This is a genomic window from Pseudomonas sp. AC355 (genome assembly GCF_979258205.1).
The window spans coordinates 2,329,727-2,385,725 of record NZ_OZ409843.1; the positions used below are offsets into that span (position 1 = coordinate 2,329,727).

At 62.1% G+C, this 55,999-nt stretch carries 52 protein-coding genes and 2 pseudogenes (2 of these 54 cut by a window edge); 27 read left to right on the forward strand and 27 right to left on the reverse strand.

Features of this window, described 5'->3' with window-relative positions:
* A protein-coding gene (locus ACZ0AI_RS10970; protein WP_463566099.1) for a response regulator transcription factor crosses the window boundary here: on the reverse strand, window positions 1-36 show its 5' portion. It extends 759 nt beyond the left edge of the window; the window shows 36 of its 795 coding nt (coding positions 1-36); the start codon lies at window positions 34-36; its stop codon lies beyond the left edge, outside the window.
* Between the two features lie 147 nt (window positions 37-183).
* Here ACZ0AI_RS10970 and ACZ0AI_RS10975 point away from each other — a divergent pair, with 147 nt between their 5' ends.
* The 3 genes from ACZ0AI_RS10975 (at window position 184) to ACZ0AI_RS10985 (ending at window position 2,346) form a co-directional block, all read left to right on the forward strand.
* Entirely contained in the window at window positions 184-1,179 is a 996-nt protein-coding gene (locus tag ACZ0AI_RS10975) for a LysR family transcriptional regulator (protein WP_463566131.1), read from the forward strand.
* Window positions 1,180-1,447: 268 nt separating this feature from the next.
* Window positions 1,448-1,666 carry a hypothetical protein gene (locus ACZ0AI_RS10980; protein WP_225839170.1) on the forward strand — a complete coding sequence of 73 codons (219 nt, stop codon included), beginning with the start codon at window positions 1,448-1,450 and terminating at the stop codon, window positions 1,664-1,666.
* Between the two features lie 215 nt (window positions 1,667-1,881).
* Window positions 1,882-2,346 carry a hypothetical protein gene (locus ACZ0AI_RS10985; protein ID WP_463565769.1) on the forward strand — a complete coding sequence of 155 codons (465 nt, stop codon included), beginning with the start codon at window positions 1,882-1,884 and terminating at the stop codon, window positions 2,344-2,346.
* 108 nt (window positions 2,347-2,454) lie between these two features.
* Here the strand turns inward: ACZ0AI_RS10985 and ACZ0AI_RS10990 are convergent, their stop codons facing one another.
* From ACZ0AI_RS10990 to ACZ0AI_RS11015, 6 genes and pseudogenes are all read right to left on the reverse strand, one after another.
* Window positions 2,455-3,549, reverse strand: coding sequence for a hypothetical protein (locus ACZ0AI_RS10990; protein WP_463565770.1), 1,095 nt, complete (start codon window positions 3,547-3,549; stop codon window positions 2,455-2,457).
* Window positions 3,546-4,538 (reverse strand): hypothetical protein, encoded by a 993-nt coding sequence (locus ACZ0AI_RS10995; protein WP_463565771.1) that lies wholly within the window; start codon window positions 4,536-4,538, stop codon window positions 3,546-3,548. The genes ACZ0AI_RS10990 and ACZ0AI_RS10995 overlap by 4 nt, the downstream gene beginning before the upstream one ends.
* Window positions 4,539-4,707: 169 nt before the next feature.
* Entirely contained in the window at window positions 4,708-6,075 is a 1,368-nt protein-coding gene (locus ACZ0AI_RS11000) for a glutamine synthetase family protein (protein WP_463565772.1), read from the reverse strand.
* A gap of 98 nt (window positions 6,076-6,173) precedes the next feature.
* Window positions 6,174-7,565 (reverse strand): aspartate aminotransferase family protein, encoded by a 1,392-nt coding sequence (locus ACZ0AI_RS11005; RefSeq protein WP_463565773.1) that lies wholly within the window; start codon window positions 7,563-7,565, stop codon window positions 6,174-6,176.
* Window positions 7,566-7,607: 42 nt separating this feature from the next.
* A pseudogene (locus ACZ0AI_RS11010) lies at window positions 7,608-8,364 on the reverse strand (SDR family NAD(P)-dependent oxidoreductase).
* 55 nt (window positions 8,365-8,419) lie between these two features.
* Window positions 8,420-9,196, reverse strand: a complete 777-nt coding sequence (locus ACZ0AI_RS11015; RefSeq protein WP_463565774.1) for an SDR family NAD(P)-dependent oxidoreductase — start codon at window positions 9,194-9,196, stop codon at window positions 8,420-8,422.
* A gap of 90 nt (window positions 9,197-9,286) precedes the next feature.
* On the opposite strand from ACZ0AI_RS11015, the gene ACZ0AI_RS11020 reads away from it, so the two are divergent.
* The gene (locus ACZ0AI_RS11020; RefSeq protein ID WP_463565775.1) at window positions 9,287-10,189 is read left to right on the forward strand and encodes a LysR family transcriptional regulator; all 903 of its coding nucleotides are present in this window, start codon (window positions 9,287-9,289) and stop codon (window positions 10,187-10,189) included.
* Between the two features lie 55 nt (window positions 10,190-10,244).
* Here the strand turns inward: ACZ0AI_RS11020 and ACZ0AI_RS11025 are convergent, their stop codons facing one another.
* The 3 genes from ACZ0AI_RS11025 to ACZ0AI_RS11035 form a co-directional block, all read right to left on the reverse strand.
* Window positions 10,245-11,252 carry an aldo/keto reductase gene (locus ACZ0AI_RS11025; protein ID WP_463565776.1) on the reverse strand — a complete coding sequence of 336 codons (1,008 nt, stop codon included), beginning with the start codon at window positions 11,250-11,252 and terminating at the stop codon, window positions 10,245-10,247.
* A 48-nt stretch (window positions 11,253-11,300) separates the two neighbouring features.
* Complete coding sequence (locus ACZ0AI_RS11030) at window positions 11,301-11,756, reverse strand: MaoC family dehydratase (protein ID WP_463565777.1); 456 nt, start codon at window positions 11,754-11,756, stop codon at window positions 11,301-11,303.
* 83 nt (window positions 11,757-11,839) lie between these two features.
* Complete coding sequence (locus tag ACZ0AI_RS11035; RefSeq protein ID WP_463566101.1) at window positions 11,840-12,406, reverse strand: TetR/AcrR family transcriptional regulator; 567 nt, start codon at window positions 12,404-12,406, stop codon at window positions 11,840-11,842.
* A gap of 153 nt (window positions 12,407-12,559) precedes the next feature.
* Here ACZ0AI_RS11035 and ACZ0AI_RS11040 point away from each other — a divergent pair, with 153 nt between their 5' ends.
* The 4 genes from ACZ0AI_RS11040 (at window position 12,560) to ACZ0AI_RS11055 (ending at window position 16,636) form a co-directional block, all read left to right on the forward strand.
* A complete protein-coding gene (locus ACZ0AI_RS11040; protein WP_463565778.1) occupies window positions 12,560-12,721 on the forward strand; it encodes a hypothetical protein in 162 nt (53 codons plus the stop codon).
* A 101-nt stretch (window positions 12,722-12,822) separates the two neighbouring features.
* Window positions 12,823-13,926, forward strand: a complete 1,104-nt coding sequence (locus ACZ0AI_RS11045) for an NADH:flavin oxidoreductase (RefSeq protein WP_463565779.1) — start codon at window positions 12,823-12,825, stop codon at window positions 13,924-13,926.
* A gap of 151 nt (window positions 13,927-14,077) precedes the next feature.
* Complete coding sequence (locus ACZ0AI_RS11050) at window positions 14,078-14,476, forward strand: DUF2946 family protein (protein WP_463565780.1); 399 nt, start codon at window positions 14,078-14,080, stop codon at window positions 14,474-14,476.
* Between the two features lie 141 nt (window positions 14,477-14,617).
* A complete protein-coding gene (locus ACZ0AI_RS11055; RefSeq protein WP_463566102.1) occupies window positions 14,618-16,636 on the forward strand; it encodes a TonB-dependent receptor in 2,019 nt (672 codons plus the stop codon).
* Between the two features lie 51 nt (window positions 16,637-16,687).
* Here ACZ0AI_RS11055 and ACZ0AI_RS11060 read toward each other — a convergent pair whose 3' ends face one another.
* Together ACZ0AI_RS11060 and ACZ0AI_RS11065 are read right to left on the reverse strand one after the other, a co-directional pair.
* Window positions 16,688-17,227, reverse strand: coding sequence for a thioesterase family protein (locus ACZ0AI_RS11060; RefSeq protein ID WP_463565781.1), 540 nt, complete (start codon window positions 17,225-17,227; stop codon window positions 16,688-16,690).
* A gap of 601 nt (window positions 17,228-17,828) precedes the next feature.
* Window positions 17,829-19,433 (reverse strand): histidine kinase famiy protein, encoded by a 1,605-nt coding sequence (locus ACZ0AI_RS11065; RefSeq protein ID WP_463565782.1) that lies wholly within the window; start codon window positions 19,431-19,433, stop codon window positions 17,829-17,831.
* A gap of 251 nt (window positions 19,434-19,684) precedes the next feature.
* On the opposite strand from ACZ0AI_RS11065, the gene ACZ0AI_RS11070 reads away from it, so the two are divergent.
* Complete coding sequence (locus ACZ0AI_RS11070) at window positions 19,685-22,456, forward strand: PAS domain-containing protein (protein ID WP_463565783.1); 2,772 nt, start codon at window positions 19,685-19,687, stop codon at window positions 22,454-22,456.
* Window positions 22,457-22,489: 33 nt separating this feature from the next.
* On the opposite strand, the gene ACZ0AI_RS11075 is transcribed toward ACZ0AI_RS11070, so the two are convergent.
* Both ACZ0AI_RS11075 and ACZ0AI_RS11080 read right to left on the reverse strand, forming a co-directional pair.
* Window positions 22,490-22,927 (reverse strand): hemerythrin domain-containing protein, encoded by a 438-nt coding sequence (locus ACZ0AI_RS11075; RefSeq protein ID WP_463565784.1) that lies wholly within the window; start codon window positions 22,925-22,927, stop codon window positions 22,490-22,492.
* Between the two features lie 157 nt (window positions 22,928-23,084).
* Window positions 23,085-23,420 carry an ArsR/SmtB family transcription factor gene (locus tag ACZ0AI_RS11080; RefSeq protein WP_225839151.1) on the reverse strand — a complete coding sequence of 112 codons (336 nt, stop codon included), beginning with the start codon at window positions 23,418-23,420 and terminating at the stop codon, window positions 23,085-23,087.
* Between the two features lie 53 nt (window positions 23,421-23,473).
* On the opposite strand from ACZ0AI_RS11080, the gene ACZ0AI_RS11085 reads away from it, so the two are divergent.
* Together ACZ0AI_RS11085 and ACZ0AI_RS11090 are read left to right on the forward strand one after the other, a co-directional pair.
* A complete protein-coding gene (locus tag ACZ0AI_RS11085) occupies window positions 23,474-24,565 on the forward strand; it encodes an NADH:flavin oxidoreductase/NADH oxidase (protein WP_463565785.1) in 1,092 nt (363 codons plus the stop codon).
* A 303-nt stretch (window positions 24,566-24,868) separates the two neighbouring features.
* Entirely contained in the window at window positions 24,869-26,182 is a 1,314-nt protein-coding gene (locus ACZ0AI_RS11090) for a sensor histidine kinase (protein WP_463565786.1), read from the forward strand.
* Here the strand turns inward: ACZ0AI_RS11090 and ACZ0AI_RS11095 are convergent.
* The gene (locus ACZ0AI_RS11095; RefSeq protein WP_463565787.1) at window positions 26,157-27,314 is read right to left on the reverse strand and encodes a phospholipase D-like domain-containing protein; all 1,158 of its coding nucleotides are present in this window, start codon (window positions 27,312-27,314) and stop codon (window positions 26,157-26,159) included. The genes ACZ0AI_RS11090 and ACZ0AI_RS11095 overlap by 26 nt on opposite strands.
* 133 nt (window positions 27,315-27,447) lie before the next feature.
* Window positions 27,448-27,741, reverse strand: coding sequence for a hypothetical protein (locus ACZ0AI_RS11100; protein WP_463565788.1), 294 nt, complete (start codon window positions 27,739-27,741; stop codon window positions 27,448-27,450).
* Window positions 27,742-27,976: 235 nt separating this feature from the next.
* Between ACZ0AI_RS11100 and olsB the strand changes: the two genes are divergently transcribed.
* Together olsB and ACZ0AI_RS11110 are read left to right on the forward strand one after the other, a co-directional pair.
* Window positions 27,977-28,735: an L-ornithine N(alpha)-acyltransferase gene (gene olsB, locus ACZ0AI_RS11105; RefSeq protein ID WP_225839143.1), complete on the forward strand. Its 759-nt coding sequence runs from the start codon at window positions 27,977-27,979 to the stop codon at window positions 28,733-28,735.
* Between the two features lie 120 nt (window positions 28,736-28,855).
* Entirely contained in the window at window positions 28,856-29,632 is a 777-nt protein-coding gene (locus ACZ0AI_RS11110) for a lysophospholipid acyltransferase family protein (protein ID WP_463565789.1), read from the forward strand.
* A gap of 8 nt (window positions 29,633-29,640) precedes the next feature.
* On the opposite strand, the gene ACZ0AI_RS11115 is transcribed toward ACZ0AI_RS11110, so the two are convergent.
* Window positions 29,641-30,687: an AbrB family transcriptional regulator gene (locus ACZ0AI_RS11115; protein WP_225839139.1), complete on the reverse strand. Its 1,047-nt coding sequence runs from the start codon at window positions 30,685-30,687 to the stop codon at window positions 29,641-29,643.
* 298 nt (window positions 30,688-30,985) lie between these two features.
* On the opposite strand from ACZ0AI_RS11115, the gene ACZ0AI_RS11120 reads away from it, so the two are divergent.
* Window positions 30,986-31,990, forward strand: coding sequence for a GntR family transcriptional regulator (locus ACZ0AI_RS11120; protein WP_463565790.1), 1,005 nt, complete (start codon window positions 30,986-30,988; stop codon window positions 31,988-31,990).
* On the opposite strand, the gene ACZ0AI_RS11125 is transcribed toward ACZ0AI_RS11120, so the two are convergent.
* A complete protein-coding gene (locus ACZ0AI_RS11125; RefSeq protein ID WP_463565791.1) occupies window positions 31,987-32,562 on the reverse strand; it encodes an acyl carrier protein phosphodiesterase in 576 nt (191 codons plus the stop codon). The two genes, ACZ0AI_RS11120 and ACZ0AI_RS11125, sit on opposite strands and share 4 nt — an antisense overlap.
* A gap of 156 nt (window positions 32,563-32,718) precedes the next feature.
* Here ACZ0AI_RS11125 and ACZ0AI_RS11130 point away from each other — a divergent pair, with 156 nt between their 5' ends.
* The gene (locus tag ACZ0AI_RS11130) at window positions 32,719-33,042 is read left to right on the forward strand and encodes an ArsR/SmtB family transcription factor (RefSeq protein WP_463565792.1); all 324 of its coding nucleotides are present in this window, start codon (window positions 32,719-32,721) and stop codon (window positions 33,040-33,042) included.
* A 77-nt stretch (window positions 33,043-33,119) separates the two neighbouring features.
* Window positions 33,120-34,169, forward strand: a complete 1,050-nt coding sequence (locus ACZ0AI_RS11135; RefSeq protein WP_463565793.1) for an alkene reductase — start codon at window positions 33,120-33,122, stop codon at window positions 34,167-34,169.
* A 278-nt stretch (window positions 34,170-34,447) separates the two neighbouring features.
* Here the strand turns inward: ACZ0AI_RS11135 and ACZ0AI_RS11140 are convergent, their stop codons facing one another.
* Window positions 34,448-35,320, reverse strand: coding sequence for an ATPase (locus tag ACZ0AI_RS11140; RefSeq protein WP_463565794.1), 873 nt, complete (start codon window positions 35,318-35,320; stop codon window positions 34,448-34,450).
* A gap of 262 nt (window positions 35,321-35,582) precedes the next feature.
* Between ACZ0AI_RS11140 and ACZ0AI_RS11145 the strand changes: the two genes are divergently transcribed.
* Entirely contained in the window at window positions 35,583-35,864 is a 282-nt protein-coding gene (locus tag ACZ0AI_RS11145; protein WP_463565795.1) for a hypothetical protein, read from the forward strand.
* Here ACZ0AI_RS11145 and ACZ0AI_RS11150 read toward each other — a convergent pair.
* Together ACZ0AI_RS11150 and ACZ0AI_RS11155 are read right to left on the reverse strand one after the other, a co-directional pair.
* Window positions 35,855-36,841 carry an NAD-dependent epimerase/dehydratase family protein gene (locus tag ACZ0AI_RS11150; protein ID WP_463565796.1) on the reverse strand — a complete coding sequence of 329 codons (987 nt, stop codon included), beginning with the start codon at window positions 36,839-36,841 and terminating at the stop codon, window positions 35,855-35,857. The genes ACZ0AI_RS11145 and ACZ0AI_RS11150 overlap by 10 nt on opposite strands.
* Window positions 36,842-36,902: 61 nt before the next feature.
* Window positions 36,903-37,797, reverse strand: a pseudogene (locus tag ACZ0AI_RS11155) (LysR family transcriptional regulator ArgP).
* Window positions 37,798-37,949: 152 nt separating this feature from the next.
* On the opposite strand from ACZ0AI_RS11155, the gene ACZ0AI_RS11160 reads away from it, so the two are divergent.
* The 9 genes from ACZ0AI_RS11160 (at window position 37,950) to ACZ0AI_RS11200 (ending at window position 48,313) form a co-directional block, all read left to right on the forward strand.
* Window positions 37,950-38,552: a LysE/ArgO family amino acid transporter gene (locus ACZ0AI_RS11160; RefSeq protein WP_463565798.1), complete on the forward strand. Its 603-nt coding sequence runs from the start codon at window positions 37,950-37,952 to the stop codon at window positions 38,550-38,552.
* 69 nt (window positions 38,553-38,621) lie between these two features.
* Window positions 38,622-39,461, forward strand: coding sequence for an EamA family transporter (locus ACZ0AI_RS11165; protein WP_463565799.1), 840 nt, complete (start codon window positions 38,622-38,624; stop codon window positions 39,459-39,461).
* 192 nt (window positions 39,462-39,653) lie between these two features.
* A complete protein-coding gene (gene sodB, locus ACZ0AI_RS11170; RefSeq protein WP_463565800.1) occupies window positions 39,654-40,235 on the forward strand; it encodes a superoxide dismutase [Fe] in 582 nt (193 codons plus the stop codon).
* A 294-nt stretch (window positions 40,236-40,529) separates the two neighbouring features.
* Window positions 40,530-42,593, forward strand: coding sequence for a putative bifunctional diguanylate cyclase/phosphodiesterase (locus ACZ0AI_RS11175; protein ID WP_463565801.1), 2,064 nt, complete (start codon window positions 40,530-40,532; stop codon window positions 42,591-42,593).
* A 160-nt stretch (window positions 42,594-42,753) separates the two neighbouring features.
* Window positions 42,754-44,091 (forward strand): imelysin family protein, encoded by a 1,338-nt coding sequence (locus ACZ0AI_RS11180; protein ID WP_463565802.1) that lies wholly within the window; start codon window positions 42,754-42,756, stop codon window positions 44,089-44,091.
* Between the two features lie 131 nt (window positions 44,092-44,222).
* Window positions 44,223-44,597 (forward strand): SH3 domain-containing protein, encoded by a 375-nt coding sequence (locus ACZ0AI_RS11185; RefSeq protein ID WP_463565803.1) that lies wholly within the window; start codon window positions 44,223-44,225, stop codon window positions 44,595-44,597.
* 121 nt (window positions 44,598-44,718) lie between these two features.
* Window positions 44,719-46,137, forward strand: coding sequence for a di-heme oxidoreductase family protein (locus tag ACZ0AI_RS11190; protein ID WP_463565804.1), 1,419 nt, complete (start codon window positions 44,719-44,721; stop codon window positions 46,135-46,137).
* Between the two features lie 10 nt (window positions 46,138-46,147).
* Window positions 46,148-47,209 (forward strand): imelysin family protein, encoded by a 1,062-nt coding sequence (locus tag ACZ0AI_RS11195; RefSeq protein WP_463565805.1) that lies wholly within the window; start codon window positions 46,148-46,150, stop codon window positions 47,207-47,209.
* 9 nt (window positions 47,210-47,218) lie between these two features.
* On the forward strand, window positions 47,219-48,313 hold the full coding sequence (locus tag ACZ0AI_RS11200) for a DUF1513 domain-containing protein (protein WP_463566103.1): 1,095 nt from the start codon (window positions 47,219-47,221) through the stop codon (window positions 48,311-48,313).
* Between the two features lie 163 nt (window positions 48,314-48,476).
* Here ACZ0AI_RS11200 and ACZ0AI_RS11205 read toward each other — a convergent pair whose 3' ends face one another.
* The 6 genes from ACZ0AI_RS11205 to ppc form a co-directional block, all read right to left on the reverse strand.
* The gene (locus ACZ0AI_RS11205; RefSeq protein WP_463565806.1) at window positions 48,477-49,340 is read right to left on the reverse strand and encodes a DUF72 domain-containing protein; all 864 of its coding nucleotides are present in this window, start codon (window positions 49,338-49,340) and stop codon (window positions 48,477-48,479) included.
* Between the two features lie 71 nt (window positions 49,341-49,411).
* The gene (locus ACZ0AI_RS11210; RefSeq protein WP_463565807.1) at window positions 49,412-49,753 is read right to left on the reverse strand and encodes a hypothetical protein; all 342 of its coding nucleotides are present in this window, start codon (window positions 49,751-49,753) and stop codon (window positions 49,412-49,414) included.
* A 117-nt stretch (window positions 49,754-49,870) separates the two neighbouring features.
* The gene (tsaB, locus tag ACZ0AI_RS11215) at window positions 49,871-50,563 is read right to left on the reverse strand and encodes a tRNA (adenosine(37)-N6)-threonylcarbamoyltransferase complex dimerization subunit type 1 TsaB (protein ID WP_463565808.1); all 693 of its coding nucleotides are present in this window, start codon (window positions 50,561-50,563) and stop codon (window positions 49,871-49,873) included.
* Window positions 50,564-50,756: 193 nt separating this feature from the next.
* Window positions 50,757-51,542: a 5'-nucleotidase, lipoprotein e(P4) family gene (locus ACZ0AI_RS11220; RefSeq protein WP_463565809.1), complete on the reverse strand. Its 786-nt coding sequence runs from the start codon at window positions 51,540-51,542 to the stop codon at window positions 50,757-50,759.
* A 297-nt stretch (window positions 51,543-51,839) separates the two neighbouring features.
* Window positions 51,840-52,487, reverse strand: a complete 648-nt coding sequence (adk, locus tag ACZ0AI_RS11225) for an adenylate kinase (RefSeq protein WP_225839105.1) — start codon at window positions 52,485-52,487, stop codon at window positions 51,840-51,842.
* A 343-nt stretch (window positions 52,488-52,830) separates the two neighbouring features.
* Window positions 52,831-55,467 carry a phosphoenolpyruvate carboxylase gene (gene ppc / locus ACZ0AI_RS11230; protein WP_463565810.1) on the reverse strand — a complete coding sequence of 879 codons (2,637 nt, stop codon included), beginning with the start codon at window positions 55,465-55,467 and terminating at the stop codon, window positions 52,831-52,833.
* A 198-nt stretch (window positions 55,468-55,665) separates the two neighbouring features.
* On the opposite strand from ppc, the gene ACZ0AI_RS11235 reads away from it, so the two are divergent.
* A protein-coding gene (locus ACZ0AI_RS11235; protein ID WP_463565811.1) for a pilin assembly protein crosses the window boundary here: on the forward strand, window positions 55,666-55,999 show its 5' portion. Its footprint extends 11 nt past the window's final position; the window shows 334 of its 345 coding nt (coding positions 1-334); its start codon is at window positions 55,666-55,668; its stop codon lies off the right edge, out of view.

Below are 55,999 nucleotides of genomic sequence, written 5' to 3' on the forward strand. Positions count from 1 at the left end.
CAAAATATGCGGTGCATTGTTGAAATTGTTCTGCATCACTCCAGCCCAATTAACGTCATGGGTTCGGCCGACGACCGGTAATAGATCAACGCGATTATCCTTGCGAGCAAAAGCGCTGTCCGGCGTAACAAAAGGCCTAACATCAGGAGCGCGATAAGATAACGCAAAGCCTCGTGGATAGACATGATGCAGCGTCCCATATACGACCACACGTCGTCCCAAATGCCGCCCCCCCGATATTCGCTACGCGCCGCCAACCTGGCCGATCTGTACTGGCTGGTTCATGTGGTGGAGGCGGGTAGTTTTTCTGCCGCCGCACAGCGTACCGGAGTCGCCAAGTCCAATTTGAGCAGGCGAATCATCCAGCTCGAAAAGCGCATGGACGTGCAACTACTTATCCGCAGGCCACGGGCTCTTCATCTCACCCCGATCGGCTCACGCATTTATTGTCATGCGCTGGATATGCTTGACGCTGCCAAAGCGGTCGAGGAGATCGCCAGGGATGCCAATGGCCCACCACGTGGCCCCGTTCATCTATCCGCGCCCAGAGTATTGTCGCCCTGGTTCTATACCTGCCTGCGCACGTTCAGAGATCGGTATCCAAATATCGAGTTCTACCTGAGTGAGGCCGATGGTGAAACTGAACTGGCGAACAATCACCTGGATATATCGCTCAGCCTCCATGAGGTGCCTGGCGATAGCAACGACATCGTGTCGAGGGCCATAGCACGCCTGGAAATGGTGATTGTGGGCAGCCCCGAGAAGGTGAGTAACCTTGGTAATCCCAACCGTTTGGATGAGCTGAGCGATATGGATCTTCTTACCACCCGATCCTCCACGGGCCTACGGCCCTGGCTATTGGTAGATGGGGAGAAGGCGCTGGACAGAGCAGCGCTATGCTTACACGATTACCAGTCGATGCTCGACGCCGCCCGTGCCGGCCTAGGCCTGGCCTGCGTACCGCTGCACAGTTGCATCGACGATCTACGAGCCGGGCGCCTGCAACAGGCCTGCCCAGCCGAACACCCGAAAGCGGCAGTGCTGTATACGCTCACCAATCCCCACCGCAGCATAACGCCTGCAGCCCGCGCTTTAGTTCAGCACCTTCGTGACGAACTCGAGGTTCAGCCAACCGCCGGCATGGCTGCTTTGATGGGCCTCGCTACCGCTCAAGAATGAAGGTTATGACTGAAATCAGCCCCTAAAGCCCCGTCAACTGTCGCTTCAGAACCCGTCAAACAAAACTGCTGCTCCTCTGAAGCACGTTTATCGAAACGAGCCATCTCGCAATCTGCTCGTCGTCCAGATGACATTTCATCGGTCGACTGCGCTGCGCGCCAACATGAGCTGAATCCTTCTGGTTGCTGCGTAGTCATACCTCATCAGTAGCAGCACATTCGCTTGATCTTTCTTCCGGCCGGCTACAGGCCACCGCTGAGGTGCAGATATGGCTACGCATAGTGAGATGGTGCTGGAGCAGGCCATGTTGGCCGTTTTGGGTGCCTGTATCGACCTGGGTTATGACGTCGACAAGCTGGCTCAGACAGCCCAGGTGCTTATTCTGGATAACAGCAAGTACAACCACGTCGAACAGCCCCTCGCTTCAACACCACACGAGGCGATCGAAAGAGCGCTTTCAACCGTGAAAAGCGCCCCGCGCCTCTAGCCGCAACCGTTACAGAGACCGAGCGCGCATCGTCAATAGCGGTGCGTCAGCTTGGCCTGCTGGCAACTCAGCCCACTGTGAAACGCTGTGAAATTTTCAGGTGTTTGCGAATTGCTGTGAAGGCAATGCGCAGTGGCCATTTGCTTGCTGATAACGTCAGTGGTGACGGCAGTATCGCTGCCACGTGTCATTCATCCACTGAGGGAGCAGGGCCGATGTCTACTACCGTTTCGCCTACTGGCGGTAACCCGAATACGCCGAGTTCATCGACTTCGGCATTCGATGCGAAGTTGGACATCGCCAAGTCCAGCAAATCCATTGCCGACTACATGCGCCAGAACGGCAAGGGTGCGATTACCAAACAGGAAGTCTCGCAACTGGCCAACGACACGTCGGGCAAGGTGCCCAGCGATGTCGTCGAGGCGGCCAAGTACATGCAGCGCCATCCTGACGTATTCACCGCCATCGAAACCCACGACGTGGCGGGTGCGGACGATCTGTCAGGGGTCTGGAATCTCGACTGGGCAGCCAGTGGCGGACTGAAAGGAACGCCGACCGAAGCCATCGCCAAGATGCAGGACACTTTCGATTACGCGATTGCCAAGTCCGCGCAAATCACCGAGATCACCACTGCCAGCAAGAGCGAGCTGGACTCGACCAAGCAGCGGCCGAGCAACTGATACCGGGCGCATCAGCAGCGCCCTACTCCGACCCAAACGCCAGGTTTCGCAAGCGCCCTGGCGTTTGGCTGTGCCTGCTGGTGCACGGCACTACTGTTCAGAACGCGCTCAAGGATCCAGCCGCCGGCGCAGCCACGAGAACGGCGCCAGCAGGCAAAACACCGTATATGCCAACGCACGTGTGGGGATGCGCGCCAGCAACGACGCTGGGCGCCAGCGGGCTTCGGGTACGAAGCTGCCAGGCGGGCGAAAGTGCGCCAGCGGGCGAGTCAGAAAACCATGCCACAGGCCCTCACGTGATATCAGCACGCGCAGGTTCTCGGGAATGAAGAAGCCCGAATGGCGATAAGTCTGGGTACGCACATTGAGAACGGTCTTTGCGTCGTAACCCGCTACCCCACCGGGGCCCGCACCGGGAATGGCGTACTGCGCATAGGGCACCGCACCATCCTGGCCGCCGACATGGTTCAGCACCGCTTCCACGCGGCCCTCGGCGATCAGTCGATCCCAATCGAAATCCGGACGCACGATGCTTGCCGCAGTGATGATGCGGCCGAACTTCAGGTCGGCGAAATCCGGGTTCTCCAGCACACGCGACAACAGCAATGTGCCAAAGCTGTGGGCGATGATGTCCGGCGCGGTCGGAAGCCGGCTTTTCTCCGCCTGTTCGATGGCAATCCTCATTCGCTCACCCAATCGCTTGGCGAGCTGATCGTGCAGCCAGCGGGCGAACACGTCGATGGTCGCCCAACCGTATTTGTAGATGAGCACGGGAGCGGAATAGCTGAGCCGATTGGCGATTTCCCAACTGAACGCTTCCTGCCATTTGGCGCGGCTGTTCATGCCATGGATAACGATCACCCAGCGGATATCGCGGCTGGTTTCGCCCACGAGACGGTAGAAATGTTCAGCGATGACCTCACAGCCGTCCTGCAGATAGTCGGTGTGACAGTAAGGGCATGACGTAGGCTGGCCGCCGGGCGGCAGCACCCTGTCGCAGCCGCGTAAGGGGCAGCGGTAGGAATCGATTCTGCGTGCTGCGGTGGATGCGACCAGGTTGTCGAGGAAGGCCTGCAGTGCTGTGTCGCTGTCCTGGGCACCGACTACCCCAGCGAACTGCGCCAGGGTAAATTCCAGCTCGACGCCCTGCTCCAGGCGCCGGTCGATTTCCGCTTGCCAGCGGCCATGTGATGACGGGCTCATGGCGCGTTGTTGTACTCCCAGAGCAGCTCGACGATACGCACGATGTCCTCGCGCTTGCACTGCGCCCAGATCCGCAAGCGCGCCTCGCGCCCATAAACCTGAACGGCGATACGGCGGCTGGTGCCATGCTCTTCGGCGGCAAAATGCAGCATGCCCTGCGCCCTGTCGAACTGGCCGGTGTCTACAGCCTGCAGCACCACACGCACCGGCTCCACGGCGTCGATGCCACCTTCTGCGAGGGTCGAGGCCATTTCCACATAGCCGCCATCGAGCTCGAAGCGGGTGGAATGCACGCCCTTGCCCTTCATCGCCGCCACTTTCACCGCCTGGTCGAGCGGAATCGGCAGCGGAGCGACATCCGGGCAGCCGATCGCTGCCAGGGTCATGCGCACATCCTGGAACACGGCCTTGTGGTCAATATCAGGGTTGCGATGGATCAGAATCGCGGCATAGGGATCGCCAAAACGCCACTCGTAGCGAACCACGCTGCGATCCAGGCGCTGCCGATAGGCATCGAAGCGATAACGCTCCAGTCCTTCCTCGATGGCGAAGTCCTTGGGTTTCCAGCGATTCCAGCCAGCCTTGCCCTGATGCCAGAGCATCGACAGACCGCCATCGCCAAGACCGATGTGCTTGAGCTCCAGCGCCTCGGGGAAATCCAGGCTGGCACTCGCCTGCAGCAGAGCGGCATGGGGGCTGGCCGCGATACCGGCGGCCAGCGCGCCGATCTCCACCTGCGGCGGCTGAATCAGATAAAGGTGTTGATCGCCCCAGCCTTCGACTTCCGCCAGCCATGCCTCCAGGCCTTCCTGGGTCAGCTCGTCGGCATCGATGGCGGCATCCAGATTGTCGGCGAAGTCTTCCTTGGTCGCGCCGATGCGGACGCTGGTGCCACGCAGCAGTTCCTTGATGAAGGCATTGCCCTGGGCGACGATGACCCGTCGCACCAGCTCCTTGAGTTGCGCTTTGCTCAGCAGATCCGTGCCCATGCCCTCTCCCGACGATGCGCAGCGTCATGCCGGCGCACCACTGGCGCGAGGCACGACATAGCTATACGCCATCATACTGTGAGAACAGGTGTTTTGCTTGGCCCAAATCCAGGCAGCGAGCCGCGCGATGTTGTCCGTGGCTCGCGGCGCTGCTGCCTAGCTATGCCACTCAAGCGTGGTGCAGATACCAACGCCAATCCTGCTCGCCGACCTCGGCCATGAACTGGCGGTACTCAGTTTGCTTGATCGCCAGAAATACCTTGAGGAACGCCTCGCCCAGCGCCTCTCTGGCCCAGGTTGATTGCTCCAGGGCACGCAGTGCTGTGAGCCAGTCGGTAGGCAGAAATTCGGTGGCCTGCTCGTAGCCGTTGCCGACGATGGCTGCGCCCGGGTCGATCTGCTCGCGGATGCCGTGGTGGATGCCGGCGAGAATCGCCGCTGCCGCCAAATAGGGGTTGGCGTCAGCGCCACAGATGCGGTGCTCGATATGGCGGCTGTTGGCCGGGCCACCCGGCACGCGGAACGACACGGTGCGGTTGTTCACGCCCCAGCTCTTGGCCAGCGGTGCGTAGCTGTTGGCCTGGAAGCGGCGGAACGAGTTGGCGTTGGGACAGAAGATCGCCAGGGAGTCGAGCAGCGTGGCCATCATGCCGCCGATGGAGTGGCGCAGCAGCGGCGTGCCTTGTGGGTCTTCGCTGGTGTAGAGGTTGTTGCCCTGCTCATCGGCCAGGCTCACGTGCATGTGCAAGCCGTTGCCGGCCAGATCGCCGAACGGCTTGGCCATGAAACAGGCCTGCAGCCCATGCTTGTTGGCGACACCCTTGACCAGGCGCTTGTAGCGAATGCCTTCGTCGATGGCCTGCAGCGCATCGAAGCGGTGCTCCAGGGTCAGCTCGACCTGGCCAGGCGCGTACTCGGAAATCGCCGTGCGCACCGGTAGGCCCTGCACGTCGCAAGCGGCATACAGGTCGTCGAGGAACGGCTGCAACTGCTCCAGCTCGTACACGCCATACACCTGCGGCGCCTGAGGTCGCACGCCATTGCTCTGCAGCGCTGGTTGCGGCCGCCCCGCGGCGTCGCGCTGCTTGTCCAGCAGGTAGAACTCCAGTTCCACGGCCATTACCGGGTAAAAACCATCGGCCTTGAGCCGTTCGATCACCCGCACCAGGGCATGCCGAGGGTCGGCCGGCGTGGCGGGCAGGCCCTGGGTCGGGTGCATGCTCACCTGCAGTTGCCCGGTAGGTGTGCTGCGCCAGGGCTGCAGGGTCAGGCTGCCAGGCAGCGGATAGGTCCAGCAGTCGGCATCGGCCACTTCCCAGACCAGGCCAGTGGCTTCCACATCCTCACCCTGGATGGTCAAGGCCAGGATCGAACTGGGCAGCGGCCGGCCATGTTCATAGATCGCCAGCAGTTCATCACGGTGCAGCAGCTTGCCACGCGGCACGCCGTTGGCATCGATCAGCATCAGCTCGATGCTGCGCACCTCGGGGTGGGCGGCGAGAAAGTCGCGGGCTTCCTGGATATCGGCGAATTGCATGGTCAGCTCTCGTAAAAATTACAGAAAACACCGCTGTAATCCCCTGCCCGCCTTCAGGGCGTGGCAGCAGAATCGCGGCGGTCAATCGACAGCACAGGTCAGGCACGGGCACCGGGAATCGCCAGCAGCTCGGTCAGCCCTGCATCGAGGGTGGCGAGCAGCTTGTCGACGTCGGCGGCGCTGGTGTCCGGGCAACACAGAGTCATGTTGTGGAACGGTGTGATGAGGATGCCACGGTTGATCAGGTACAGGTGCAAGGCCATCTGCAAGCTGTCATGGAAGGCTGCTTCGGCTTCGGCACCGGTCTTTGGCGCCGTGGCGCAGAACTGGAATTCGCAGCGCGCCCCCAACTCGGTCACCGACCAGTTCAGCCCGTGCTTGCCGATCAGCTGACGCAAGCCCGCCGCCAGGCGTGCAGCCAGGGGCAGCATGTGATCGTAGGCGGTCGGTGTCATCACCTCTTCCAGGTTCACGCGCATGCAGCGCATGGCCAGCGCGTTGGCCGACAGCGTGGTGCCCATGCCGCTGTGGCCATGGCCGTGGCTGTTTTCACTGGCATGTTGCTGAGCCAGGCGCATGGCCTGCGCCATCTCGTGGCTGCAGCCGTACACCGAGCACGGCACGCCGCCGGCGATGGGCTTGCCGAGGGTGATGAAGTCCGGCTTGAGGTTCCAGGCGCGGGTGCAGCCGCCGGGGCCGGTGGAGATGGTGTGGGTTTCGTCGATGATCAGCAGGCTGCCGTACTGCTTGCTAAGCTCGCGAACCTTTTCCATGAAGCCCGGCTCGGGCAGCACCATGCCGATGTTGGTCATCGCCGGCTCGCAGAGAATCGCCGCGACATCACCTTGAGCGAGCGCTGCCTCCAGCGCGGCGACATCGTTGAACGGCACGGCGCGGCTGGTCTTGGCCAGGTTGCGTGCCTGGCCGATCAGGCCGCCACGGTGCACGGTGCGGCCTTCCTTGCAGCGCACCATCACGTCGTCGACGGTGCCGTGGTAGCAGCCGTCGAACACCAGCAGCACCTTGCGCCCGGTGATCGCACGGGCCCAGCGGATCACGTAACGGTTGGCGTCGGTGGCAGTGGTCGCCACCTGCCAGAACGGCAAGCCGAAGCGCTCGGCGAGCAACTCGCCGGCGATCACCGCGTCTTCACCCGGCAGCATGGTGGTCAGGCCGTTGGCGCCCTGCTCGGCAATGGCCTGAGCGATGGGCTCGGGCGAATGGCCGAACATGCTACCGGTGTCGCCGAGGCAGAAGTCGATGTACTCGTGGCCGTCGACATCATAGAAACGCGCGCCCTTGGCTCGGCTGACGAACAGCGAGCTGGGCATCGACCAGTCACTCATCCAGTGCATCGGTACGCCACCGAACAGTGACTTGCGGGCACGCTTGGCCCACTCGACGGATTTCGGGTTGCTCTGCAGAAAACGCTCGCGTTCACCGGCCACGAAGGTTGCGACCGCCGACTCGCTGATTCCACTGTTGAACATGAAGGACACTCCAAATGTTGTATGAACGGGTCGCCGCAACGCTCAGTTGCCGGCCGACACACCGCAGTCGATTACCATGTCCGCGCCGGTGATGGACCGGCGCGCTGCTCTGGCAGAGGAAATACGCCAGATCGGCCACTTCGCCGGGCTGGATGAAACGCGCCGCGTCGCCTTGCGGGTACTTGGCCAGCAGATCCTGGTAGTACGCCTGCTGGTCACCATTGCCGTAATGCTCGGCCTGAAACTTCAGCATCGGAGTCTCCACATCGCCCGGCGACACGCTGTTGCAGCGCACGCCTGAAGGCGCTAGATCCAGCGCCAGCGCCTTGGTCATGAGGGTCACCGCGCCCTTGCTGGCGCAGTAGGCGGCAGCATTGCGATTGCCCTGCCGGCCGGCGTCGCTGGAGATGTTGACGATGGCGCCCTTGCTCTCGCGCAGCGCCGGGATGCTGGCCGAGCACATGAAGAAGGTGGCCTTGAGGTTGACGTCCAGCACGATGTCGAAATCCTCTTCGCTGAACGATTCCACCGGGCCTTCACGCCACACACCGGCGCAGTTCACCAGTGCGTCCAGCCGGCCGGTGCTGGCGAGCAGCGACGCGACGACGTCTTTGCAGGCGCTCGGCTTGCGAATGTCGGCAGCATGCGCGCCGGCCAGCTTGCCTTCGGCCTGCAGCGCGGCGAGCGCGGTGGCGTCCAGATCCGTGCCGAAGACCTGCCAGCCACCCGCATTGAAACGCTCGCACATGGCCTGGCCGATACCGCCTAGGGCACCGGTAATCAGAACGACGGGTTGCATCGGTTTACTCCTCGGCCCGCAGGCCGCTTGAGGGGATAAAAAGAGGGGTTGGCGCTCAGGGCGCCTTGTTCTCGATCAGGCTGTTGCCACCATCGATCACCAGCGACTCACCAGTGATGTAGCTCGCCTCCGGTGAGGCCAGGAAGGCCACTGCAGCGGCGACTTCTTCGGGATAGCCGGCGCGGCCCACGGGCACGTAGGCCGCAGCGCGCTGTTCTTCGGGGTGGGTGGCGGCGGTGGTGATCCACCCCGGCGCTACCGAATTGACGGTGATTCCCTGGCCGGCCACTTCCAGCGCCAGTGACCGGTTCAAACCGAGCATTCCGGCCTTGGCCGCGCTGTAGCCGGCCTCCCCCGGATTGCCGACCCGCGTGCCAGTCACCGAGCTGACGTGTACGACACGGCCATATTGGCGCTGCTGCATGCCCGGCAGCACGGCGCGGGTGAGCAGAAAGGCGGTGGTCAGGTTGCGCGAGATCGACAGGTTCCATACGTCGAGGCTCATCTTCGACACCTCGACGAAGGGCTCGGGGCTGCCCTGCATGGCCATGCCGGCGTTGTTGACCAGGATGTCGATGCGCCCCCAGAGCGCCTCGGCCCAGTCTGCGAACGCCTGCGTCTGCGCTTCGTCGGTGAGGTCGACCGCACAGCCCTCGGCCTCGAAGCCCGCAGCGCGTAGCTCGGCTACACGCTCGGCGATGCGCGCGCTGCTGGCGGTGACGATCAGCTTTACGCCAGCCGCCCCGAGCCTGCGCGCAATGGCCATGCCGATGCCGCTCTCGCTACCAGCGCCGCTGACCAATGCCACCTGACCTGCCATTGCCCTGAACATACCGACCTCATCCCACGGGTTTCATGGGCTGGATGCTAAGCGCATAAATCTGATACAAAAAGACGACTGTTATCAGGGAAACTGACAACCATGGTGTTCACCAGCGAATCTCTTCGGGTATTTCTCGCCGTCATCGACGAAGGCTCGTTTTCCGCGGCAGCGCGCGTCCTGGGCCGTGTGCCCTCGGCCGTGAACATGGCGGTGTCGCAGCTGGAGGCGGAACTGGATCTGATCCTGTTCGATCGCTCGACCCGCAAGGCGCTGCCTACACCAGCTGCCCGCGCACTGGAGCCCCAGGCCAGACAGGTGGCCAGTCAGCTGAACCTGCTCGACGCCCATGCGCTGCAGTTGCACAAGGGCCTGGAGAGAAGGCTGGTGCTGGCGATGGCCCCGGAGCTGCAGACCGGTGCCTGGAGCCAGCCGCTGATTACCCTGGCCCGGGAATTCCCCACCCTGGAGATAGAAATACGCTCGGCAGCCCAGGCCGATGCGGTACGCATGCTGCATGACGGCAGCGTGCAGGTGGCGTTGATGTTCGAGCGCCCCGGCATCGACGAACGCGAAGCCTTTGCCGAAGCCGGCAGCCAGTTGCTTACCGCAGTCGCCGCGCCAGGCTACCCGTTCACCAGAGAGGGAAAACCGCTGGACGAAGCGCACATGGCGGACACACGGCAGATCGTGGTGGCCAGCGGCGACCCCAACGCCTCCGACCCGCAGATCGTGCTTTCCCACCGCGTGTGGCTCACGGACAGTTACCTGGCCACCCTCGACCTGGTGCAGGCCGGCCTGGGCTGGGCGTACCTGCCGCAGCCGCTGGTTCAGCCGATGATCGCCTCGGGCGTACTGGCCGCGGTCAAGTTCGACAACATGGCCAGCCAGATACGCCTGTGGGTCGATGTCATCTGGTACAAGAGCCGCCCCCTGGGGCTGGGCGCACGCCGTTATCTGCAACTGCTGCGCGAGCAGGTCGAGACTGGGCCGGCGCGTTCGTAAGTGCCCGGCTCTGCTGCAGCGTTCCGCACTTCATCGACCCGCCGCCAACGCTCTGTTAGGCAACGATTCTCGGCAGGTTGCCCGAAGCCCAGGAAACCGGGGTTCTCGCTGCTGTCGCCTGGCCCAGATCGCTTACCGCATCGAGGCGAGCGATCTGCTCGGCCGACAGTTCGAGCGCCAGGGAACCAAGATTGTCGGTGAGCTGCGCCAGGGAGCGTGGCCCGATGATCGGCACCGAGCCGTGAGTACCGGCCCAGGCAATTGCAACCTGGCCAGGGTTGACGCCCAGCTCATCGGCAACCGAGATCAGCACGTCGAGAATCTGCGTGCGCTGCGTCGAGTTCTCGGCCTGGAATACCCGGCCACCGAAGCCTTCGGCCCTGCCCTTCTCGCCTTGTCGGTATTTACCCGTGAGCATGCCGCCGCCCAGTGGCGACCACGTGACGATACCGAGGCCTAGCGCGTGGGACGCCTGGAACAGATCGGCCTCGGGATCGCGATGCACTAAGCTGTGTTCGAACTGCGCCGCCGCGATGGGAACGGCGCGGGTCAGTTGTGCCAGGGTGGCAGCATGGGCGAGACGCCAGGCCGGAAAGTTGGACAGGCCCGCGTAGAGAATCTTGCCGGCGCGAGCAAGATCATCCAGACCGCGAACCACTTCTTCCATGGGCGTAACAGCGTCGGGATGATGCACCCAGTAGATATCGATGCGGTCGGTTTTCAGGCGCTTCAGGCTCGCCTCGACCGACGCGACCATCGCCTTGCGGCTGTTACCGGTGACCAAGCGGTTGGCATCGGGTGCCGCGCCGTTGGTGAACTTGGTAGCGAGGACGAAATCCTCGCGGCGACCCTCAAGCAGCGTACCGAGCAGCGCCTCGGACTGGCCGAACTGGTACACGTCCGCGGTATCGATGAAGTTGCCACCGGCTTCGGCGTAGGCGTTGAAAATGGCCTCGCTGGTATCCGGGTCGGCACCGTAGCCCCAGCCGGTTCCAAAATTACCCGTGCCCAGCGCCACCTGGGAAACCTGCAGGCCCGTTTTGCCAAACGTGGTGTATTTCATGCTGTTCTCCCCCGCCGTCAGGCGGCCACTGTTAGAGGTCGATTGGCGCTATTGCTCAGGGCGACGAGGCACCACCAGATTGCCCACGGAAACCTGCACGACTTGCCCATCCTGATTCAGCGTGGTGGTGCGCAGCTTGACCAGCCCTTGAGTAGGCTTGGATCTGGATGGCCGCACTTCCAGCACCTCGAGTTCCACCCGCAGTTCATCGCCAGGCCTGACCGGCAGCGGCCAGCGCAGCTCGTCGAAGCCGGCGCCGACAATGCCGCCGGCGAGTTTCGGCTCGCAGTCCACCAGCAGGCGCATGGTCAGCGCGGCGGTGTGCCAGCCACTGGCGGCCAGTGCACCAAAAATCGAAGTACTGGCAGCGGTTTCGTCGAGATGGAATGGCTGGGGATCGAACTCGGCAGCGAAGGTCTTGATGGCCTCCGCGTCGAGACGAACCCGGGTAGTGCCAGCGAAGCGTTGACCCGGTTCCAGGTCGTCCAGGTAGTAGATGGTCATCGTTAGGCTCCCTCTTTTTACGGGCCGCAGGTGCGTTATGAAAAGTACGGTCATCAGCCAAGCACAACGAAGGGACGATGCCGCTAGCTCGCGTTCTCGGGTATGGCTGCAAGGATCTGCGAACGACACAGGTCGATGATCTCGTCTGCCAGCGGGGAATCGTCCGGGCAGGCGCGGGATAACACGATCGCCCCGACTGCTTGGGCGAACAAACCGATCATTTGCGCTCGCGCGTCCCGCCCTTGCGTATCGCCCTCATGATCGAGCGTCGCCAGCATGCCTTCGATGCCCTGCGCGAATATCGCCTTGATCTCGTCCGGTTGACGCGTCGCGTCGCCGCCAAGCGCGGCCATGGTGCAGCCAGACCCGCGCTCATCACGGTGCTGTCGGGAAACGTAGAAGTTGAAGAACGCGGCGGCGTCTACACCGCTACTGCGCTCCAGCGTTTTTGAAATGCCGCAGGCAGCCGATTGCGCCATCAGGTCAGCCTTGGAGCCGAAGTGCTTGTAGAACCCGCCATGCGTGAAGCCGGCAGCGGCCATCAGATCCGCCACACCCACGCCGTCATAGCCACGCTCACGAAACAGAGCAGAGGCTGTTTCGACGATCAGCGCTCGGTTCGCCTGGGCCTGAGCCTTGGTCACTCGCATATCCACATGCCTCCTGGTGCATCGCCTATCAAGCGTCAAGCATACATTGATGTCGATCATAATCAATTTTATTGACATAAAAGATTACGACCATCATTTTAAATACGCCGAGCCCAACCAAGGTGCGCCTCCCCACATCGAATGAGGGCATTCGTGATGCAGACGCCGCCCGTGCTGCTTGCAGGTATTCGCGCCATGAATGGCGGGCGTATCAGCGTGGTCCCTGGTGTTGCCAACAAGCTGAATGTCGTGTTCATGTGGGCGATGCCGCGCTGGCTTCACCAGGCTGTGCTGGCCCGAATAATGGCTGCGTGATCAGCCTGGCAGCGCCCGCTTGGCGCTGCCGAATTCCCCGATTCACCGCATTAGCAGTACCGCTGAATATGCAGCGGCCACTAACCCAAATGGAGCGTGTCATGTCCGACGATGTACTGTTCAGCCCCTTCAAACTGAAAAGCCTGGATCTGCCCAACCGCATCGTCATGGCGCCCATGACCCGTGCCCTGGCGCCCGAAGGTATTCCCGGCGAGCAACATGCCGAGTACTACCGCCGTCGCGCTGCCGGCGGCGTGGGCCTGATCCTGACCGAGGGCACGGTGATCGACCGCCCGGCCTCGCGCAACATGCCGGGCATTCCATTCTTCCATGGCGATGCAGCGCTGGCTGGCTGGGCTGAAGTGGCCAAGGCCGTACACGCGGCTGGCGGGCGTATCGGCCCACAAATCTGGCACACCGGCTCGACCCGTTCCCGTGGCGAATGGGTGCCTGATGCGCCGGTGGAAAGCCCGTCCGGGCTGGTGGCCCCCGATGATCCGCGCGGCGTGAGCATGACTCTGGAAGACATCGCCGACACCGTGGCGGCATTCGCCACCGCGGCAGCGGATGCCAAACGCCTGGGCTTCGACACGGTCGAGCTGCATGGCGCCCATGGTTACCTGATCGACCAGTTCTTCTGGCCGGGCACCAACACCCGCACGGACGCCTTCGGTGGCGCGACCATCGCCGAGCGCTCGCGCTTTGCAGCGGAGGCGGTACGCGCCGTTCGCGCGGCCGTCGGGCCAGACTTCCCGCTGATCCTGCGGGTCAGCCAGTGGAAGCAGCAGGACTATGCCGCACGTCTGGCGACCACGCCTGACGAGATGACCCAGTGGCTGGCGCCGCTGGTCGAGGCTGGCGTGGATATCCTGCATTGCTCGCAGCGCCGCTTCTGGGAGCCGGAGTTCGCGGACATCGACGGCGAGCACGGCCTCAACTTCGCGGGTTGGGCGAAGAAACTCACCGGTGCAGCGACCATCAGCGTCGGCTCGGTAGGGCTAGATGGCGACTTCTTCGGCGCCTTTGGCGGCAAGGGCTCCGATGCCGCCGTACTGGATAATCTGCACCTGCGCCTCGAGCGTGAAGAGTTCGACCTGATCGCCGTGGGCCGTGTACTGATCTCCGACGCGCAGTGGGCCAACAAGGTTCGTAACGGTGAGCCGCTGCCAGGCTTCAATGCCGCCGACCTCGCCACACTAGCCTGACGATTGGCGCACGCAATGTGCGCTGGAAACACGGCAGCCGCGGGGATCAAATCTCCGCGCCTTGCTCGTCTTCACCCAAAGCCGTCAGTGCGGCAATTCACCACGCTAGGTGCCCTCGCCAAACCTTACCGCGGTGGTAAAGTTTGGCCCCATGAAATTCGCCCGCCATGAACGGTCACTGATTGCATGGATGCTCTACGCCAGCGTCCTGTTTAGCCTGTTCGTCTGCGGTATTCATCACGGGCAGATGAGCGGCCTTGCCCTCAGCGGCCTGAACGGCGGTTACTGCGCCTCTGGCAGTGATCACGGCCAGAGCTACGAAGACGGCAGCTCCAGCCAGTCCCAGCAGATGAGTGCGCAATTCAACTGCCCGCTGTGCTCGTCCTCTTCCCTGGCCGTCGCCCTCAATACCGCGAGCTGGAACATTGGCCACCTGCTCTCGGCAATGCCGTCGCCAATCGTCGTGCGCAGCCTGGCGCAACCGCCACCGCGCTATCTATGGCCCTCCCTGAATCCTCGCGCCTCCCCTTCCCGCTTCCTCGCCGTGTGACCCAATCAGCCTGATTCCATCGGCCTGCGCCTGCGCGCGGTCGGGAAACAGCGTCACCTATTTCGCGTGGAAAAACCTTTGATGAAAACAACAGACACCGCTCTGCTGCTGCCACTCGCGCGCCGTTCGGCGCCAACCGTCATGCTCTCCTGCCTGTTCGCCCTCACGCCGCTGAGCCAGGCCGTTGCCGACACCCGCAACACCGGCGATTCGGTCGTCACCCTGGGCGCGGTCAGCGTCGTTGCCGGGCAAGCCGGCCCGCTGGCCAGCCACAACATTCTCAGCTCGGTCGATGTGCTCGGCGCCGACATCCTCGAAAAGCAGCCGGTGCAATACAGCTGGGAACTGTTCAACCGTGCGCCCGGCGTGATGCTGACCCAATTCAATCAGGGCACCACCTCCGGCAAGCTGTCGTTTCGCGGCTTCAACGGCGAGGGTGAGGTGAATGCCGTCAAGCTGCTGATCGACGGGATTCCCAGCAATACCAACGACGGCAACATGCCCTTCATCGACATGGTCTTCCCGTTGGAGATCGACAGTATCGAAGTGGTACGCGGCACCAACGACCCGCGCTACGGGCTGCACAACATCGCCGGCAACGCCAGCATCAATACCCGCCAGGGCGGCAACGACGGCAAGTTGCGGCTGCGCTACGGCAGCTTCGACACCCGTGAGCTGCAACTGGTGAAGGGCGTCGAGGACGGCAACTGGAGCCAGAACTATTCGTTCAGCTACCAAGGCAGTGAGGGCTACCGGGATCATGCCAAGGCCGAGCGCATGAGCTTCGCCGGTAAGTGGTTCTACACCGCAGACGATGACGCCTGGCGTGCCGGTCTGATCGCCCGGCACTACACCGCCGATGCCGACGAAGCGGGCTACCTGAGTCGGGCCGACTCTCGCGAGCGGCCACGGCAGTCCTATGCCAACAACGCCACCGACACCGGTGAGCGGGAAATGAATCAGCTCAGCCTGCACCTGGATGCCAACCTCTCGGATACCCTGAGCTGGGCCAGCAAGGCCTACGTGAATACTTTCGAAGACCGCCGCTGGACGCAGTATTGGCGCACCTCGTCGCAGCAGGAACGCTACGCCGACGAAACCCAGTACGGCGCGCTGAGCAGCCTGACCTGGCGCCCTGAGGTCGAGCATCTGCATGCCTTCGCTCTGGAGGGTGGTGCCGAGGTACAGCGCCAGGAGAACGAGAGCCTGCGTTATCGCACGCAACAGCGCAGCCGCGTGGCGCAGACCCGCGATCAGCAGTTCGACCTGAATGTTTACGGCACCTATGTGCAGGCGGTGATCGAGCCGACCGACACGCTGAAGATCATCCCGGCGTACCGGGTCGACAAGCTCTATGGCGGCTACGTCAACGGGTTGAGCGGTGAGCATGCCGACGTCAATGACTATGGTCTGATCAAACAGCCAAAGATCAGCGTCGTCTACTCGCCCTGGGAGCAAGCCAGCCTTTATGCCAACTGGGGCCGCAGCTATCAGGTCGGGGTCGGGTCGGCGGCGTATCGCCTGGCGACCCTCAGCGACGACCTGAAACCGTCGATCAACGATGGCTGGGAAACCGGGATCAAGTTCAAGCCAGCCGCCTGGATCGATGGCCGGATCGCCTACTGGGAGCAGAAGGCCTCGGATGAAGTGCAGCGCAAGCTCAACGACGCCGTTGGCGATGCCGAGAACGTCGGGAAAACCTTGCGCAAAGGCTGGGATGTACAGCTCAACCTGTACCCCAGCGACGCCAGCAGCATGTGGCTGTCCTACTCGCGGCAGTTCTCGGAGATCCTCGAGCCCAATCCCAACCTGCCGGCCAGCAAGGGCAAGGAGATGGATCACGTGCCTCATCACCTTTACGCCGCTGGCTCGACCTATCAGCTGACGCCTGAGCTCGAGCTGTCCGCCTGGGTCAACGGCCAGAGCGACTACTACCTCGAACGCACCAACAGCACCGGCAAGTTCGGCGATTATGTGCTGCTCAATCTGGGGGCGACTTATCAGGTCACGCCAACCCTGAGCGTCGATGTGCAGGCCAAGAACATCACCGACCGTTACTACGAATACGCCTGGTATGACGACAGTGCCGGTGTGCAGCAATCGCTACACGCTACCGGCGATGGTCGGGCGATCTATGCAGGCCTGACGCTGGACTTCTAGACGACGGCCATGGCCACGTAGCGACTGGCTACGTGGCCATGGCGCCGCCACTCACTGCTCTTCATCACGCAGTTGGCTGCTCAAGCGGTCGCAGCTCTCGGACCAGTTGCTCAACCAGTCGGGCAGTGGCGGGGACTGTTCGGGCAAGTTCAGTTCCAACGCGAACTCACCTGGCGATACGTTGCCTTTCGGCCCACGGAACAAGCCGCGCATGATGACCACGCCCAGCACCCGGCCATCCCTCACGAATCGGTGTTCGATAAAGCTCCATTTTTCATCCCAACCCAACATCCGGGTATGAATTTCAAAAGCCTGGAACAGCTTCAGTTCACGACGGAACTTGCCCCATACATCACCGACGATAGGCAGGGCACGATGACGCAGCGCTACCCGAAACGCACCGCTGCGCAGTACGTAATCCATACGCCCGACATCAGACAGGGTGAAGTAGCGGCCATTGGTGACGTGGCGGTTAAGGTCGAGATCAAGCGGCCAGACGCGCATGCGCACGACGGTGGTTTCGAACGCAGATACAGGCCGGCGCCATGGCCGGCGCAGCAGCATCAGAAAAAGGCGAAACCAAAGATTCATAACGCGAACACCTGCTCGAACGAAGACGTGCACTGTAAACACGTCGCGCCAAGCAAGGTAGTTGCAGAACTGCCTTACCCCATGGGATTTATGCAAAAACGATGGTGCTTTAGCCCCGCTGCCAATAGAGGCAATGCCGTTCGCTGCACATCGAGTATCTGTTCAACACAGGGCTAGCAGCGCGGAGCAGGGCCAGTATCTTTTTTAGGCATATGCGCCGAGGAGGCAAGCCTCCTGTTTGGTTCCAGCACCCTATTGGTTTGAGCGATGAAGTCGAGCATAACGGCTTGCACCAAGGCGCAGTTTTCCAGTTGGGCCTTACTCAGGCACCTGCTCCCCACGCATTGCCCGTCCGCTGACATCGCTTTGAAGCATATGCCGGTTGGGCCTTTTTCAAGGTCAAGTCGGCAGCCTGTTTCAGAGGTAAATCTATTTATATAGTTGTCCATAATAATGTGAGGCAACGATGGGCAAATCGGTTCGCACTGTATTGATACCGCTCGTCATACGGTTCGTTTGTGTGAACCTATCGGAGCGCTCACGCTCTCGGCTAACGCTGAAGATTCTCCTCACTATAAGCAAGCTAAGGCAGCAGTGAGGATCAGCCAACGCCTGTCGGCCCCTCGATGACCTGGCGCACTTTGCGGGCCAGATCGGTCGGCACGTATGGCTTGGATATCACCTCGAACTCACTGCCGGCAGCGTCGGTGCTCTCCAGAGAACTCTCTGAGTAACCCGTGGTGAGCAGTACTTTCAGCCCCGGTTTGCGACGCCTGGCTTCGCGGGCGAGCATCACGCCATTCATTCCACCAGGCATGATCAGGTCGGTGAACAGCAGGTCGTAGTCGGCCATGTCGAGCATTAGCAGCGCTTCACGGGCGTTCATGGAGATCTCGGCGATGTAGCCATAGTCTTCGAGCACCATCTTGGCCAGATCGGCCACATCCGGCCGGTCTTCCACGATCAGCACGCGCTCAGTGCCATTGCGCTCGCCTGGCTGCTCCTTGGCAAGACGCTGGGTGACCTGGCTGTCATCCGCGGGGAAATACAGGCGCAACGTGGTGCCAACACCTTCTTCGGAATAAATCCTCACCGTGCCGCCGGACTGTTTGACGAAGCCATAGACCATCGACAGGCCGAGGCCTGAGCCTTTGCCCTCCTCTTTGGTGGTGAAGAACGGATCCATCACTCGTGTACTCACGCTCTCGGCCATGCCGATGCCGTTGTCAGTGATGGCGATGCTGACGTAACGCCCCGGCATCAAACCGTCATAAGACATGCTGCCCAGGTCGTCGACCACCACGTTCTTGGTTTCGATATCGACCGTCGGATGCTCACGCCCTTCAAGCGCATCGCGGGCATTGATGAGGATATTGAGAAAGGCGACTTCGGCCTGCGTCGGGTCGATCCGGCAGTTCCAGAGCGTCTTTTCGAGCGTCAATCGCAGGGTGGACTGGCCCAGGGTTCGCTCACCCAGTTCCTGGAAGCCGTTGATAAGCCCGTTGAGGTTGAGCACGCGGCCCTCGAGCTTCTGCTTGCGCGCAAATGCCAGCAATTGCTGGGTAAGGGTGGCAGCACGATCAGCGGCATTACGGGAGTTGCGCACGTAGCGCTGCATGCGCTCCTGGTCGTATGCAGGTTTGGTTATCGTACGGTCGAGCACCTCGAGGTAGCCGATCATCACTTGCAGCAGGTTATTGAAGTCATGGGCGATACCACCCGTGAGCTGGCCCAGCGCTTCCATTTTCTGCGCCTGGCGCAAACCTTCCTCGGCATCACGACGACGGCTGATATCCAGCTGGGAAGAGAAGAAATAAATCAGCTCACCGGCGTCGTTGTAGACCGGCGAAATAAACAGCGCACTCCAGAACGTCGAGCCGTCTTTTCGGTAGTTGATCAGCTCGACGGCCAGTTCTTGCCTCATCGCAACCGCTTCACGAACCTGCGCGACCACCGCGCGATCCGTTTCCGGTCCCTGCAGGAAACGGCAGTTCCTACCGACGACTTCTTCGGCGCTGTAACCGGTCATCTCCAGAAAGGCGTTATTGGCGAAGATGATCGGATTATCGTCACGATTCGGGTCGGCGATTATCATCGGCATGCGGGTGGTTTCTACCGCCGCAAAGAAGATGTTCTTGCCGGAGCCGGAGATGTCCCCGGATGAGGTGTTATCGACACGGAAATTCTGTTTGCCGCTATTAACCATTGGCTTTCCCTGTAGGAATGGGCGCAACCAGCGAAACGGCCGCTCTACAAATTCGAGCAATTGGCCATCAATAAGTTCTACAAACAGAATCACCTGTACAAGTTTCCCACGGTAATCAGTGAGCCAATTCAGCGCTGTATGGCGGCAGCGAATCCACACAATCTCGGCTGCTGAAAACAATGCCCCTGTGAACCACCACACCTCTAATGGCAAACTCTCCACGTCGTCCATCCGCCAGCGCAAGGTGCTCCGTGCAATCCACCCTCAAAGATTTCGATTGGGCTTTGACGCCACTCGGAGCGTTGGAAACCTGGCCGGATGCGCTGCGCACCACCTACGGCATCATGAGCAAAAGCAGTTTCGCCATGTGCGCAACCTGGGGGCCCGAACGCACCCTCCTTTACAACGATGCCTATGTGCCTTTTCTCGGCAACCGCCATCCTGGTGCACTGGGTCAGCCTATCCAGAAAGTCTGGCCCGACGTGTGGGATACCATTGGCCCGCTGGTGGACAAGGTGCTGGCCGGCGAACCGACTCATCACGAAAACATGTACTTGCTGATGACCCGCAACGGTTATCCCGAGGACACCTACTGGACGTTTTCCTACAGCCCCCTGGAGGACACTTCAGGCGCAATCGCCGGCTTCCTCAATGTGGCCATCGAAACCACTCAGGTGGTGACGATTCAGCAACCCGCCATCGCCAACGCCGAGCGGGTGCAACTGGCCCTGGCTGCGGGAGCCATAATCGGCACCTGGTTCTGGGATCTGCCCACCAACCGCTTCACCGTAGACGAAGCCTTCGCGCACAACTTCGGCCTGGATCCCGCGTTGGGCCGTGAAGGTTTGAGCCTGCAGCAGGTTGTCGAAACCGTTCATCCTGATGATATCGAGAGCCTGCTCGAGGCAATCAACGAAGTCATCTCCCGTGGCGGCCCCTACGCCCACCAGTATCGTGTGCGCCGTGCCGACGGCTGCTATTACTGGCTGGAGGCCAATGGTCGCGTGGAACTGGCTGCCGATGGCAGTGGGCTGAGCTTCCCTGGCGTACTGATCAATGTGGAGGAGCGGCGCGCCATCGAAGGCGAACGTGATCGCGCCATTGCACGGGTCATGGCACTCAACGCCGAACTCGAACAGAAAGTCATCGCGCAGACCTTCGAGCGCGGTCGTACCTGGCAGATAACGCCGGATCTGCTCGGCGTACTCAACGACGACGGTTATTTCGAGGCATCCAACCCCGCCTGGCAGACGACTCTTGGCTGGTCGGAAGAGGAGCTGGCTGACACCCACTTCCTGGCATTCGTGCACCCTGCCGACCAAGCCGATACGCAGCGCGTCTGGCAGCAGGTCAAGCTGGCCGGCGAGCCCGCACTGGGCCTGGAAAATCGCTTCAGTTGCAAGGACGGTGAATGGCGCTGGCTGTCTTGGGTGGCCGTTCCCAGTGGTGGCAAAACGTACTGCTCCGCACGGGATGTAACCCGGGAAAAGCTCAACCGTGCCGAGCTGAAAAAACGCACTGCCGAGCGCGACCGCCTGTGGGAAAGCACCAACGATCTGATGGGCTCCGCAGGGCTAGACGGTTACTTCAAAACCATCAACCCGGCCTGGACTCAGTTGCTAGGCTGGGAAGCCGAGCAACTGCTCAGCACACCATTTATCGAGATAGTGGTGGAGGAAGATCGGGCAGACGTTTTCGGGCTCCTGGAGCGCCTGAGCAAGGGCGAAAAGGTCAGCGGCTTTACCAGCCGCCTGCGTTGCAAGGCGGGTGATGCGCGATCCTTCCTGTGGACAGCGGCTCCGGACTCCGTGAGTGATGTATTCCACTTCGTCGGCCGCGATGTCACCGCCCAGCACATGGCCGAGGAGTCGCTGCGACAGTCCCAGAAGATGGAGGCGATCGGGCAATTGACCGGCGGCATCGCCCACGACTTCAACAACCTGCTCGCGGGCATTTCCGGCTCGCTGGAACTGATGCATCTGCGCATCGAGCAGGGCCGCTTCCATGAGCTGACCAAGTACATGAGCTCGGCAGAAACTGCCACCCGGCGTGCCGCCGCACTGACACATCGGCTGCTGGCCTTCTCAAGGCGCCAAACGCTGCTGCCCAAGCTGACGGACGTCAACCTGCTGATCGCTGGCATGCTGGAAATGATCCAGCGTACCGTCGGCCCGAGCATCCACTTGGAAAGCGAACTGCAGCCGAACCTGTGGACAGCCCTGGTCGATGCATCGCAACTGGAAAACACCCTCCTCAACCTGTGCATCAACGCCCGCGACGCCATGCCCAACGGCGGCGTGATCAAAGCGACCACGGAGAACCTGTGGATCGATGCCAAGCGCGGCGCCACCCTCAATCTGCCCGAAGGCGACTACCTGAGCCTGGCGGTGCTGGACAACGGCGTGGGCATGCCGGCGCAGATCGTCGCCCGCGCAGTGGAGCCGTTCTTCACCACCAAACCGATGGGCGAAGGCACGGGGCTTGGCCTGTCCATGGCATACGGTTTCGCCAAGCAGTCAGGTGGCCAGATGCGTATCACCTCGACGGTGGGTGAAGGCACGGTCGTGACCCTGTACCTGCCCCGCCACAACGGTAAAGCCGAAGTCGAGGCGACACCCTCGGCGATCGCCGGGCTCGATCTGGCAGCCGAGGGAACCGGCAAGACGGCGCTGGTGGTCGATGACGAACCGGCCATACGCATGTTGGTAACCGAGGTGCTCGAAGAGCTCGGCCTCAACGTGATCGAGGCCGGCGACAGCGCTGCCGGGCTGAGCATTCTGCAATCCAAGACCCAGGTCGATCTACTGATCAGCGATGTTGGCTTGCCGGGTGGCATGAACGGCCGGCAGATGGCCGATGCTGCGCTGACCAGCAGGCCCAGCATGCCGGTACTGCTGATCACCGGCTACGCGGAAAACTCGTTGCTCACCGATGGCCAGCTACGCACGGGGATGGCGGTGCTGACCAAGCCTTTCACCCTGGAAGCGCTGGCTTCGCGGGTACGCGAATTGGTGACGGAATAACGCTCCCAACACCAGGTTGCAGCACCAGCCCTCTCAGCCCAATGCTTCCTCGTAGTCCTTGACGTAGTCGGTCGCCAGCGCAGTTTTCTGCTGCTGGGTGAGCATCTTCCCGGCCTGCTGGAAGAAGGTGTGCTCCTCGTCCTCCAGGTGATGGAAGATCTTGTCCTTGAGTTTGCGGGCGGTGGCGAGCCACGAAGGGCTGGAGGGGTCGGTTTCTTCCAGGGTCTCAAGCAACTCATCCATCTCGTGGTGCTCGGCGACACCGTGGCGAGACAGATCGACACCAGAGTCGTGCTTCATCAACGGCGAGTAGAAGAACCGCTCTTCCGCTCGAGCATGGGCGAGCAGCTCCTCTTTCAGCTCACGGTAATACTGGGCGCGCTCCGGCGAATCGCCCTGGGTGGCGACCAGCGCCTCGGCCATTGCCCGCTGGCGATCGTGGCTTTCACGTAATGCTTCGAAGATCTGCATAAGGTTCTCTCATCAGGTTACGGATTGTCCGTGGCCTTTCGAGGCCATCTGCAAGGTCAGACCGAGGCGGCAAAATCGTGGTTCAACCAATAAACGCGCGCAGCCGAGCACACCGGCGAATGCGGCAAGACGAGAATCGGTTGTTATGAGAGGCGTATCAGTGCTGCGAAAGAATGGCGCTCAGCAGCCCGGGGAAGCGCGTATCAAGCTCGGCGCTACGCAAGGAGTTCATGTGCGTGGTGCCGATGTTGCGCGTGTGCACCAGGCCGGCATCGCGCAACACTCGAAAATGGTGAGACATGCTGGACTTGGGACGGCCACCATCGAGCTCACCACAGGTGGCCTCAGTCACACCGGCCAGGCAGCGAACGATCTCCAGGCGAACAGGGTCACTCAGGGCGTACAACAGACGCTCGAGTGTCAGGTCACGGGGATCGGGATGTTTGAAAGGGCGCATGCTGCACATGATAACGGGGCTATCGACAATTGCCATAGTTCGATTATGATCGAACTACAGTAACTAACGAATCAATCTGGAGTTTGCCCATGTCTGCGCTGTTCGAACCCTTCAAGCTGAAAGACGTCACCCTTCGCAACCGCATCGCCATCCCGCCGATGTGCCAGTACATGGCCGACGATGGCCTCATCAACGACTGGCACCATGTGCACTTGGCCGGCATGGCCCGTGGCGGCGCAGGCCTGGTGGTCGTCGAGGCCACCGCCGTTGCACCGGAAGGCCGCATCACCCCAGGCTGCGCCGGCATCTGGAGCGACGAACACGCCCAGGCATTCGTCCCGGTGGTGCAAGCCATCAAGGCCGCCGGCTCAGTGCCAGGCATCCAGATCGCCCACGCCGGCCGCAAAGCCAGCGCCAACCGCCCATGGGAAGGCGACGACCATATCGCCGATAACGATTCGCGCGGCTGGGAAACCATCGCACCGTCGGCCATCGCCTTTGGCGCCAACCTGCCAAAAGTGCCACGCGCCATGACCCTGGAAGATATCGCCCGGGTACGCCAAAACTTCGTCGACGCCGCCCGCCGCGCCCGTGATGCCGGCTTCGAATGGATCGAGCTGCACTTCGCCCACGGCTACCTGGGCCAGAGCTTCTTCTCCGAGCACTCCAACCAGCGCACCGATGCCTATGGCGGCAACTTCGACAACCGCAGCCGCTTCATGCTGGAAACCCTCACCGCCGTTCGCGAAGTCTGGCCAGAGCACCTGCCGCTGACAGCCCGCTTTGGCGTGCTCGAATACGACGGCCGTGACGAGCAGACTCTCGAAGAGTCCATCGAGCTGGCCCGCCGCTTCAAGGCCGGTGGCCTGGATCTGCTGAGCGTCAGCGTCGGCTTCACCATCCCTGATACCAACATCCCATGGGGCCCGGCCTTCATGGGCCCGATCGCCGAACGCGTGCGCCGCGAGGCCGACCTGCCGGTAACCTCCGCCTGGGGCTTCGGCACGCCACAACTGGCGGAAGAAGCAGTCAAAGCCGGTCACCTCGACTTGGTATCCATCGGCCGCGCCCACCTGGCCGACCCGCACTGGCCATACTTCGCCGCCAAGGAACTGGGTGTCGACAAAGCCTCCTGGACGCTGCCAGCGCCCTACGCCCACTGGCTGGAACGCTACCGCTAAGCGGCATTAGTGCGTTCGCCTGGCTGCCACACTAGCCAGATGATTCGACATACTGCGGAGTCGGACAGAAATCCTGGCCGACTCAGCAGCTTTCGAGAGGCGACTCTGAGCATCTGCAGCCTCAATCTAGCCCTATACCCGTCTAAATCAGTTCATCTGCAGTGGTTGCGCAATCAGCCTAAAGCCACCTGTTATCGCAGCCAGCAAGGCAAAAATCAGCGCGATCTGATCGCCTCACAAGTTACTTGCTGTCTATAGGGGCACAGCGCATCATGCCGCCATTCCTATTCTGCGGTACCTCCGATGTCCCATCGCCCTGCCCCCTTCCCGATCGATGAGGAAGAGCGCGTTCTGTCGCTCGAACACCTCAACGTTCTCGATTCCGCTGCGGAGCAGGGTTTCGATGATGTGGTGCAACTGGCGACCACCCTGTGCGAAACGCCCATCGCCCTGGTCTCGCTGGTCGACCGTGAGCGGCAGTGGTTCAAAGCGTGTATCGGCCTGGAGGTCGGCGAAACCCATCGTGATCTGGCGTTCTGCGCCCATGCGATTCTCGAACCCGACGACCTGCTGGTGGTGGAAGATGCCAGCCAGGATCCACGCTTCGAGCACAGCGCTCTGGTACTCGGCCCGCCGTACATCCGTTTTTACGCAGGCGCGCCGATTCGCACCGATGCAGGTCATCCTTTAGGAACCGTCTGCGTGATCGATACACGGCCACGTACGCTCAGCGCTGTGCAGCGCAACTCACTGCAAGCGTTGGCACGGCAAACGGCAGCCCTGCTGCAACTGCGCCTGCTCGAAGTGCAACGCGAGCGGCGCGCCAGTGAACTGGTCGTGCAGTTGGAGAAGGCCCAGGCCCAGCATCGCGAAGCCGAAGCGTCGCTGCGCCACGTACGGCGGGTGTCATCGCTGGGAATGCTTACCGCGAGCATCGCCCATGATGTGAACAACCTGCTGCAAGTACTCAGCGCCAGCCTGCAGATGGCTCATCTGCGTGCGCGTCGACCTGCAGAGGTGGAACGTTTCTGCCAGACCGGGCTGCAGGCAGTGGAACAAGGCGGCAATTTGATCCGTCAGCTACTGGCCAACGTACGCCAGGATGGCCCGGAACTGGCCTGTATCGATATCAGCGAACGCATCGAAACGTCCCGTGACCTACTCGCCAGCACCCTGGGCGATGCCATCGAACTGAGCTTTGACCTGGCTGCCAAAGACGTGGCCGTGATGTGCGACGAAGTGCAGCTGCAGGCCGTGGTACTCAACCTGCTCAGCAATGCCCGCGACGCCATGAAAGGCCGCGGTCAGGTGCAAATCGCTACGCGCCAGCAACAGCTCGCAGGTGACTCATTGCTGAGCGACGGTGCTTACCTGGTACTCACTGTGAAGGACGACGGGCCGGGCATGTCCGCAGAACTGGCGAGCAAAGTGTTCGACCCGTTCTTCACCACCAAGCAGGCAGGCCACGGAACCGGACTGGGCCTGGCACAGGCGCGTGACTTTGCCAACAACACCGGTGGTGATGTGCGGGTCGAGACGGCACCCGGTGCCGGTACCACAATGAGCCTCTACCTGCGGGTGCTGGGCCGCATCAACGTCGTCGATCGAGCAGGTTGACCACCAGGCGATCCAGCCAGCCCCACAGGCGCTGACGCAGACGCTTCCAGAACGGCCGCGCCTGCCACATCTGTAAGTCGACCTCACGGCTCTGCGGGAAATCGGTTTCGAAGCTCTGCTGCACCGCCGCGGTGAAATCCGCATCCAGGGTTTCGACATTGGCATCCAGGTTGAAGCGCAGGTTCCAGTGGTCGAAGTTGCAGGAGCCGACACTGGCCCAATCGTCCACCAGCACCATTTTCAGGTGCAGGAAACGCGGACGGAATTCGAAGATGCGCACCCCGGCCTTGAGCAATCGCGGGTAGTAACGCTGACCGGCGAAGCGCACGGGCGGGTTGTCGGTGTGCCGGCCACTGAGCAGCAAACGCACGTCGACGCCCCGCGCCGCAGCCTTGCGCAGCGCCCGACGCACTTTCCAGGTAGGCAGGAAATACGGCGTGGCCAGCCACACGCGCTGCTGTGCACCATTCAAGGCACGAATCAGCGACTGCAGGATATCGCGGTGCTGTCGTGCATCGGCATAGGCCACCCTGCCCCAACCCGTCCCGGTTGGCGGCAGTTGGGGCAGCGGCTTGCGGTGCGGGGTGAGATACGGGCGCCAGGCAAAGCGCGCGTTGTTGGCCTGCCACTGGCGGTCGAACAGCTGCAACCAGTCGACTACCAGCGGTCCGTCGATTTCCACCATCACTTCGTGCCAGGCACTGACCGGCTCACCGGGCGTCCAGAACTCATCGGTGGAACCGGTGCCGCCGACGAAGGCGACCCGGTCGTCGACTACCAGCAACTTGCGGTGGTCACGGTACAGATTGCGCGCGCCGCGGCGCCAGCGTATCGGGTTGTACCAACGCAGCTGTATGCCGGAATCGAGCATCGATTGCCGGTCACGCTGACTGAGCCCCTGGCAACCGAACGCATCGAACAGGCAGCGCACCGCCACGCCGCGCTGCGCGGCCTCGCACAGGGCACGCAACAGGGCATCGGTACAGGCGCTGCTGACCACCAGATATTGCTCGAGCTCGACCGTCTCACGGGCCGCGTCGATGCACGCGATCATCCGCGGAAAGAAGGCCGGGCCGTCGTTGAGCAGGGTGAAGCGATTACCTTCCCGCCAGGGAAATACCTGACCGGGCATCAATTACGCTCACAGGGTGGAAGGAAGGACGACGGGCGCATGGCATCTCGGCCGAGGGCTGGGGATGCGCCAAGATAGCCGCCCGCGTGCGCCTTGCAAAGCGCCACACAGGCGGAGCTACGGAAGGGGTGCATCAAGGCCGCTGGCCGCACATCCGGCAGCGATCACCCGCCATCACGCCGGTGCAACGCTGACAGTCGCCATTCAGGGTACCGCGGCGCCAGCGCCAGATCTGCAGCAGGCGCTGTGCAGCCCACAACGCGCCGCCCGCCGGCAGCAGAATCATCCAGGGAAAAAGCGCCCGCACGGCCGGCGCCCAGGATGCCAACACACCACCCTGCTGTGACAGCAACACCAACGCCATCATCAGGATCGCGCCGCCGATGATCAGGATGAAGGGCAAAGCCAGGTTTCTGACGAAGAACATCGGCGCACACACTCAAAACTATCGGACGCACATGGTAAGCAAGGTTGCGGCAAGACTGAACCTGCTAGTTGGTGATCATCACCTCGCACCCTGTCACACAAGCATCATCGAAGCTTCACAGTGGTGACACCCGCCCTGCCTAGCCTGCAGTTGTTTCCTGAGTTTACTCAGGTCAGCAGGCCAATCCGGTTCGAGTGCGCAGCAGGGCTGCCCCGACCCGCAACGGAGGTAAGGCATGACCCAGAACGCCATGGCACCCGCGCGCAGTACCGCTCCCCGTCGCCTGCAGGCAGAACGCCTGACCACCTCGCGCGCCTTGCGCGAAGCACAGGCCCTGCGCTTCCGTGTGTTCAGCGCCGAGTTCGACGCCAAACTAAAAGGCGCCGAGCTGGGCCTGGACATGGATGACTACGACCTGCACTGCCAACACATCGGCGTACGTGATCTGAACAGCGGCGAGCTGGTAGCCACCACACGACTGCTCGACCACCATGCAGCCGCTGGCCTCGGGCGCTTCTACAGCGAAGAGGAATTCGCCCTGCATGGTTTGCGTCACCTGCAAGGGCCGGTGCTGGAAATCGGCCGCACCTGCGTGGACAGCGCCTACCGCAACGGCGGCACCATCGCCGTGCTGTGGGCCGAGCTGGCCGAGGTGCTCAACGAAGGTGGTTATCGCTACCTGATGGGTTGCGCCAGCATCCCCATGCAGGACGGCGGCATTCAGGCACAGGCAATCATGCAGCGCCTGCGCGAGCGCCACCTGTGCACCGAACACCTGCGTGCGGAACCGAAAACCCCGCTGCCCGCCCTGGAGCTTTCCGGCAACGTCATCGCCGAGATGCCGCCACTGCTCAAGGCCTACATGCGCCTGGGCGCCAAGGTGTGTGGCGAGCCGTGCTGGGACAAGGATTTCCAGGTCGCCGACGTGTTCATCCTGCTCAAGCGTGACGAGCTGTGCCCACGTTATGCACGGCACTTCAAGGCGGCAGTCTGAGTGAAAACTTGCTGGTGGCGGCCGGACGCGGTAAATAATGCGCCGCTGGCCGTCGCCTTCGATTCACGGCGGCAGCCAGCGCATGCGCCCACCAACCGCCCAGCAGGTCAGAAACCGCCTATGAGTAAACTGCGTTTGTATGTGCGCCTGATCCGCCTGCTGGCGGTGATCGCTGCAGGTACCCTGCTCGCCGCTTCTCTGGTTCCCATCGAACGTCTGACTCGCCGTGACCTGATGGGCCTGCGCCAGCGTATGACCCGCTGGTTCATGGCGCGCCTGAGCAACGCACTGCCCTTTCGTGTCAGCGTTAGCGGGCAATTGCCGCAAAAGCCCATGTTGTGGCTGAGCAATCACATTTCCTGGACAGACATCCCGTTGATTGGAATGCTGGCGCCGCTGTCGTTCCTGTCCAAGGCCGAGGTACGTACTTGGCCGATCGCCGGCTGGCTGGCACACAAGGCAGGCACCCTGTTCATCCGCCGCGGTGCGGGCGATGGCGGATTGCTGAATCAGCAGCTAGGCCGACACCTGAACGGCGGCAGGCACCTGCTGATTTTCCCCGAAGGCACCACCTGCGATGGCACCGCGCTGCGTACTTTCCATGGCCGTTTGCTGAGCAGCGCCATCGAAAGCGGTATCGATCTGCAGCCAGTGGCCATCCGTTACCTGCGTGATGGCCAGCGCTGCCCTGTAGCGCCCTTCATCGGCGACGACGACATGCTCTCGCACCTGCTGCGCCTGATGAGCAGCGATGTCGCCGAGGTGCAGATCCAGTTGCTGGAACCGATCGACAGCAGCTCGGGCAACCGTAACGAGCTGGCCCGGCGCGCCCATGCAGCCGTCAATACAGCGCTGTACGGCGCAGACGATAGCCAGGACGCCGTCCAGGCTGCCTGAAGCTGACGCTAGCGCATCGAGAGCTGATTCTCCTGGCGCAGCCAGCGCCGGAAAATCGGCTCGGCGAAGAACAGCACCAGGAACAAGCGGATCACCTGCATAGCAGTCACCAGCGGCACAGCCAGCTGCAGGGTTTCCGCTGTCAGGCTCATCTCGGCGATCCCACCCGGCATCATGCCCAGAGTCAGGGACTGGAAATCCAACCCGCTCGCCCAGCCGATCAGCACGGCAGCCACGAACGCCACCAGCATCATCGCCAGGGTGGTGATCAGGGTGCGGGCCAGAAACGACGGCGCATAACGGAAGAAGGCTCGGTTGAAGAAGCAGCCCAACGCGCTGCCGATCATCAGCTGCCCAACCTGGCTGGCACCGGCCGGTAGCGTGCTGCTCAGGTCGAAACCAATACTGAATAACGCGCTGACCAGCAGCGGCCCGAACAACCAGGGATTCGGCTGTTTCAACCGGTGCAGCAGCCAACCGGCGGCGCCTGCCAGCGGCAGAATCAACGCCAGCCAGGGCCAATCCGGGTTGGATGCGTGCAGGTGAACCTCGCCCTCGCCCATCATGAACTTGAACAGCGCCGGCACCAGCAACACCACCGCAACCACCCGCAAGCTTTGCGCCGCCGCGACACGGGTAAGCTCGGCACCATTTCGAGCCCCCAGATTGACCATTTCTCCAGAGCCGCCGGGCATGCTGGAAAAGTATGCAGTCGCCATGGTTTCCCCGGTACGGCGCATGAACCAGACGCCAACGATGCTGCTCAGCACGGTAATCAACGCACCGATGACGATGGGCACCAAGTGCCCGGCGATCTGCCCGACCAGCGCTGGGGTGAAGTGCAAGCCAATACCGATACCGATGATCCACTGGCCGAACTTGCGGCCGCCGGGGAACGGCTGTAACTGCCAGGCGGTGGTGCAGCGCACCAGAATGACCGCCACCAGTGAGCCGATCATCCAGGGTAGCGGCCAGCCGATGGCGCTGGCGATCAGAGCTCCCATCACGCCAACCAGCGGCGTTCCCAGGTAATTCAGCCAGTGGCCTTTGAACATTGTTTCCCCTTAGGTGCATGCAACTGCAGTACGGCGGCAACGCGATCGGATGGGCCGGCGCGGCGGCTGATCGAGCGCCGATGGCGCTGGAGAGAATTGGATAGGCCGCAGACGATCATGACTTTTGTCACCATGCAGCTCATCCATTCGCAGGAAAAACCGAGATCAACCCCTCTAAAACGAGTTATCTCAGCTAATCAATGGTGGCAATATTGCTCTTAATTCACACAAAAAACAATATTCACTTATCGTAACCAGGCACTGCGGGATCTTTGCGCGCAGCCGATTACGTAGCAGAATGCAGCGCCTGGCTGAGGAAATCGGCCACACCGACAGCACCCCAAACAACAATTCGATGCCCACTGCCATGGCTCAGGAAAACACCAACCCGATGGTTCTCACTGCTTTGCAGAAACGCGTCGCCCGCGAGGTCATCGCCTACGTTCGGCATGAGCGCCTGCCCGTCGGCCATCACTTGGCGGAGTCCCACCTGGCGCAGACTCTCAATACCTCGCGTACGCCAGTGAAGTTTGTGCTGAACCATCTCACCGAGCGCGGCATGCTCAAGCACGACCGCAACCGTGGCTTCTTCCTCGCCCGAGCTGCAGACGATCTCAACGACCTGGTGCTGGAGATCGCCGAAGCCGAAGAAGATTCGGTGTACATGAAATTCGTCGAGCTGCGCCTGTCGCGTCAGCTCCCGGAGCACCTCAGCGAAATCGACCTGATGCGCCAGTTCGGCGTATCGCGCACTGAGCTACGTTCGGCGCTGCTGCGCATGCAGCAGGAAGGCTGGGCCGAACAGCGCACCGGCCAGGGCTGGCGCATGCTGCCGGTGATCGACTCGATAGAGGCCTACGAGGAAAGCTTCAGTTTCAGGGTGACCATCGAGCCGGCCGGCCTGCTCTCACCGACCTTTCAGGTCGACCAGAAGGTGCTGGCGCTGTGTCGTCAGCAACAGGAATACATCGCCGCCACCGGCTACCTGACGATGACCACTCAGGAGTTGTTCGAAGCCAACTCGAAATTCCACGAGATCATCGCCGGCTTCTCGGGCAACCGCTTTTTGCTGCAATCGTTGAAACGCCTCAACGGCCTGCGCCGCCTGGTCGAGTACAGCGTTGATCTGCCGCGGCCGACACGCCGCAAGCAGGTGCTGGAGCATCTGGAGATTCTCGACCTGATCGAGCGCGGCGACCGCCTTGGTGCCGCGGATCGCCTGCGTGCACATCTCGAAGGTGCCAGACGCAACAAGCTCAACCCGGCACTGCTCGAACGACTCGGCCTGCAGAACGAAGACTAACCTCGCTGCTCGCGGGCGAAGGCCATGAGCTGCGGGTAGAAGGCGCGGAAGTCCTCGCTCAAGGGCTCGTACAATCGGCGCAAGTCGTCCAGACCGCCATCCAGCAAGCCAGGCCGCGACAGCCGCCGTGACATCCCGGTGATCACCTGGCCGAGCACCTCGAAATCCCGGTAACTGCCCAGCCAATCCTGAGCGGCCATGCGCGGTGCCATGTGCTGCAGGTGGCCGGGTAACTGCGACTCGGCGGCCAGCACCTGGTAAACGCGGGTGGTGAAACGATCCAGCGGCTGATCGCTGTAACGCTGCCAGTCCCGCGCCAGGCAATGGTCGAAGAACAGATCGAGAAAGATCCCGGCAACCCGCCGACGTTCTGCGGGAAAGCGTGCCCGTGCCTGAGCCTGCAGCGCATGGCTGTCGGTAAAGGCGTCGATTCGCCGGTGCAGCGCGATGCCGGCTTCGATGGCGGCCGGCCACTGCCCGGCCAGCGAACCTTTGACGAAATCGCCATACAGGCTGCCGAGCAATTCGGCGGGCGCATCACCGCCCAAGTGCAAATGTGCGAGGTAATTCATGGCGTACAGAGTAAAGCCTCGGCCGGCCGGCTGCGAGGGGCGCGCCATCACACCGGTCGATATGCACTATCTGCCTGAACGATCTGTATATCGCCAAGTCCCGATATAGAGTTCGCTGCATCGCGATATTGCGCTGCACCGATATCAGGAGAACCGATGAGTAACGACGACATCGATCTGGACGACGTGATCAAGGCCCTGGCCCATCCGGTGCGGCGCGACATCCTGCGTTGGCTCAAGGAGCCCGAAGCGAATTTCGCCCTGCAGGATCATGCCCTCGACATCGGCGTGTGTGCTGGCAAGTTCGACGAGCGTACCGGCCTATCGCAATCCACCGTATCGGCGCACCTGGCCACCCTGCAGCGTGCCGGTCTGGTGACCAGCCGCAAGGTGGGCCAGTGGAATTTCTTCAAACGCAACGATGCAACCATCGATGCCTTCCTGCGCCTGATCGGCGAGGAACTACGAACCGCCGCCTGATTGCCTGGCGCTGACCGTTTCTAACCGCACATCCGTACATCAACCCGTTCTGAGCGAATGACCCAAGGATCCTGACCATGACCACACTGTTCGACCCCATCAAGATCGGCGATCTGGAACTCGCCAACCGCATCATCATGGCACCGCTGACCCGTTGCCGCGCCGACGAAGGTCGCGTGCCCAATGCGTTGATGGCCGAGTACTACGTCCAACGCGCATCGGCCGGGCTGATCATCAGCGAAGCCACATCAGTCACGCCGATGGGCGTGGGCTACCCGAACACTCCGGGCATTTGGTCCGATGATCAGGTGCGTGGCTGGAGCGGCGTGACCAAGGCGGTGCATGCCAACGGCGGCAAGATCGTTCTGCAGCTATGGCACGTGGGGCGGATTTCCGACCCGTCGTACCTGGACGGCGAGCTGCCGGTAGCCCCCAGCGCCATCAAGCCTGGCGGTCACGTCAGCCTGATTCGCCCGATGAAGGAATACGTGACCCCGCGCGCCCTGGAAATCGAAGAGATCGCCGACATCGTCGACGCCTACCGACTGGGCGCAGAAAACGCCAAGGCTGCCGGCTTCGACGGCGTGGAAATCCACGGTGCCAATGGCTATCTGCTCGACCAGTTCCTGCAGGACAGCACCAACCAGCGCACCGACAACTATGGCGGCTCCCTGGAAAACCGTGCGCGCCTGCTGCTGGAAGTCACCGATGCCGTGCTGAGCGTCTGGGAACCGGGCCGCGTCGGTGTGCATCTATCGCCTCGCGCCGACAGCCACGACATGGGCGACTCCAATCGTGCGCAAACCTTTACCTACGTGGCCCGCGAACTCGGCAAGCGCAACATCGCTTTCCTCTGCGCCCGCGAACGGGAAGCCGATGACAGCTTGTCGCCGAGCCTGAAGGAAGCCTTCGGCGGCGTATTCATCGCCAACGAGCGCTTCTCGAAGGATCAGGCCAACGCCTGGCTGGCCAGCGGCAAAGCCGATGCGGTGGCCTTCGGTGTGCCCTTCATCGCCAACCCGGATCTGCCGGAGCGCCTGCGTCAAGGCGCAGCGCTGAACGAAGCGCACAGCGAAACCTTCTACGGCTCGGGCCCGGTCGGCTACATCGACTACCCGCGCCTGTAATTTTCGCCGCGCAAAGAAAAGCCCGCGTTTTACGCGGGCTTTTTGTTGACTGGCAATTCTCTAAAATAGCAAATCGGAGTCGCACTTACGATCTAGCGAGCCAGAGACCTGCAAGGGCTAGGCGCCCCCACAAAAACAGGCGAGGAAGCGGAGTGTACTGGTGTACATGAGCATGACTCGCTTCGCTCACCCTTCGGGCCGCGCTAAAGCGCGTTAGCCGCGAGCGGCTGTCCGAGCCTGTTTTTAACGCCGCAGGGCCGACGCGCAGCAGATCGTCCTTAGCGGGCGTCGATCTGCTGCTGCAGATTCTGAATCTGCGCCTGCAGCGTGTTGACGCTGCGCGTGGTCTGCGCGCGGAACGAATCGAACTCGGCGGTGCTGCTACCGCTGCTGCTGGCAGCCGGACGATTATCCATCTGGCTCTTGAGCACCAGCAGATCCTGCTCCAGGCGATCGACAGCTGCGTTGGAATTGCCAGCCTTCTTGAGTGCCTCGATATCACCCGCCAGGCCCTTGACCTGAGTAGCCAATTTGCCGGCATCCGCCTGGCCGCTCTTCAGGGTGGCCAGCTCGCTTTTCACGGCAGCCAGTTCGCTTTTCAACGAGTCCTGTGCGCCGCCCAGGGTCTTCAAGCTCTCGTCGTACTTGCCGCTGTCGCCCTGCTGGGCCTTGAGGTCGGCGATCAGTTGCTCGATGCGCTTGTCCTGGCCACTCTGCTGGCCGCCAGCGGCCTGCTGTTGCTTGGTCAGCTCGGCAACTTTGCCTTCCAGCTGACGCACCTGCAGGCGCAGGGCCTCACTGCCGGTGGTGACGTTGGATTCAGCCGCCACCACCTTGCCGGAGATGTCCTGAATGCGGCCCGCCGCTTCTTCGCTGATACGCGCGAAGCTTTCCTGAGTAGCGACCAGTTGCTGCTCCATCAGGTTTATCTGCTGGAAGCTCCACCAGCCCACGGCGCCCAGGGCGATGCTCAGCGCCCCCACCAGCGCCCACAGCGGGCCGGTGCTGGCTGCACGGGGTGCCGCGGCGGTCTTGCCAGGAGCAGCGGCACGAGCGTAGGGCTGCGGCTCGGGGTCGAAATCGTCCTGATCGCGGCGATCCGGCGTCAGGCTGGGCACGTCATCGAATTCGTCGTGGGCATCGTTACGCATGTAGGGAGACCTTGAGAAAACCACGGTGGAGGCAGATTGCCGCGCAGTATACCGATTCGTACGAGGCGCTTCAGTGTCGTGCCATCAGGAAATGGCTGCACCGCTGCGGGGCGTATTGCGCAAAAAGACCCGCTCAAACCGGCCAGGTTCCGCAGTCTGTGAACTGGTACACACCTTGCTAAACGTTCAGGGCCCATGACCACGATGGGTATCGTCACCCTGCCTGAATCACCGCCTTCTTTTCACAAGCACGGGATCGCTCATGGAACTGAACAAAGAAGTGTTGGACTGCATGAAGAATCTGCGTCGTCGTTTGCGCGAGGAACTCGCCGTGGACATCCGCCTCAGTCAGCAGGAGGCAGTAACCGCCATGTTGAGCGCCTGCCTGCTCTCCAATGACCAGCAAACCCGGGATCTGGGCTTACGCCTGGCTCAACTTAGCGACACGCCCATGGCAGAAGCTGCGAACCCGCACCACGCCAACGGCATTCATCTGGCAAGCACCTCAGTGCGCGTATATCGGGGCCAGCGCGTCTACGCCTGAGCCCGCCACCAGCGACAGAACTCATCGAGCGCCGGCCATAAACCAGCCTTGGCTTGGTAATCCAGGTGCTGCTGCGCCTGGCTGATATCCAGCGAGAAGTTACGGCTCATCACATCCACGGTCAGTCGTGACAACGACGGCTCGGGGCGCCCCGGCAAGAGGCTGCAGAGCCCTTCATTGAGCGTTGCCACGCTAAGCGCCAGACCGACCGGCACGTGGCGGGTGACCAGCGGCAACTCCAGTTGGCGCAGCACGTAATTGACCACGTCCCAGAGCGGCACCGCTGCACCATTGCTGATGTTGTAGGCCTTGCCCAGGGCCGGCCCGGCGGCCAGCAAGGCGCTGAGCAGCGCCTCGTTAAGGTTGTGCACGCTGGTGAAGTCGACCCTGTTCAGACCATTACCGATAATCGCCAGGCGCTTCTTGCGCTGCATGGCGATCAGCCGCGGGAAGATGCTCACATCGCCCGCCCCGGTGACGAAGCGCGGCCGCAGAGCGACCACTTCCAGGCCAAATTCCTGAGCGCCGAACACGCGCTGCTCGGCGAGAAACTTGGTACGTGCGTAGTGGCTGGAGAAACGCTTCGGCACCTGCTCTTCGCTCAAACCGACATGATCGCGCCCATCGAAATAGATCGACGGCGACGACAGGTGAACGAGCCGCCGAACCCGACGCTTGAGGCACGCTTCGATGACGTTCTCGGTGAGCAGCACGTTGCCGCGATGAAAGTACTCGTAGCGCCCCCACACGCCCACGGCACCGGCGCAATGCACCACAGCCTCGACGTCGCTGCACAGCGACAGGGCCAGCTCCGGGTCATTGAGGTCGCCGGCCACGAACTGAGCGCCACGGCGTACCAGGTGCTCCACGGCCTCTTCTCGGCGTCCGGTCACGCGCACGTCCAGGCCCTGCTCCAAGGCATAACGGGCAAAGCGCCCGCCAATGAAACCGCTTGCTCCGGTGACCAGAATCATCATCACGTCCTCCGCTCGCTCGTCGGCGCACTATAAAGCCTGGCGCCCGGTCGCAGCAGACCGCTCAAGCTAATGGCACCAGATAGTCACCTGCATGACGATGCAAATGCCCGGTCAGGCGGTCGAGCAACTCGCCGCCATTGCGCCAGTGGTGCCAGTACAACGGCACATCGACTGGCCGGTCGGCGAGCAGCTCGACCAGCTCACCGCTGGCCAGCGCCTCGTGCATCTGCGGCTCGGGCACCATGCCCCAGCCGAGGCCCTCGGCGGTCAGGCGCAGGAAACCTTCCGACGAAGGACACAGGTGATGCAAAAAGCTGCCCGAGAGCCCCAGCTCACTGAGGTAGCGGTGCTGCAACTGGTCATCCTGGACCGAACACGATTGCCGGCACATGGGCCAGGCGCTCGGCCGTCACGCCGTTGGGAAAATGTCGGGAGATGAAGGCAGGGCTGGCCATAGCCCGATAGCGCATGGCGCCGAGCGGCAGGCTGCGAGCGCCTGAGACCGGGCGTTCAGCCGCACACACACAGGCCGCCACATCACCGGCGCGCATACGCTTGAGGCCCACTTCCTGATCCTCGACGACCAGTTCCAGCAGCACCCGGTGACTGGCGCAGAAGTCCGCCACTGCCCTAGCCCACCAGGTCGCCAGGCTGTCGGCATTGACGGCGATGCGCAGCCGTTGGGTTTCACCGTCAACCTCCAGAGCCGGCACCTGCTCCTGCAGATCACGCTCGAGCAGGCGCACCTGCTGCACATGGTTGAGCAGCCGCCGACCGACATCGGTGGGCGTCGGCGGCATGGCCCGCAGCAGCACCGGCTGCCCGATGCGCGCCTCCAGCAGCTTGATGCGCTGGGACACCGCCGATTGCGACAGCCCCAAAACCTGGGCGCCGCGCTCGAAGCCAGCCTGTTCGACGACCGCAGCAAGGGCAGCCAGCAACTTGTAATCGAGCAATCGATTTTCCTAATGAGCGATCAGTAATATTTCTTTTTCTTATACAAGCAATCACCGCAGACTGATAGCCATCTCTCCCCTACTCAGGATGCATCGGTCATGTCAGCTCTCGGCAATTTCCTTCTCTCTCATCCAGAAAGGGCGCACTGATCATGTGGCAGAGCTACAGCAATGGCCTGGCGATCACCGCCGGCCTGATCATCGCCCTCGGCGCACAGAATGCGTTCGTCCTCGCCCAGAGCCTGCGCCGCGAACATCACCTGCCGGCGGCGTTGCTGTGCATAGTTTGCGATGCGTTACTGATCAGCGCCGGGGTGTTCGGTCTGGCGACCCTGCTGGCGCAAAGTGAGCTGTTGTTGAGCGTCGCACGCTGGGGCGGCGCGGCCTTTCTGCTTTGGTACGGCGCCCAGGCTCTGCTGCGTGCCTGCCGGCCGAACGCCCTCGAAGTACAGGGCAGCACACCTCGTTCGCTGCGCGCGGTGTTGCTGGCGACCCTGGCGGTCACCCTGCTCAACCCCCACGTTTATCTGGATACCGTGCTGCTGATCGGCTCCCTGGGCGCCCAGCAGAGTGTCCCCGAGGCCTATGCGGCGGGTGCCGCCAGCGCCTCGCTGGTGTGGTTCATGTGCCTGGCCCTCGGCGCAGCCTGGCTGGCGCCGTGGCTGGCTCGCCCGCTGACCTGGCGGATCATCGATCTAATCGTCGCCGCGATGATGTTCGCGATTGCCTGGCAACTGATCGCCAGTCCGCTTTGAACCCAGGCAGGCCTCGAGATTGGTGCCAGTGCTATGCTGCGGCCCTTGTCGAAATCTGCCGGAGCCTGTGTGGAAACCAGCGTCTTTCTCATGGTCATCGCCTCGGCGGCCCTGCACGCGGGCTGGAACGCGCTGCTGAAAATCGGTCTGGATCGTTTTCTCACCGCCTCGCTGATCCAGATCGGCGCTGGTAGCGTCGCGCTGCTGGCCCTGCCATTCGTAGCCATGCCCAACGCCGCGGCCTGGCCGTGGATCGTCCTCTCGGCAATCCTGCATATCGGTTACAACGTCTTTCTCAGCCGCGCCTATCGATACGGCGACCTCGGTCAGGTCTATCCGATTTCCCGGGGCAGTTCTCCGCTATTGGTGGCGGGCCTGTCGGTGCTGTTGCTGGGTGAAGTCCTGCCGGCCGGGCAACTGCTCGGCCTGGCGGTGCTGGTCGCCGGCATCTGGCTGATGGCGGTTCGTGGTGGCAGCGGCAAAGCCAGTGGCGGCCTGCTGTTCAGCGCGCTGATGACCGCCCTGTTCATCGCCGGCTACACGCTGTCCGACGCCAGCGGTGCCCGTGCCAATGGCGACCCGCTGTCCTACTCGCTGTGGTTATTCGCCGTAAACGGCCTGGTGATGGCCCTGATAATTCTCGGCCAGCGCGGCCCACGCATCGTTCGCGAGCTGGGCCCGCACTGGAAAGCCGGGCTGTTCGGCGGAGCGATGTCGATGTTTGCCTACAGCATCGTCATCTGGGCGATGACCCAGGCACCGGTGGCGCTGATATCGGCCCTGCGCGAGACCAGCGTGGTGTTTGCCCTGCTGATCGGCAGCCTGTGGCTGAAGGAGAGCCTGCCGCCGATTCGCCTGCTGGCCTGCCTGATCATCCTCGCCGGTGTGGCGACGATGAAGATCGCCTGAGGCGCTTTCACGCCTGATCGGCCTGATGGCCAACGAGGGCTCTATCCCGCACAGTTGCTGCGTGGTTATAGAGTAGCCCCGGTGCTATGATCCCTGCCCTGCGTCGCAAAGGGTATAAATCCGCCGACGCTTGTTTGGCCGCCCGTGATCGGCCTTGCGCTCATCGCAACTGACCTGATTAGGAGAATAACCATGGCTTTCGAATTGCCGCCGCTGCCTTATGCACACGATGCTCTGCAGCCGCACATCTCCAAGGAAACTCTGGAGTATCACCACGACAAGCACCACAACACCTATGTCGTGAACCTGAACAACCTAGTGCCCGGTACCGAGTTCGAAGGCAAGAGCCTGGAAGAAATCGTCAAGACTTCCTCCGGCGGCATCTTCAACAACGCGGCCCAGGTATGGAACCACACTTTCTACTGGAACTGCCTGAGCCCGAACGGCGGCGGTCAACCGACTGGCGAACTGGCTGCGGCCATCGAAAAATCCTTTGGCTCCTTCGAGAAATTCAAGGAAGAATTCAGCAAGGTCACCATCGGCACCTTCGGTTCCGGTTGGGGCTGGCTGGTGAAGAAGGCTGACGGCTCCCTGGCGCTGTCCAGCACCATCGGTGCTGGTTGCCCGCTGACCGCAGGCGATACCCCGCTGCTGACCTGCGACGTGTGGGAACACGCCTACTACATCGACTACCGCAACGTCCGCCCGAAGTATGTCGAGGCGTTCTGGAACCTGGTCAACTGGGACTTCGTAGCGAAAAACTTCGCTGCCTGATCCCTGACGTCACGCTTGCCTGCAAGCGAACGTCTGCTTGATTAGAGATGCCCTCCTGACGCGAGTCAGGGGGGCATTTTTTCATCTGCACAACGCCCATTTCGGCACACCAGCGGTGCGTCGGGATCGACGGACGGTACTCAAGAGTTGGGAGCTGTCTCCGAAACAATGCAGGTGTTGCGGGAAACCGGCACTATTGGATGAGCGCCGTGCAGTTATGGCCTTTGACTGCTACCGCGACTTTGCCAATACTCAACCCCATCCGGCGCCCGGTATCGCACAAGGAACTGCCATTTGAAGCTGGAACTCAAGCACAGTCTGTCCGTGAAACTGCTTCGCGTCGTGCTGTTGTCCGCGCTTGCGGTTGGCGTGGTGCTGAGCCTTGGCCAGATCGTGTTCGATGTCTACAAGACCCGCCATTCGATCACCAGCGATGCCCAGCGTATTCTCGGCATGTTCCGTGATCCCTCGACTCAGGCGGTCTACAGCCTCGACCGGGAGATGGGCATGCAGGTCGTCGAAGGCCTGTTTCAGCATGAATCGGTGCGGCAAGCTGCCATCGGGCACCCTGGTGAGCAGATGCTGGCCGAGAAAGACCGACCACTGGCCGAGCTGCCCATTCGCTGGCTAACCGACCCGATTCTCGGCGAGCAGCAACACTTCACCACCCGCCTGGTCGGCCGTGAACCGTATAACGAATACTACGGCGACCTGAACATTACCCTCGATACCGCCCTGTACGGGGAAAGCTTCATCACCAATTCGGTGATCATTTTCATTTCCGGCGTACTGCGCGCACTGGCCATGGGCCTGGTGCTGTACCTGGTCTATTACTGGCTGCTGACCAAGCCGTTGGCCAAGATCATCGAACACCTGAGCAGCATCAACCCGGACCGGCCCAGCGAGAACAAGCTGCCGATGCTCAAGGGCAACGAAAAGAACGAACTCGGGCTATGGATTAACACAGCCAACCAGTTACTCGCGTCAATCGAACGCAATACTCACCTGCGTCGCGAAGCCGAAAGCAGCTTGCGGCGCATGTCCCAGTACGACTTCCTAACCGGCTTGCCGAATCGCCAGCAGTTGCAACAGCAGCTCGAACAGATCCTCGAAGACGCCGGACGACTGCAGCGCCGGGTTGCCGTGCTGTGCGTTGGGCTGGATGATTTCAAGGGCATCAACGAGCAATTCAGCTACCAGACTGGCGACCAGTTGCTGCTGGCGTTGTCTGACCGCTTACGTAGCCACAGCGGCCGTCTGGGCGCCCTGGCGCGCCTAGGTGGCGATCAGTTCGTGCTGGTGCAGGCCGATATCGAACAGCCCTATGAGGCAGCAGAACTGGCGCAAAGCGTGCTGGACGACCTCGAGGCACCCTTCGCCCTCGACGACCATATGGTGCAATTGCGTGCAACCATCGGTATCACCCTGTTCCCGGAAGACGGCGACAGCCCCGAGAAGCTGCTGCAGAAAGCCGAACAGACCATGACCCTGGCCAAAAGCCGCTCACGCAACCGTTACCAGTTCTATATCGCCAGTGTCGACAGCGAGATGCGCCGCCGCCGCGAGCTGGAAAAGGACCTGCGCGAGGCCTTGGCGCAGAACCAACTGCACCTGGTCTATCAACCGCAGATCAGCTTCCGCGATCACCGCGTGGTGGGTGTCGAAGCCCTCCTACGCTGGCAACACCCACAACACGGCCTCGTCGCGCCGGATCTGTTCATCCCATTGGCCGAACAGAATGGCAGCATCATCGCGATAGGCGAATGGGTGCTGGATCAGACCTGCCGCCAGCTTCGCGAGTGGCACGATCAGGGCTACGGCGACCTGCGCATGGCGGTCAACCTGTCCACCGTGCAGTTGCACCACGCCGAGCTGCCACGGGTGGTCAACAACCTGATGCAGATGTACCGCCTGCCCGCCCGCAGCCTGGAGCTGGAAGTGACCGAAACCGGCCTGATGGAAGACATCAGCACCGCCGCCCAGCATCTGCTCAGCCTGCGCCGCTCCGGAGCACTGATCGCCATCGACGACTTCGGTACGGGTTATTCGTCACTCAGTTACCTCAAGAGCTTGCCGCTGGACAAGATCAAGATCGACAAAAGCTTCGTACAGGATCTCCTCAACGACGAGGATGATGCCACCATCGTTCGCGCCATCATCCAGCTCGGCAAGAGCCTGGGTATGCAGGTTATCGCTGAGGGCGTGGAAACCGCCGAGCAGGAGGCTTACATCATCGCCCAGGGTTGCCATGAAGGTCAGGGCTACTTCTACAGCAAACCATTACCGGCGCGCGAGTTGACCCAGTACCTCAAGCAATCCAGCCGCGCCCACCAGCTCAGCAACCCGATGCCACTCTAGCGTCCAGCGCGATTCGGCATACCTGTGAGCCTGTTGCTACAGCCGCAAATAGCGGCAGTAGCACACCCAGCCTTTGCGTAAAATGAAAATCTTTCGCATTATGTTGCAGCTCGCGTGGACGACCGCGCGCGCTCCCCATTAACACGCAAAGGATTTCGTCATGATTCGTATGCCCCTGGCCTCTGCCAGCCTGCTGACAATCGCCATTGCCCTCGCGGGCTGCGGTGAAGACAAAGCGCCTGCCAACCAAGCCGCTGCGCCGGCTCCGCAAGCGAGCACCAGCAGTGCACCAGCAGCAGCCGGCGCCTTCGACGAAGCCGCTGCGCAGGCCGTGGTCAAGCACTATGCCGACATCGCTTCAGCCGTGTTCGACGACGCCGCCAGCACCGCCAAAACCTTGCAGACGGCCATCGACGCCCTGCTCGCCACACCTAACGAGGAAACCCTCAAGGCTGCCCGCGAAGCCTGGCTGGCCGCCCGCGTGCCGTACATGCAGAGCGAAGTGTTCCGCTTCGGCAACACCATCGTCGACGACTGGGAAGGTCAGGTTAACGCATGGCCGCTGGATGAAGGCCTGATCGACTATGTCGCCGCCGACTACCAGCACGCTCTGGGCAACCCGGGTGCCAGCGCCAACATCATCGCCAACACTGAGATTCAAGTCGGCGAAGACAAGCTCGACGTCACCGAAATCACCCCGGATCTGCTCGCCAGTCTGAACGAGCTGGGCGGCTCCGAAGCCAACGTCGCCACCGGCTACCACGCCATCGAGTTCCTGCTGTGGGGCCAGGATCTGAACGGCACCGGCCCAGGCGCTGGCGAACGCCCGGCTACCGACTACGTGGTCGGTGATGGCGCTACTGGCGGCCATAACGAGCGTCGTCGTGCCTACCTGAAGGCCGCTACCGAACTGCTGGTCGCCGACCTCGACGAAATGGCTGGCCAGTGGAAAGCCGGCGTGGCCGACAACTACCGCGCCACCCTGGAAAGCGAATCTGCCGAGAACGGTCTGCGCAAGATCCTCTTCGGCATGGGTAGCCTGTCTCTCGGCGAACTGGCCGGCGAGCGCATGAAAGTCGCGCTGGAAGCCAACTCCACCGAAGACGAGCATGACTGCTTCAGCGACAACACCCACAACTCGCACTTCTACAACGGCAAGGGCATTCGCAACGTCTACCTGGGCGAGTACAAGAAGGCCGACGGCACCAGCCTGACTGGTCCGAGCCTGTCGTCGCTGGTCGCCAAGGCGGACGCCGCAGCCGACAGCACCCTGAAAGCCGACCTGGAAGCCACCGAAGCCAAGCTGCAGGCCCTGGTCGACAGCGCCAACAAGGGTCAGCACTTCGACCAGTTGATCGCCGCCGACAACACCGAAGGCCAGCAACTGGTGCGTGACGCCATCGCGGCTCTGGTCAAACAGACCGGTGCCATCGAGCAGGCGGCTGGCAAGCTGGGCATCAGCGATCTGAACCCAGACACCGCCGACCACGAGTTCTGATTCGCCGCAACGCTGGGTAAAAGCAGGCCGATGCGAAGCAGTTCGCATCGGCTTTTTTTCTGTGCGATTTTTACCCTATGGAGCGGCTACCGCCTTACTGAGCAGAACCAATCGGGAGAGTAAACATCAGCATGAAGCTATACATCGTCAAGGTTGCGCACACGAGCGAATATCCCGACCCAATCACGTTCAGCAAGGGCACACCGTTGAAGGTGGGTGAGCGGTACGAGGGGGCGGAGGATTGGAATGACTGGTTTTTCTGCAGCACCGAAATGCACGAAGGCGGCTGGGTCCCGCTGCAAGTCATAGAGGTTACCGGCAAGGGTGCTGCATACGCTCGAGAGGATTACACCGCCAGAGAACTGGATGCTCGTAAGGGAGAACAGCTCAAAGGACTGAAAGAACTCAACGGTTGGGTTTGGTGCGTTCGAGATGGGACTCTGGATACAGGCTGGGTACCACAGGAGAACTTGGCGGAAATCGTAGAGACATCTACCTCGCTTTAAGTGCGAGTCAAACTGGATCGAATGTCCTCTGCGATGGTATTGAAACGCAAATCCATCTTATTTAAAGCTGCATAGGCTGCTAAGATTCCCGCCCTTGATTTTCCTGTCACGGACTCTGTCGATGCCTGCGCCATCCGGTCGTTTGCTGCCATTGTTGGGCCTGGCCCTCAGCCTGGCGGCGTGTGACCAGTCCCCGCGCTTTACCGAAGCAGAGCCTGGCGAAGCGCTTTCCGGCGGCACAGCCACGGTATCGCGCAGCGACCACAACGCGTTCTCCCTGCCCTCCGCCAACCTCAAGGCCGAGCGTCGCCTGGATTTCAGCGTGGGCAACAGTTTCTTCCGCAACCCCTGGGTGATCGCGCCGTCCACCACCACCGCTCGGGACGGGCTCGGCCCGCTGTTCAACACCAATGCCTGCCAGAACTGCCACATTCGCGATGGCCGTGGCCATCCGCCCGAGCCCGGCAGCGTCAACGCCGTGTCGATGCTGGTGCGTCTGTCGATTCCTGCCGGCAGCGCGGATGAGTGGATCATCGAGCGCCAGGGCGTGCTGCCCGAGCCGAAATACGGCGCGCAGCTGCAGGACATGGCCAACCCCGGCGTAACGCCGGAAGGCAAGGTACGCGTCGAGTACAGCACCCACAGCGTGCAGTTCGACGACGGGTACAGCATCGAGCTGCGCAAGCCGCAGTTGAACATCAGCCAGCTTGGCTACGGGCCGATGCACCCGGATACGCAGTTCTCAGCGCGGGTCGCACCGCCGATGATCGGCCTTGGTCTGCTTGAGGCGATTCCACAGGAGTCCATCCTGGCCAACGCCGATCCCGAGGATCACGATGGTGACGGCATCGCCGGGCAGCCCAACTGGGTGTGGGACGATGTGCAGCAGAAAACCGTACTCGGCCGTTTCGGCTGGAAAGCCGGGCAGCCAACCCTGAACCAGCAGAACGCCCACGCCTTCGCCCACGACATGGGCCTGACCAGCAGCGTTGTGCCCCGCGACCAGTGCACCGATACGCAAACCGCCTGTCGCGAGGCGCCCCACGGTGGCGAGCCGGAGGTCAGCGACAACATAATGAAGATGGTGCTGTTCTACACCCGCAACCTCGCCGTGCCAGCTCGTCGCAAGGCCGACGACGCCCAGGTGCTGGCAGGCAAGACCCTGTTCCATCGCGCAGGCTGCCAGAGCTGCCATACACCAAGCTTCGTCACTGCCGCCGATGCGGCCGAACCGGAACTGGCCAACCAGACCATTCGCCCCTACACCGACCTGCTGCTCCACGACATGGGCGATGGCCTTGCCGATGGTCGCAGCGAATTCCGCGCCAGCGGTCGGCAATGGCGTACCGCGCCGTTGTGGGGTATCGGCCTGACCGAGAAAATCAGCGGCCACACACAGTTCCTGCATGACGGCCGCGCACGCAACCTGCTCGAAGCCATCGCCTGGCACGGTGGCGAAGCCGAAGCCGCCAAACGCCACGTTCTGACATTTTCCAGCGAGGAGCGCGCCGCGCTTCTGGCCTTTCTGAACTCACTGTAAGGAGCCGCGCATGATCCGTTCTCCGCTGACCATCGCCCTGCTGGGCCTGACTCTGGCCGCCTGCTCACCTGCCGATCCGCAGGCCACGGTCAGCGCCGCGCTGGCCGAAGGCGTACTGCTGCCCGCCCATATCACCTGGAAAGAAGCCGATACCGGCCTGGCCAAAAGTGCCAAGTCGTTCTGCGCAGGCGAAGAGGATCTGGCTGCCCCTCGCCAGGCCTTCCTCACCGCGCAGAGCGCCTGGGCAAGCCTGCAGCCACTGGCCGTAGGGCCGCTTGCCGAAGGCAATCGCGCCTGGCAGGTGCAGTTCTGGCCGGACAAGAAGAACCTGGTAGCGCGTCAGGTGCAGGCGCTGGTCAAGAGCAAGCCACAGCTCAGCCCTGCCGACCTGGAGAAATCCAGCGTCGTCGTCCAGGGTCTCACCGCTTACGAATACCTGCTCTATGATCCGGAAATCGACCTGCAGGATACCGAGCAGAAAGCCCGCTACTGCCCCCTGCTGGTGGCTATCGGTGAACATCAGCAGGCTCTGGCCAATTCGGTGCTGGAACAATGGCAAGCCAAGAATGGCGCGCTCAACCAGTTCAATACCTTCCCCAACGAGCGCTATGCCGAAGCCGGCGAGGCGATCTCCGATCTCCTGCGTACCCAGATCACCGCTATCGACAGCCTGAAGAAGAAGCTCGGCGCACCGATGGGCCGGCAGAGCAAGGGGTTACCACAGCCCTATCAGGCCGAAGCCTGGCGCAGCCAAGCCAGCCTGGCCAACATCGGAGCCAGCTTGGCCGGCGCCGAGCGCATCTGGCGTGGCGCGGACAAGGACGGCATCCAGGCTCTGCTCGGCAGCGACCATAACGACCTCAAGCAACGTATCGATGCAGCCTATGCCGATACCCGTCAGAAGCTCACCGGTCTGCAGCGCCCGCTGGGCGAACTGCTCGGCGATGAAGAGGGGCGCAAGGCCCTCAACGAATTCTACGACAGCCTCAACGTATTGCACCGCCTGCATGATGGCGAACTGGCCCGTGCACTGGGCATCCAGCTGGGCTTCAATGCCAACGACGGGGACTGACCGATGAGCATCAAACGCAGAGCCTTTCTCGGCCTGAGTGCAACGGTTCTGGCGGCCGGTGCACTGGGCGGCTGGAAGCTGAGCCACACCGGGGAGCAGCCCCTGCTGCTGTCGGCCCGCAACGACCAGGGCGGCAAACATTACGCCGTCGGTTACCGGCTGGATGGCGAGCGCGCTTTCTCTACTCAAGTAACCGAGCGCTGCCATGATGTGGTGCCCCATCCCAGCTTACCCATGGCGCTGTTCGTCGGTCGCCGACCGAGCACCGAGAGCTACCTGATCGACACCCGCGACGGCCGCCTGCTACAAACGCTGCGCAGCGAGAGCGATCGGCATTTCTACGGCCACGCGGTGTTCCACAAAGATGGTGAATGGCTGTATGCCACCGAGAACAACACCCGCGACCCCGGTCGTGGTGTACTCGGCGCCTATCGACTGGAAGGCGAGCGCCTGCTGCGTCGCGACGAACTGTCCACCCACGGCCTGGGCCCCCACCAGGTGCTGTGGATGCCGGATGGCGAAACCCTGGTGGTGGCCAACGGCGGCATCCGCACCGAGGCGGAAAGCCGAGTGGAGATGAACCTGAATGCCATGGAAGCCAGCCTGGTACTGATGGCCCGCGACGGCACCCTGCACAGCAAGGAGCAATTGCCCGAGCAGATGAACAGCGTGCGCCACCTGGCCGTGGCCAGCGACGGCACCATCATCAGTGGCCAGCAGTACATGGGCGACTCCATGAACGCCGTGCCGCTGGTGGCGATCAAACGTCCCGGCCAGCCGTTCCAGCACTTCCCGATGGCCGATGCGCAACGCCAGATGATGAACCAGTACACCGCCAGCGTGGCGGTGCACAGTGATCTGCGTCTACTGGCGATGACTGCGCCACGCGGCAATCGCCTGTTTATCTGGGATCTGGACAGCGGTGCAGTGCGCCTGGACGCCGCCCTGCCCGACTGCGCTGGCGTCGGTGCGGTGGAAAACGGCTTCGTGGTCAGCGCCGGCATCGGCCGCTGCCGTCTCTACGACTGCCGCAGCGAACGCATCGCCATGCAGCCCCTGGGGCTCCCGGCTGGACTCTGGGACAACCATCTGCGCCTGGCATGAGCGACTGCAAAAAAGGCAGAAGCGGACGGTCGCGATCTCGTGGGAGGGGCTTTAGCCGCGAGCTCTTTACGCCTAGCTAGGCAAAATCGAGGCTAAAGCCTCTCCCACAAAAGCTCTGCTCACCGGCCGCTTTCGCCACGCCGCTGCCTGATTACCTAGCCGTTTAGAGCAGGCCGAGCTGCTCGGCGCGGGGCTCGTTGTCGGTGTATGGGGGCAACGGCGGCAAGCCCGGCAGGCGTTCGCTCAACGCCTGATGAAAGCGCAGCGCCTGGGCGGCGGCCAGGTGGTTGTCCGGGGTGTGCAGGAATACGTAGGGCGTCAGGCCCTGCTCGATCCAGGCCGCGACCTTGTCCAGCCAAGGCTCGAGAAAGGGCTGATTGGCGTCGAGATCTGGCCCACCGATAAAACGTACTTGCGGGCTGTCGCTGAACGCCGCCGGGCGAATCGGCAGACGCGGCTTCTTTGATTGCGCGTGCAACACCGCCGGATCGCTGGAACGACAACTGAACAGCGCACGGGAATCCAGGCAGATGCGCTCGACACCACGCTCGTGCAGCAGGCGATTGAGCGCGCGCTCTTCATCGCCCTTGTCGAAGAACGCTGGGTGGCGTACCTCGACGGCCAGTCGGCGCTGGGCGAACTCATCCAACCACACCGCCAGTTCGCTCAACCGTGAAGGCCCGAACATCGCCGGAAGCTGCAGCCACAACGGCGCCACTCGTTCCCCCAACGGCGCCAGCAGGTCGAGAAACGCCTGGGTGCTGTCGAGCTGATCGCGCAGATCCCCTTCGTGGCTGATGTCCTTATGCACCTTGGCGCAAAAGCGAAACTGCTCGGGCATGCGCCGCACCCAGCGAGCCAGCTTGTCCTGATCAGGGCGGGCATAGAACGTGGTATTGCCCTCCACCGCATTGAAGACGCGGCAGTAGTGCTCGAGGCTGTCAGCCAGATTGAGATCAGCTGGGTAGAAACTGCCGCGCCAGGCGGTCTCGTTCCAGGAGGGGCAACCAAGGAAATAGGGAAGCATCGCAAATCGCTGAGGACTCAAAGGCCGCTATTGTGCCCTGTGTACAGCGATAGAGGCATACCGGAAGTCGATCAGGCGTACAGGTCGAGCCCAAGCACCTGCTGTGCGTCCATGTCGCGCACGTAGGCTTCGGTGCTGCTGTAGCTGGCGATGGCCTGGGCTGCGCGATTGCTCATGGCTGGCTGGTAAGTGACATCCAGCGAGCGCATCGGGAAGTTGTCGGTGCTGGCGTTGGTCTGCTGCACACGACGGATCTGCGGGGTCTGTTCGAAGCCCTGAGTAGCCGCGGTCGATGCCGGTTGTTCGCGCTTTACTTCCTCTTCCCGGTTCGCCTCACGATAGGGCGTAACCGCAGTCCCTGAGCGAGGGCCACGATCCGGTGAGTAGGGCGCGATGTTACCGTCGATACGCATCAATGAAGGCTCGGCAGAAAGGCGTGCGGAAGTGCTGGCAATTTAGCTGCACCACACGACCTTGGCAATGCATGGCGGGAAGTTGACGACAAAAGGACGGCTCGTCCGTCGGCAAATTCAAAATCCAGCCGGTGGCGGCATCTTGGGCGTAGCCACCTTGTCACGCAAGTAGATCGGCTGCGCCTGATCGGCGACCACCGCCTCACCCCGCGCCCAGGCGAAACGCGCCAGGCTCAGCAGGTCTTCGGCGTGGGGCAGCATGCCGTCGTCACTGGCAGCGACCTGCGCGGCGATACGCGGTGCGAAGGTGCCCCAGCCAGTGCCGGCACCGAACCAATCGCCAGCGGCGTCGGTCGGCAGCAGTGCCTGCTCGGGAGCCAGCACGGCCTCATGACCAACCAGACGCATCTCGCCTTGCTCAGCGCGGTAACAGCCCCAGTACACCTCATCCATACGCGCATCGATGGCCGCTGCGACCTGGGTGGCACCGTGTTCACGCAGCGAGCGCTGTGCCAGCACCGCCAGGTTGGACACCGGCAGCACCGGGCGATCCAACGCGAACGCCAGCCCCTGTACCACGCCAATGGCAATGCGCACGCCGGTAAAGGCGCCGGGGCCACGACCGAAGGCAATGCCGTCTAGCGCGGACAGTGCTACGCCCTGCTCGCCCAGTAGCGCCTTGATCATCGGCAACAGCCGCTGCGCATGCATGCGCGGGATCACCTCGTAGTGGCTCGTCACTCGACCATCGTGCAGCAGGGCGACGGAACAGGCTTCGGTGGCGGTATCGAGGGCCAGCAGAGTGGTCATGGTGATCTGTAGAGGTGGCTGAGCGGGCGGGCATTAAAACGGTTTGAGGCGTTTTTTTCCAGCACAGCGGGTCAAGCGGCGGGTTATAGATCCCGTGAGGCGGTGCGGCGGAGCGCTGTACCGCCCGCGCCGATGCCCCTGACAGGCACCGGCGGGTCTTTGGGTCAGCCCACCAGCAGGCGGGCCGGCTCGCTTACCATTTCTCGATGACGGGCTTGGCGTCCCAGCCCTTCAGGGGCTCTTTCGACCAGGTGCCATAGCCGGAGTTGGGGAACACGATCCACTCGGTGCCCCATTTTGCAGACTCGGCTTCGGCGGTCGCGCGCTGCTCCGACACCGGCGTCTTGCGGAAACGTGCATCGAAATCATGCAGGGTGTCGCCGAGCAGCATCACGATGCGGTAGTCCTTGGCGACCAGCGCACGGCGTTCGACCTTGGGCGGCCCGAGTAGCAGCACGCTTTCTGCGCTGACCTGCGGCAGATCAAGTTTCTTCAGCGCCGTCAGGGTGTATTCCTTCTGCTCTTGCGAACGATCCGATACATAGCGGATGGCCACGCCCAGCTTGTCGGCATGCTCGAGGAACTTCTTGGCGCCCGGAATCAGCACCGGATTGCCATCGCGCTCCCAGGGCAGCCAGGTGTCCCAGCCGTCGTAGGTATGGCAATTGGCAAGATCGCGCGCCAGCAGCGCGGAGTTGTCGATGATGGTTTCGTCCACATCGGAGACGATGGCCAGTTTCGAAGGATCTTCTGCCGCTGCCACCGCGGCGTCCAGTTTCTCGGTGGCGATGTTGTAAGCCTGCATCTGCAAGGCCCGAACTTCCGCTGATTGCTGCTGATACCGCAGCGCCATGGTGAACTGGTCAACTGAGCACTCGCCCTTTTTTTCCGGGGCGCCGTCGGCCAATGCGACGGATGCGCTCAGCGCCGATGCCACGATGGCGATGGGCAAGCAGGCAAATCTTCTGTTCTTGGTCATGAAATTCACTCTGATGGGGTGGTTGATGTAAAGCCGCCTTCCTCAACTGTAAGTGACGGTCGATGAAACCAGGAGAGCAGCTCGGGGCCGTAGCCGCCATAGGCTGCTTACCCTGGAATAGTGATGCATGCCGAAAGTGGCAGCTCGATGCTGGAAAGGCCTGACCCGCTCGATACTAGATAGGGCGTCGCTCCATTCACGGTTCAGGAACGACCTTGGCCTACCCCGTACAGCCATCGACATGCCCAAAAACGACAACGGCCCGCAAGCGGGCCGTTGATGTCAGGTAAACATGGCTTAGCTGAGCGCCGCCAGTACCTTGGAGGTGATCTGCTCGACCGAGCCGACACCAGCGATGGCACTGTACTTCGGCGTGCCTTCGGCGGCCGAAAGTTTCTGGTAGAAATCCACCAGCGGCTTGGTCTGCGAGTGGTAGACCGACAGGCGATGACGCACGGTGGCTTCCTTGTCGTCATCGCGCTGGATCAGATCCTCACCGGTTTCGTCGTCTTTGCCGGCGACTTTCGGTGGATTGTGCTCGGTGTGGTATACGCGCCCGGAGTTCGGGTGTACCCGGCGGCCGGCAATGCGCCCGACGATTTCTTCGTCATCAACGGCGATTTCAACCACGAAGTCGATCTGCACGCCTGCATCCTTGAGGGCCTGAGCCTGAGGAATGGTGCGCGGGAAGCCGTCGAACAGGAAGCCATTGGCACAATCCGGCTGAGCGATACGCTCCTTGACCAGATTGATGATCAGCTCATCGGAAACCAAACCGCCAGCATCCATCACGCTCTTCGCGGCCAGCCCCAGTTCGGTACCGGCCTTGACCGCTGCACGCAGCATGTCACCGGTGGAAATCTGTGGAATCGAGAATTTCTTGGTAATGAAACCAGCCTGAGTACCTTTGCCGGCACCGGGCGCCCCCAACAGAATCACGCGCATCGATGTGCTCCTCAAGTTCTTGGTAGTGATGGTGGACTCGCCTCGTGGGGCCAATCTCGAACAATTTCGGCAGGCCAGCCAGAGGCCGTACTGCCAGAAGGTCGACCAAGATACACAGCGCCCCTGAGCCGCACAAGCCACTGAAAGACGCAGGCAAATGCGACCAAGGCCTCATTTCCAGGCGACATCACGCAGCTTGCAGCATATTTTCGGTTCGCCGCCATACAACCAAAGTCCAAACCGACACGATCTGAACAAAGAGCCGCTCTTATACGACTTTTTGCTGCCATTAACGGCATATTTTGCATATCGCAATAATACGCCCGTGTCGCACCCGAGACCCTTAGCCTGTATTGCGTAAGCCCGCTGCGATACCGGCTACGCTGACCAGCAACGCCTGCTCCAGAGCGCTCCCCGCCTCCTGCTCACGCTGTCGAGAGCGTGCCAGCAATTCAGCCTGTAGCAGATGCAACGGATCCAGGTAAGCGTTACGCACGGTGATGAACTCTAAGGTTTCGGGGCTGTGCGCAAGCAACTGCGATTGCCCAGTCAAACCCAGAACCACCTCGCCCGCCTGCGACAATAGGTCGCGCAAATGCACGCCCAACGGATGCAATTCAGCATCAACCAGACGTTCGTCATAAAGCCTGGCGATAGACTCGTCAGCCTTGGCCAAGACCATTTCCAACATGTCGATACGCGTACGGAAAAATGGCCAGTGCTCGCGCATATCTCGCAATACCTCACCTTCACCACGCTCCAGCGAGCCGCTCAAGGCGGCTTCCCAGCCCAGCCACGCGGGCAACATCAAGCGCGTCTGCGTCCAGGCGAAAATCCATGGAATCGCCCGCAGACTTTCCACTCCCCCCTCACGCCGCTTGGCCGGTCGGCTGCCCAGCGGCAGACGGCCAAGTTCCTGCTCCGGCGTCGCCTGGCGAAAGTACTCGACGAACTGCGGATGCTCGCGCACCACGCTGCGGTAGGCAGCCACACCATCGGCAGAAAGGCGATCCATCTGCGCGCGCCAGGCCGGCTCTGGAGCGGGTGGCGGCAGGAGGGTCGCCTCCAGCACCGCAGCGAGATAGAGATTGAGGTTCTGCTCAGCGATGTCCGGCATGCCGAATTTGAAGCGAATCATCTCGCCCTGCTCAGTGGTGCGGAAACGCCCGTTCACCGAACCCGGCGGCTGCGACAGGATCGCCTCGTGGGCAGGGCCACCGCCGCGCCCCACGGTGCCACCGCGGCCATGGAACAGCAGCAACTCGACCTGATGCTGGCGGCAGATATCCACCAGACTCTCCTGGGCGCGGTACTGCGCCCAGGCGGCGGCCGTGGTGCCAGCATCCTTGGCGGAATCAGAGTAGCCAATCATCACTTCCTGCGGGCCATGAAGATTAGCGCGATAACCTGGCAAGCCGAGCAACTGCTCGATGGCGATTGCGGCGTTGTCCAGATCCGCCAGGGTCTCGAACAGCGGCACCACACGCATTGGCCGGCGCAACCCGGCTTCCTTGAGGAGCAGTTGCACCGCGAGCACATCGGACGCGGCACCGGCCATGGAGATGACGTAGGAGCCGAGGGATGCGGCAGGCGCGGCTGCCACCTCCCGGCAGGTCGCCAGCACTTCGGCGGTCTCGCCAGCAGGGCGGAAATCAGTGGGCAGCAGCGGCCGACGGCTGGCCAACTCAGCCTGCAGAAAGTCCAGGCGTTGCGCTTCATCCCACTCCTGGTAATGCCCCAGACCCAGGTAATCGGTGATTTCACCGAGCGCAGCAGCGTGGCGCGTCGCGTCCTGGCGCACGTCCAGGCGTACCAGGAACAAGCCAAAGGTACTGACCCGGCGCAGGAAGTCGAGCAATGGCCCATCTGCGATAACGCCCATGCCGCACTCGTGCAGTGAGCGGTAGCAAAGGTGCAGCGGCTCATAAAGCTCGCGGTTGTCATGTAATACAGCGGCGGGTGGGCTGACCGGCCCAGCGAGCGACTCATGGGCCCAACCACGCGTTGCACGCAAGCGCTCGCGAACCTGCTTGAGCAGTGCGCGGTACGGCTCGGCGCTATCGCCAGCGCGCGCGCGCAACTCATCGCTGGCCTGCTGCATGGACAGTTCGGCGGCCAGGCTGTCGATGTCGCGCAGGTACAGATCCGCAGCCATCCAGCGCGCCAGCAACAACACTTCGCGGGTCACCTTGGCCGTCACGTTGGGGTTGCCGTCACGATCCCCGCCCATCCAAGAGGCGAAGCGGATCGGCGCCGCCTCCAACGGCAAGCGCAACCCGGTTTCCCGCTGCAGCGCTTGGTCGGCCTTGCGCAGCACAGTCGGAAGGGCGTACCACAGCGAGTTTTCAATGACCGCAAATCCCCACTTGGCCTCGTCCACCGGTGTCGGCCGCACACGGCGAATTTCCTCGGTGTGCCAAGCCTCGGCGATCAGCCGCTGCAGGCGGGTGGAAATCGCTTCGCGCTCGTCGGCGGAGAGATCACGATGATCCTGCTCAGCCAGTTGCGCGGCAATGGCGTCATATTTCTGGATCAGGGTACGCCGCGCGACCTCGGTAGGGTGAGCGGTGAGCACCAGTTCGATATCCAGCCGTCCCACCTGGCGCGCCAATGCTTCGCGGTCATGGCCCGCTGCACGCAGGCGCTGCAGCAGCTCATCGAATATGCGGTTCTCGAAGGGCTGTGCCTCGTCCACCTCCCGCCGACGTACCCGGTGGTATTGCTCAGCGATATTGGCCAGGTTGAGGAACTGGTTGAATGCGCGAGCCACTGGCAGCAGTTCGTCGTCGTTCAGCCCATCCAGGGTATCGCCGAGTTGCCGGGCGCCATCCGCCGAACCTTGGCGCGCCGCCTTGGCCCCTTTACGGATGCGCTCGATCTTGTCGAGGAAGGCATCGCCATACTGCTCACGGATGGTAGTGCCAAGCAGCTCACCAAGCTGGTGAACGTCCTCGCGTAGACGTGCGTCGATTTGCGTCATACCGGTGTCCCTGCGCCACTGCGTGAACGTTCAGAGTGCCCAGCCTGGGAGCACCTGACAAGCAGCCCTACGACCAAAGCAGTAAAGCACCTCTTGGCCTTGCCCAGTTCAGACAGCGCACCTGCAAGCACGAGCAATCGGAACGGAGCCCAAGGGCTCAGGTCTGTAACAGAGAACCCGCCCCACCCCGAGGTACCTATGAAGATCCGCGAACTCGTCCAGCAATGGGAACAGAACGCTACCGGCCGCCTGGTCAGTACGCCTTACCAGGTGCACCTGGATGTGGAGTCAGCTGCGCGTCTGGCCGCGCTCGGCAACATGTATCCCAAACGACGCCCGGAAGAGCTGCTGGCCGAGCTGCTGGGGGCCGCTCTGGAAGACCTCGAGGCGAGCCTGCCATACGTACAGGGCACTCATGTAGTGGCCACCGACGAGGAAGGCAACCCCGTCTATGAAGACGTAGGCCCAACGCCGCGTTTTCTCGAATTGGCGCGCCATTACCTGCATGAGATGAACGCCAACGAAGAGGAAA

What these genes read in the sequence shown, in the direction of transcription:
- ACZ0AI_RS10975 (WP_463566131.1), top strand. Translation starts at nt 184, where the DNA reads ATGATGCAGCGTCCCATATACGACCACACGTCGTCCCAAATGCCGCCC.
- ACZ0AI_RS10980 (WP_225839170.1), top strand. Translation starts at nt 1,448, where the DNA reads ATGGCTACGCATAGTGAGATGGTGCTGGAGCAGGCCATGTTGGCCGTT.
- ACZ0AI_RS10985 (WP_463565769.1), top strand. Translation starts at nt 1,882, where the DNA reads ATGTCTACTACCGTTTCGCCTACTGGCGGTAACCCGAATACGCCGAGT.
- ACZ0AI_RS10990 (WP_463565770.1), bottom strand. Translation starts at nt 3,549, where the DNA reads ATGAGCCCGTCATCACATGGCCGCTGGCAAGCGGAAATCGACCGGCGC.
- ACZ0AI_RS10995 (WP_463565771.1), bottom strand. Translation starts at nt 4,538, where the DNA reads ATGGGCACGGATCTGCTGAGCAAAGCGCAACTCAAGGAGCTGGTGCGA.
- ACZ0AI_RS11000 (WP_463565772.1), bottom strand. Translation starts at nt 6,075, where the DNA reads ATGCAATTCGCCGATATCCAGGAAGCCCGCGACTTTCTCGCCGCCCAC.
- ACZ0AI_RS11005 (WP_463565773.1), bottom strand. Translation starts at nt 7,565, where the DNA reads ATGTTCAACAGTGGAATCAGCGAGTCGGCGGTCGCAACCTTCGTGGCC.
- ACZ0AI_RS11015 (WP_463565774.1), bottom strand. Translation starts at nt 9,196, where the DNA reads ATGTTCAGGGCAATGGCAGGTCAGGTGGCATTGGTCAGCGGCGCTGGT.
- ACZ0AI_RS11020 (WP_463565775.1), top strand. Translation starts at nt 9,287, where the DNA reads ATGGTGTTCACCAGCGAATCTCTTCGGGTATTTCTCGCCGTCATCGAC.
- ACZ0AI_RS11025 (WP_463565776.1), bottom strand. Translation starts at nt 11,252, where the DNA reads ATGAAATACACCACGTTTGGCAAAACGGGCCTGCAGGTTTCCCAGGTG.
- ACZ0AI_RS11030 (WP_463565777.1), bottom strand. Translation starts at nt 11,756, where the DNA reads ATGACCATCTACTACCTGGACGACCTGGAACCGGGTCAACGCTTCGCT.
- ACZ0AI_RS11035 (WP_463566101.1), bottom strand. Translation starts at nt 12,406, where the DNA reads ATGCGAGTGACCAAGGCTCAGGCCCAGGCGAACCGAGCGCTGATCGTC.
- ACZ0AI_RS11045 (WP_463565779.1), top strand. Translation starts at nt 12,823, where the DNA reads ATGTCCGACGATGTACTGTTCAGCCCCTTCAAACTGAAAAGCCTGGAT.
- ACZ0AI_RS11050 (WP_463565780.1), top strand. Translation starts at nt 14,078, where the DNA reads ATGAAATTCGCCCGCCATGAACGGTCACTGATTGCATGGATGCTCTAC.
- ACZ0AI_RS11055 (WP_463566102.1), top strand. Translation starts at nt 14,618, where the DNA reads ATGCTCTCCTGCCTGTTCGCCCTCACGCCGCTGAGCCAGGCCGTTGCC.
- ACZ0AI_RS11060 (WP_463565781.1), bottom strand. Translation starts at nt 17,227, where the DNA reads ATGAATCTTTGGTTTCGCCTTTTTCTGATGCTGCTGCGCCGGCCATGG.
- ACZ0AI_RS11065 (WP_463565782.1), bottom strand. Translation starts at nt 19,433, where the DNA reads ATGGTTAATAGCGGCAAACAGAATTTCCGTGTCGATAACACCTCATCC.
- ACZ0AI_RS11075 (WP_463565784.1), bottom strand. Translation starts at nt 22,927, where the DNA reads ATGCAGATCTTCGAAGCATTACGTGAAAGCCACGATCGCCAGCGGGCA.
- ACZ0AI_RS11080 (WP_225839151.1), bottom strand. Translation starts at nt 23,420, where the DNA reads ATGGCAATTGTCGATAGCCCCGTTATCATGTGCAGCATGCGCCCTTTC.
- ACZ0AI_RS11085 (WP_463565785.1), top strand. Translation starts at nt 23,474, where the DNA reads ATGTCTGCGCTGTTCGAACCCTTCAAGCTGAAAGACGTCACCCTTCGC.
- ACZ0AI_RS11090 (WP_463565786.1), top strand. Translation starts at nt 24,869, where the DNA reads ATGTCCCATCGCCCTGCCCCCTTCCCGATCGATGAGGAAGAGCGCGTT.
- ACZ0AI_RS11095 (WP_463565787.1), bottom strand. Translation starts at nt 27,314, where the DNA reads ATGCCCGGTCAGGTATTTCCCTGGCGGGAAGGTAATCGCTTCACCCTG.
- ACZ0AI_RS11100 (WP_463565788.1), bottom strand. Translation starts at nt 27,741, where the DNA reads ATGTTCTTCGTCAGAAACCTGGCTTTGCCCTTCATCCTGATCATCGGC.
- olsB (WP_225839143.1), top strand. Translation starts at nt 27,977, where the DNA reads ATGACCCAGAACGCCATGGCACCCGCGCGCAGTACCGCTCCCCGTCGC.
- ACZ0AI_RS11110 (WP_463565789.1), top strand. Translation starts at nt 28,856, where the DNA reads ATGAGTAAACTGCGTTTGTATGTGCGCCTGATCCGCCTGCTGGCGGTG.
- ACZ0AI_RS11115 (WP_225839139.1), bottom strand. Translation starts at nt 30,687, where the DNA reads ATGTTCAAAGGCCACTGGCTGAATTACCTGGGAACGCCGCTGGTTGGC.
- ACZ0AI_RS11120 (WP_463565790.1), top strand. Translation starts at nt 30,986, where the DNA reads ATGCAGCGCCTGGCTGAGGAAATCGGCCACACCGACAGCACCCCAAAC.
- ACZ0AI_RS11125 (WP_463565791.1), bottom strand. Translation starts at nt 32,562, where the DNA reads ATGAATTACCTCGCACATTTGCACTTGGGCGGTGATGCGCCCGCCGAA.
- ACZ0AI_RS11130 (WP_463565792.1), top strand. Translation starts at nt 32,719, where the DNA reads ATGAGTAACGACGACATCGATCTGGACGACGTGATCAAGGCCCTGGCC.
- ACZ0AI_RS11135 (WP_463565793.1), top strand. Translation starts at nt 33,120, where the DNA reads ATGACCACACTGTTCGACCCCATCAAGATCGGCGATCTGGAACTCGCC.
- ACZ0AI_RS11140 (WP_463565794.1), bottom strand. Translation starts at nt 35,320, where the DNA reads ATGCGTAACGATGCCCACGACGAATTCGATGACGTGCCCAGCCTGACG.
- ACZ0AI_RS11145 (WP_463565795.1), top strand. Translation starts at nt 35,583, where the DNA reads ATGGAACTGAACAAAGAAGTGTTGGACTGCATGAAGAATCTGCGTCGT.
- ACZ0AI_RS11150 (WP_463565796.1), bottom strand. Translation starts at nt 36,841, where the DNA reads ATGATGATTCTGGTCACCGGAGCAAGCGGTTTCATTGGCGGGCGCTTT.
- ACZ0AI_RS11160 (WP_463565798.1), top strand. Translation starts at nt 37,950, where the DNA reads ATGTGGCAGAGCTACAGCAATGGCCTGGCGATCACCGCCGGCCTGATC.
- sodB (WP_463565800.1), top strand. Translation starts at nt 39,654, where the DNA reads ATGGCTTTCGAATTGCCGCCGCTGCCTTATGCACACGATGCTCTGCAG.
- ACZ0AI_RS11180 (WP_463565802.1), top strand. Translation starts at nt 42,754, where the DNA reads ATGATTCGTATGCCCCTGGCCTCTGCCAGCCTGCTGACAATCGCCATT.
- ACZ0AI_RS11185 (WP_463565803.1), top strand. Translation starts at nt 44,223, where the DNA reads ATGAAGCTATACATCGTCAAGGTTGCGCACACGAGCGAATATCCCGAC.
- ACZ0AI_RS11190 (WP_463565804.1), top strand. Translation starts at nt 44,719, where the DNA reads ATGCCTGCGCCATCCGGTCGTTTGCTGCCATTGTTGGGCCTGGCCCTC.
- ACZ0AI_RS11195 (WP_463565805.1), top strand. Translation starts at nt 46,148, where the DNA reads ATGATCCGTTCTCCGCTGACCATCGCCCTGCTGGGCCTGACTCTGGCC.
- ACZ0AI_RS11205 (WP_463565806.1), bottom strand. Translation starts at nt 49,340, where the DNA reads ATGCTTCCCTATTTCCTTGGTTGCCCCTCCTGGAACGAGACCGCCTGG.
- ACZ0AI_RS11210 (WP_463565807.1), bottom strand. Translation starts at nt 49,753, where the DNA reads ATGCGTATCGACGGTAACATCGCGCCCTACTCACCGGATCGTGGCCCT.
- tsaB (WP_463565808.1), bottom strand. Translation starts at nt 50,563, where the DNA reads ATGACCACTCTGCTGGCCCTCGATACCGCCACCGAAGCCTGTTCCGTC.
- ACZ0AI_RS11220 (WP_463565809.1), bottom strand. Translation starts at nt 51,542, where the DNA reads ATGACCAAGAACAGAAGATTTGCCTGCTTGCCCATCGCCATCGTGGCA.
- adk (WP_225839105.1), bottom strand. Translation starts at nt 52,487, where the DNA reads ATGCGCGTGATTCTGTTGGGGGCGCCCGGTGCCGGCAAAGGTACTCAG.
- ppc (WP_463565810.1), bottom strand. Translation starts at nt 55,467, where the DNA reads ATGACGCAAATCGACGCACGTCTACGCGAGGACGTTCACCAGCTTGGT.